Source organism: Aquabacterium sp. (assembly GCF_034003525.1).
Taxonomy (GTDB): Bacteria; Pseudomonadota; Gammaproteobacteria; order Burkholderiales; family Burkholderiaceae_C; genus Aquabacterium.
In genome coordinates this window covers 112,723-169,752 of sequence record NZ_JAVEYN010000004.1, presented here as the reverse complement: position 1 = coordinate 169,752, position 57,030 = coordinate 112,723, and the positions used below count along the sequence as shown (strand labels likewise).

Genomic DNA, 57,030 nt, shown 5'->3' with positions numbered 1-57,030 from the left:
GCTTTTGCTCCGACGACGAGCTCGAAGAGTTCTTCCGCTCGGTGCCCGAGTTCGAGAAGATGCTGGTGCGCAGCGGCATCCGCATCATCAAGTACTGGTTCTCGGTGTCCGACGACGAGCAGGAGGCGCGCTTCCTGGGTCGCATCCACGACCCGCTCAAGCAGTGGAAGCTCAGCCCCATGGACCTGGAAAGCCGCCGCCGCTGGGAGGACTACACCCGCGCCAAGGAGGTGATGCTCGAACGCACCCACATTCCTGAAGCCCCCTGGTGGGTCGTGCAGGCGGTGGACAAAAAGCGTTCACGCCTGAACTGCATTGCCCACCTGCTGTCCCAGTTCGATTATCACGAGATCGAGCACGAGCCGGTGCAACTGCCCCCTCGCGAGCGCCGTGAAGACTACATCCGCCAGCCGGTACCGGCGAGCATGTACGTGCCCGAGCTGTACTGAAACCTGCCAGCGCGGCCGCTTGTGAGTCGCCAGGGGCTTGGGCCGGATGCCCCTGCATCGGCGCAGACAGGCCCGCTCGCGCTACTCTTGAGGGTTTGATCCCTGGCGGAGACCTTGTTGTGCTGAGCTGGTTTGAAAATCTGGTCGATCCGTACCCGGCGGCGCCCCCGAAAACGCCCCCCAAGGGCTTCTTCGCCTTCCTGTGGGCCGGCACGCACGGCATGCGCCGCTACCTGCTGTGCATGACGCTGCTGACCGCCTCCATCGGCGCGTTCGAAGCCTTGCTGTTCAGCATGCTCGGCAACATCGTCGACTGGTTGGGCGCCACACCCCCCGGCGAGTTCTGGACGAGCTCGCGCTCCACCTTGCTGGGGCTGGCCGCCGTGCTGCTGCTCAGCCCCCTGGCCGTGATGCTGCAGACCATGCTCAAGCACCAGGCCCTGGCCGGCAACTTCCCGATGCGGCTGCGCTGGAACTTCCACCGCCTCATGCTCGGTCAGAGCATGCACTTCTACCAGGACGAGTTCGCGGGCCGCATCGCCACCAAGGTCATGCAGACCGCGCTGGCGGTGCGCGACACCTGCTTCATCGTCGGCGACATCCTGGTCTTCACGGTCATCTACTTCGTCACGATGACGGCGGTGGTGGGCAGCTTCGACGCCTGGCTGCTGCTGCCCTTCCTGGGCTGGCTGGCGCTGTACGGCAGCGCCGTGCGCTTTTTTGTGCCGCGACTGAGCCGCATGGCCAAGTCGCAGGCCGATGCCCGCTCACTGATGACGGGCCGCATCACCGACGCCTACACCAACATCGCCACCGTCAAGCTGTTCTCGCACGCGCACCGCGAGGCCGGCTATGCCCGCTCGGCCATGCAGGAGTTCATGAAGACCGTGCACGGCCAGATGCGCCTGGTCAGCGGCTTCGAGGTGGTCAACCACACGCTTAGCATGTTGCTGATCCTGTCGACCGCTGGCGTGGCCTTGTGGCTGTGGACGCAAGGCCAGGTCGGCATCGGTGCCGTGGCCGCCGCCACCGCGATGGCGCTGCGCCTCAACGGCATCTCGCACTGGATGATGTGGGAGGTGGCCTCGCTGTTCGAGCACATCGGCACCGTGGAGGACGGCATCAACACCCTGTCGCGCCCGCACAAGGTGGTGGACGCACCCGACGCCACCCCGCTGCAGGTCTCCCAGGGCGACATCCGCTTCGAGAACGTCGGCTTCAGCTACGGTGGCGATCGCACCGTCATCGAGGGCCTGAACCTGCACATCCGCCCCGGCGAGAAGATCGGGCTGGTTGGGCGCTCGGGCGCGGGCAAGTCCACCATCGTCAACTTGCTGCTGCGCTTCCATGACGTCGAGCACGGCCGCATCCTGGTCGATGGCCAGAACATTGCCCAGGTCACGCAAGACAGTCTGCGCGCCCAGATCGGCATGGTCACACAGGACACCTCGCTGCTGCACCGCTCGGTGCGCGACAACATCCTCTACGGCCGCCCCGATGCCGGCGACCCCGAGATGATCGAGGCCGCGCGCCGCGCCGAGGCCCACGACTTCATCCAGGCCTTGAGCGACCCCAAGGGCCGCACCGGCTACGACGCGCACGTCGGCGAACGTGGGGTGAAGCTCTCGGGTGGTCAGCGCCAGCGCATCGCGATTGCCCGTGTGATGCTCAAGGACGCCCCCATCCTGCTGTTGGACGAGGCCACGAGCGCGCTCGACTCCGAGGTCGAGGCCGCCATCCAGGCCAGCCTCTACCGCCTGATGGAGGGCAAGACCGTCGTGGCGATCGCCCACCGCCTGTCCACCATCGCTGCCATGGACCGCCTGATCGTGCTGGACCAGGGGCGCATCGTCGAACAAGGCACGCACGCCGAGTTGCTGACCCAGGGCGGGCTGTATGCGCGCCTGTGGGCTCACCAAAGTGGCGGCTTCCTGGGCGAGGAAGACACCGGGGACATCGCGCCCTCGGTGCCCTGAAGCCCTGCTCCGTGCGGCCTCAGCGAGCGAGTCGACGCTCGGGCAAGGCCACGCCTTCGGCCTTGGCCACCGTGGCCAGGGCCTCTTCCATCAAGGCCCGCGCGTGCCCGGCCACGCGGTACAGGTAGGCGTGCAAGGTGACATCGGCCGGCTGGCGGCTTTCGCAGTCAGCGCTGTAGGCCTCGAACTGCCCCAACATGGTCACCAATTCAGACAGGTGCTGCGGACACTCGCAGGCCACGCGGGGCATGGACTGTGCCAGGCTGACCAGCCCCGGCGCATCAAAGCGCGGCGGCGGCGCCGGGTCTGGCAAGGTGCGCAGCGCCTCGGACACGCTCTGCCAGCCACGCACGGTGTCCACCAGCGCCTGACTCAGCTCATGCGGGGCCAGCGGCGAGCGGCGCAGGATCACACCGCGCGCCCGCAGCGCTTCGAGCACCTGGCTGTTGGCAAAGCCGTAGATGACGCACATCTGCCGCGCATTGACCAGCTTGGTCAGACGCACCAGCCAGTCCACCGTTTCCATGTGCAGTGCGCCCAGCTCGGCCACCACCATGTCGGCCTGGAGATGCTGCACGCGCAACTCGGACTGCGGGCTGGCGTCCAGACTGCCGACCACATCCAGTTCAGGCACGGCCTCCAGTGTGGTGCGCCAGCGCGTGCCGGCGTCCGGCCCCACCAGCAAGACCCTCAAGCGCGTCAAGGCGTCGGCAGCACGAGGAGCCGGGCGCGCAGCCACCGGCGCCGCCGAGCGCTGCAGCAAGCCTTCGGCCTGCTCGGCTTCGTGCAACAAATCCTGCAACTGCGGCGTCTGCATGCGCGCCAGCATGCCGATGCCATGGCCCTTGTTGACCAGTTGTTTGATCAAGACCAAGCGCCGCACGTCTTGACTTGAGTAAAGTCTATGACCAGAAGCTGCTTGTGCAGGGCCCACAACCTGATATCGTCTCTCCCAGACCCGGAGGGTGGCGACCGGGATGTTGACCATGCGGGCCGCGGCACTGCTGCGGTATCGTGGGGTGCTGGCATCCGCCAGCGAGGCATCTTGTTCAGTCATGCATCACCTTCAAGGTTCAATGACCTCAAATTGAAAACGTACAACGCATTCTGATACGGTCACAATCGAAATGACCGGTCAGAATGTGAGTCAAACCAAGGTCAAACTCTTTTCCTTCATCCCCACTGGAGAAAACACATGAGCACACGTCGCCAATTCATGATGACCCTCGTTCCGGCTGCTGCAGCCCTGTCCGCCGTGACCGGTGCGCGCGCCCAGGCTGCCAAGATCGATGAGAAGGATCCGGCCGCCGTCGCCCTGGCCTACAAGCACGACGCCACCAAGGTGGACGCCAAGGCCAACCCGACCTACAAGGCCGGCAACAACTGCGCCAACTGCCAGTTCTACCAAGGCAAGGATGCCTGGGGTGCCTGCCCGATGGTCGGCGGCAAGCTGGTCAACGGCAAGGGCTGGTGCAAGGTCTGGGCCAAGAAGGCCTGATCGGTCTCACGCTCCACTGACCGCGATGCACCCGCACGCGGTCAGACACAAAAAAGCCCGCTGCAAAGCGGGCTTTTTGTTGGGGCACAGGCGGTCAGCGCAGAGGCCCAACCGCCTGACCATGCATCAGCCGTTGAGCGGCGTGATGCCGGCGATGGCCCACTCGCCACTGTTGTCCAGCGGCTTGACCAGGTGCCACAGTTCGTCGAACGGCTCGGCACCGGCGTTCACGTCTTCGCGGATCAGGCCGTGGAAGCGCACCGAAGCGACCCACTGACCGTTTTCTTGCGCGGTGTCCACCAGTTCAGCGTCGAGCTGCATCACATCGGTCTGGTTGGTGGCGTTGCCACGCTCTTGCAGGTCCAGACGCAGCGAGGCAAACAGCTCGGGCGTGGTGAACTTGCGCAGGTCGTCCACATTGCCGGCGTCGTTGGCCGCCTGCAGGCGGATGAAGATCATCTTGGCGATGCGCTGGAAGCCTTCGGCATCAAACCCAGCCGGCACGTTGTTCAGGTTGCCCCCCACGGCCGCACCTGCGGCAGCGGCACCGACAGCGGCGGGCGCAGCGTCAAAGCCCTGGCGCTGCATCGGCTGCGCGAAGGCATCACGGCTGTCGGCCTGGTTGAACTGCTGACCATAGGGCGCACCGGCACCGGCCAGTTGCGGGCCACGGGCCTGCTGGGCGCCGCCCTTGAAGCGACGCATCAGGAAGGCGATCAAGGCCACAGCGGCCACAGCCAGCAGCGCCATCATCAGGAAATTGCCAAAGGCTTCACCCATGCCCAGGTGGCTCATCAGGGCGGCAATGCCCAGACCTGCGGCCAGACCGGCGATCGGGCCCATCCACGAACGCTTGGCCGGCTGCGCAGCGGCACCGGCGGCATTGGTCGGCGCGGCGCTCTTGTTCATCTGGTTGGGCGCCGCATCGGGCGTCGCATTGGGCTGCTTGGCCGGCATCTGGCGCTGCATGCCGGACGCGCGTCCGCCACCCAGTCGCTTGGCCTCGGCGTCCATCGGAACGCCCACCATGCCCACGCCGGCCATGGTCACGGCCAGTGCCATCAAGATGTTCTTCAGTTTCATTGCGAGATCGGTCCTTGCCCCTCGGGGCGATTGATCGACGGTTGATCGGTTGATTGCCAGCGCATTGTGCGCAAGATCAAGGCCAGATATTCGGCCAATGCGGACAGCTGGGGGCAACTTTACAAAAATCAACACGCTGCGACTGAGGATAATCCGCCCCATGAGCACACCCCAGACCGACGCCCCTTCTTTCAGCAGCCTGCCGCTGAGCCCCGCCATGCAGGCCACCCTGCAAAGCCTGGGATACCTCAGCATGATGCCCATCCAGGCCAGCAGCCTGCCCCTGACCCTCGCCGGCCACGACCTGATCGCCCAGGCCAAGACCGGCAGCGGCAAGACCGCCGCCTTCGCCATCCCGCTGCTGAACAAGCTGGACGTGCGCAACCCCGCCGTGCAGGCCATGGTGCTGTGCCCCACCCGGGAGCTGGCCGACCAGGTCTGCCAGGAAATCCGCCGCCTGGCGCGCTCGGAAGCCAACATCAAGGTGCTGACGCTGTGCGGTGGCAGCACCATGCGTCCGCAGATCGAGAGCCTGGCCTACGGCGCCCACATCGTGGTCGGCACGCCGGGCCGCATCATGGACCACCTGGAGCGCGGCACGCTGGACCTGCGCCACCTGAACACCCTGGTGCTCGACGAGGCCGACCGCATGCTGGACATGGGCTTTCACGACAGCATCGTCTACGTGGCCCGCCAGTGCCCCAAGGAACGCCAGACCATGCTGTTCTCGGCCACCTACCCCGACACCATCGCCAAGCTGAGCGCCCAGTTCCTGCGCCAGCCCAAGGAGGTGAAGGTCGCCGCCACGCACGAGGCCAGCAAGATCCGCCAGCGCTGGTACCAGGTCGACCGCGACACGCGCCTGGACGCCGTGGTGAAGCTGCTCTTGCACTACCGCCCGGCCAGCACCATCGCGTTTTGCAACACCAAGCAGCAGTGCCGCGACCTGGTCGATGTGCTGATGGCGCACGGCATCGAGGCCATCGCCCTGCATGGCGACCTGGAGCAGCGCGACCGCGATCAGGTGCTGATCCAGTTCGCCAACCGCAGCGCCTCGGTGCTGGTGGCCACCGACGTGGCCGCACGCGGCCTGGACATCGCCAACCTCGAAGCCGTGATCAATGTGGACGTGACGCCCGACCCCGAGGTGCACATCCACCGCATCGGCCGCACCGGCCGGGGCGATGCCGAAGGCTGGGCCCTGAACCTGGCCAGCATGGCCGAGATGGGCCGCGTGGGCAACATCGAGCTGCTGCAAAAGCGCGAGTCCGAGTGGCACAAGCTCGAAGAGCTGACGCCCGCCAGCCACGAGCCCCTGCTGCCCCCCATGGTCACCATCCAACTGCTCGGTGGTCGCAAGGAAAAGCTGCGCCCGGGCGACCTGCTGGGTGCCCTGACCGGTGAGTGTGGCTTCGTGGGCAGCCAGATCGGCAAGATCAACGTCACCGACTTCCACACCTATGTGGCCGTGGACCGCGACATCGCCGCCAAGGTGGTGGCCCAGCTCAATCGCGTGCCGGTCAAGGGCAAGAAGACCAAGGCGCGCCTGCTGAAAGACGTGCAGCGCCAGGAGTAAGCACGGCCGGTGCAGGGCCTTGCACGCAAAAACTGCCACAGAAATGAGCAGAGCGGCGACAATATCAGGTTGCCCGCCTGCTCCCGTTTTTGCGTCTGCGCCTGCCCATGTCTGACCTGACCGTCGCGTCTCCTGCTGCTCCCGCCATGCCGAGCGCCAAGCCCATCGACAGCTACAAGCCGTTCTGGGCCAAGCGCTTCGGCCCGGCCAAGTTCCTGCCCACCAGCCGTGCCGAGATGGACGCGCTGGGCTGGGACAGCTGCGACGTCATCATCGTGACCGGCGATGCCTATGTGGACCACCCCAGCTTCGGCATGGCCGTGATCGGCCGCGTGCTGGAGAACCAGGGCTTTCGCGTGGGCATCATCTCGCAGCCCGACTGGTTGAGCGCCGAGCCCTTCAAGGTGCTGGGCAAACCCAATCTGTTCTGGGGCGTGGCGGCCGGCAACATGGATTCGATGATCAACCGCTACACGGCCGATCGCAGAATCCGCAGCGACGATGCTTACACCCCCGGTGGCCAGGGTGGCGCACGGCCTGACCGTTGCTCGGCCGTGTACGCCCAGCGCTGCCGCGAAGCCTTCAAGGACGTGCCCATCATCATGGGTGGCATCGAGGCCTCGTTGCGCCGCATCGCCCACTACGACTACTGGTCGGACAAGGTGCGCCGCTCCATCCTGATGGACGCCAAGGCCGACCTGCTGCTGTACGGCAACGCCGAGCGCGCCATCATCGAGGTGGCCCACCGCCTGGCCGCGCGCGAGCCCATTGAAAGCATCACCAATGTGCGCGGCACCGCTTTCCTGCGTCGCCGCCACGACCCGACGGCCGAGGGCTGGTTCGAGCTGGACTCCACCGAGGTGGACCAGCCTGGCCGCATCGACCAGCACATCAACCCCTACCTGACCACCGGGCAGCTGGCAGCCGAACAGGGTGAGACCTGCGCGATGGAAGAGGCCGGCGCCTTCGACCCGCTCAAGGCTTCCGGCAAGGTGCCCGCACAGGCGCAATCAAGCCAGCCCGATCTGCACGGCGGCGCCAAGCCCATCCAGATCGTGCGCAACCCGGCTCTGGCGGCCAAGGTCCTGCCCGAGCGCAGCGGCAAGATCGCCCTGCCCCCGCGCGATCGCACCGTGATCCGCCTGCCCGCCTACGAGCAGGTCAAAGACGATCCGGTGCTCTACGCCCACGCCAACCGCGTGCTGCACCTGGAAACCAACCCCGGCAACGCCCGCGCGCTGGTGCAGCGCCACGGCGAAGGCCCCGGCGCGCGCGACGTCTGGATCAACCCACCGCCCATCCCGCTGAGCACCCCCGAGATGGACCTGGTGTTCGACCTGCCCTACGCCCGTGCGCCGCATCCGAGCTACGGCGACGCCGTGATCCCGGCCTGGGACATGATCCGCTTCAGCGTGAACATCATGCGCGGCTGCTTTGGCGGCTGCACCTTCTGCTCCATCACCGAACACGAAGGCCGCATCATCCAGAGTCGCTCCGAAGCCTCGGTGCTCAAGGAAATCGAAGACATCCGCGACAAGGTCAAGGGCTTCACCGGCGTCATCTCCGACCTGGGCGGGCCGACGGCCAACATGTACCGCCTGGGTTGCGCGTCCAAGGCCATCGAGGCCGCGTGCCGCAAGCCGTCGTGCGTCTACCCCGGCATCTGCCAGAACCTGCACACCGACCACGGACCGCTGGTGCGCATGTACCGCCGCGCCCGCGCCATCCCCGGCATCAAGAAGATCCTGATCGGCTCCGGGCTGCGCTATGACCTGGCCGTGCGTGCGCCCGAGTACGTGAAAGAACTGGTGACCCACCACGTGGGCGGCTACCTGAAGATTGCGCCGGAGCACACCGAGTCGGGTCCGCTGTCGAAGATGATGAAGCCCGGCATCGGCACCTACGACCGCTTCAAGCAGATGTTCGAGCAGTTCAGCGAAGAAGCCGGCAAGAAGCAGTACCTCATCCCCTACTTCATCGCGGCCCACCCAGGCACGACCGATGCGGACATGATGAACCTGGCCGTCTGGCTCAAGCGCAATGGTTTCAAGGCCGACCAGGTGCAGACCTTCTACCCCAGCCCCATGGCCACGGCCACGGCGATGTACCACTCCGGCCTGAACCCGCTCAAGGGCATCAGCCGCCTGGCCAACAAGGGCGAGAAGGTGGACATCGTCAAGGGCGAGAAGCGCCGCCGGCTGCACAAGGCCTTCCTGCGTTATCACGACCCCAACAACTGGCCACTGCTGCGTGAGGCACTCAAGGAAATGGGCCGTGGCGATCTGATTGGCAACACGCCGAACCATCTGATCCCGACCTACCAGCCGGCCACCGACGGCACGTACGACAGTGCCCGGCGCAAGAACTCCACGAAGTCCGGCACCAAGACCTCGGTGGTGACCGTGGGCCGTGTGGCTGGGCAAGGTCGCGGCAGCCAGGCCCAGGCGCGCAGCGCCGAGCGTGATCCGCGCAACCTGCCGTCCAGCTCAGGGCGCCCGGCGAGCAAGACAGCGCCCCGCCCCGGTCAGATCCTGACCCAGCACACGGGGCTGCCCCCGCGTCAGCAACAGGTGTCGGGCCGCGACGGCCGCCCTGCCGACAAGCCGATGGCCCCGCGCGGCGGCAAGAAAGCGCGCTGAGCCCGGCGGCGGCCACAGCGGGCCACCGCCCCGTTCAGGGCGCGGCGCGTGTCGGCAAGGCCTGCGCTTCGTACTGCTGGATGCGCTCGCGCACATGGGCGATGTCCGCATCCCGCGGCAGGACGAGCATCAGCACGCCGCCGCTGCGCAGGCGGGTGGCGCGCACCAGCACCTGCGCCTCGGCCAGTGACACGTGGACGTCACGCACCGAGCGCCCCAGGGCCAGCGTGCTCCCCATGCGCGCCACCGACATCAGCAGCACGTGGCCCTGCTCGGCCATCTCGGCGCCATTCGCCCCCGCCGTCTGCGCCCACACCTCGCGGTTGGCCAGGGCAAAGACGCAGGCTCGCAAGGCAGCGGTCTGCGGCAGCAGCGCGCTGAGGTGCGCAGACAAGCTCATCTCTGACGCGACCGGGGGAGCGGAGGGCGTCGAAGCCGGGCGGACCACGGGCATCGGCGTTGGCACGCGCGGCGCCGGCGGCGCCTCGGGTGACCAGGACAAGGTCAGACGCTCGATCTGCGGCACCGCGCCGGGGGCGGCCGCCTGCGCCAGCCGATTCCAGTAGGTTGCCATCAAGGTCCAGTTGGCGGCCACGGTCTGGCTGGCGGGCCCTACCTCCACCTGCCAACGCGGCGTGCGCGCCAGCGCCGACAGGCTCATCATCCAGTCGGGGTCGCGCACCTGCGGCAGCGCCAGCACCGCCAGGCGGCCCGTGGGCTGGGCCGCCAGCAGGTCGTCACGCCAGGCCGCGACCCGCTCGGCCACATCCGGCGGTGGCTGCGTGGCCCCGATCAGCACGTGGGCCGTGGCCACGGCGCTCAGCAGCCGGCGCATGGCCACCTGCTCGCGCGGCTCGGCCTGCACATCGGACAGGTAGACCCGCAAGGTGCCCGAGGCGATCGGGCAATCGAGGTAGGACAGCGTCGCCAGCTCGGTGCCAAAGCCCTGACGGCGGATGCTCAAGGTCTGCAGACGCCAGCCCGAGCGCTCGCTCAAGCCTTGCAGAAAGGCCCGCGCCGCCGTGGTGCCCAGATCGTGCAGCAGCACGAAGGGCGCCACCCCCAGCTCGAAATGCTGGCGCAGCGCCTCGGACGGATCGCACACCACAAACAGCTCTCGCAAGGTGGGCGACACCTGCTTGCCCAGGTCGCGCAGCGCCTGTGTCGGCGCCTGCTCTTCAATGATCTGCGTGGCCACCTGAGTGTGCCCGCCCCAGACGTCCCGCCGATCGCTGTCTTGTTCGTATGCCATGCCTGCCCCTGAACTTGTCGGGATCGAGCCTGGTCACCTGCGGCCACGCCCACCCATTTGTTCTGATTATTTTAATGGTGTGAGCCGGTGCCGCCGCTCAGCCCCCGGCCATCAAAGCAGGAACCACGCCACCCAGACCCACCCGATGGCCATGTTGAGCGCCAAAGCCCCCGCCACCACGACGCCGAAGCGCCAGCCGCCCGACACGCAGGCGACCATGCCCCGGGTGACGCTGTTGACGCTCATCGCCACCATCAGTCCCATCAGCAGATGCCCGGCCGGCAGCGTGCCCGCCCCGTACATCGCCAGCAGGCTGGCCATGGGGGCCTGCGCATCGGCAATGGCCGCCACCGCGGTGCCCAGCAACAAGCCGCCCACTCCGCGCTGCTGCGCGTAACTGACCACGATGGCGCCGCCCACCAGCAGCGCCGCCACCATCACGGCCTCGCGCAGGCGCAGCACATCCTGCTGATCCGACACCGTCACCGACTCGGCGCCGCCGTGCTGCCACAGCAAGCCGCCCAGCACCAGGGGCAGCGCCACACCCACCGCCATCAAGGGCAAGGTCACGGACAAGGCCGCCGGCGACACCACCAGGATGATCAGCACGACCAGCATCCACGTGGCCGCCGTGGACAGGATGGACGCGCACAAGGTCATGCGCAGCGGCACCTGACGCTGGCGGGCCAGGCTGCCCATGGCCCCAATGGTGGCCGTGCTCGACACGAACCCGCCCAGAAAGCCCGAGACGGCCAGGCCCGAGCGCGCGCCCAGCAGGCGCTGCGCCACATGGCTGGCGGCCTGCAGCACCAGGATGACGATGACCAGCATGAAGCCCCGCTGGGGTGACAACTGGCCCAGCCAGCTCACCGGCTCAACAGGCATCAGCGGCAACAGCACCAGGGCCAGCGCGGCCAACAAGAGGCCGTCGTACAGCTCCTTCTCGCGCAGCCAGGTGTGGACGAAGTGGTGCAGGCGATCCCGGGCCGCCAGCACCCCGGCCAGCAAGGCGGCGCACGCCGCCGACAGCACAGGCTCGGATACCGCCATCATGCCGATCAAGGTGGTGGCGATCAGCGACAGCTCGGTGGTGATACCCGGGTCATCGTCGCGCGAGCGCCAGTAAGACAAGGCGGCCATCGCGGACACCCCGACCAGCGCCACGGCAGCCAGCCACACCGACACGACCTGGGCAATCGCCCCCAGCAAGGCCGCCACCGCAAAGGTGCGCAAACCGGCCGCCGCCCGGTCCTGCCCAACGCCCTTGCGACGCTCGCGCTCCAGTCCGATCAGCAGGCCGCAGCCCAGGGCCACCGCCAAGCCCATCTGGGCCGGCGACAAAGAAAAACCATTCACCTCGCGTGCTCCTTCATGGCATCGCTGCCAGTATGGCCCGTCCAGGGGGGATCGGGCTCAGGAAGTGCCCTGTGCTGCCTTAAACTGCGGTCTTTCCACGCGCCTGCTGTCCATGTCTGCCGCCTCCCCCGGAAACGCCTCCGCCCTGTTCGATTTCAAGAGCGCCACGCTCTCACTGGAAGCCTTCCTGCTCCGCACGGCCAACCTGACATCGCTGGCCCAGGCACTGGAAGAGCGTTTTGGCAGCAGCCCCGACCTGTTCAACGGCGAGCCGGTGGTGATCGACCTCACCCACCTGGCCAGCCTCGACCTGCACGTCAACTTCCCCGAACTGATCGCGCTGCTGGCCCGCTTCAAGCTCAAGGCCATCGCCGTGCGCGGTGGCACCGTCGCCCAGACCCAATCGGCCCAGGCCGCCGGCCTGATCGAAGCGCCCGAAAGCCATGCGCATGCCGCCCGTGTCGAGACCGTGGTGCAGGAAGTGGTGCGCGAGGTCATCCGCGAAGTGCCAGTCGAAGTGCCCGTGCACGTGCCGATGGCCGCCAGCACCATGTTCATCGACAAGCCGCTGCGCTCGGGCCAGCAGGTCTACGCCAAGGGTGGCGACCTGATCGTGCTGGCCGCCGTCAACCACGGTGCCGAGGTGATCGCCGACGGTTCCATCCACGTGTACGCCCCGCTGCGTGGCAAGGCGATTGCCGGCGCCAAAGGCAACACCGAGGCGCGCATCTTTGCGCTGCACATGGAGCCGGAATTGCTGTCGATTGCCGGCACCTACCGCACCACCGACACCCCGCTTCCGCCTGACGTGACCGGCAAGCCCGCCCAGATCCGACTGGAAGGCGATCGCCTGGTTTTCGACCCCATTGCTCTCTGATTGTTCTTTGAGCGCTCTCTGATTATTTGCATTTGAAAGGACCGCCAGACATGGCCAAGATCATCGTGGTGACCTCCGGCAAAGGGGGCGTTGGCAAGACGACCACCAGCGCCAGCTTTGCATCCGGCCTCGCAATGCGCGGCCACAAGACCGCCGTCATCGACTTCGACGTCGGCCTGCGCAACCTCGACCTGATCATGGGTTGCGAGCGCCGCGTGGTGTACGACCTGATCAATGTGATCCAGGGTGAGGCCAACCTCAACCAGGCCCTGATCAAGGACAAGCAGTGCGAAAACCTGTTCATCCTGGCCGCCTCGCAAACACGCGACAAGGAAGCGCTGACGGAAGCCGGCGTCGAGAAGGTGCTGCGTGACCTGGAGAAGATGGACTTCGAGTACATCGTCTGCGACTCTCCCGCCGGCATCGAAACCGGTGCGCTGATGGCCATGCACTTTGCCGACGAAGCCATCGTGGTGACCAACCCCGAAGTCTCGTCCGTGCGCGACTCCGACCGCATCCTGGGCATGCTCAACAGCAAGACCAAGCGTGCCCAGGAAGGCGCCGAGCCCATCAAGGAACACCTGCTGATCACGCGCTACAACCCCAACCGGGTCGAAGGCGGTCAGATGCTCTCGCTCGACGACGTGCACGACATCCTCAAGGTCAAGCTCATCGGCGTGATCCCCGAGTCGGAAGCCGTGCTGAACGCCTCCAACCAGGGTCTGCCTGCCATCTACATGAAGGGCAGCGACGTGGCCGAGGCCTACAGCGACGTGATCGACCGTTTCATGGGCCAGGACAAGCCTCTGCGATTCGTCGAGGCCGAGAAGCCCGGTTTCTTCAAGCGACTGTTCGGAGGCAAGTGAGCGCCATGGGATTCCTCAACTTTTTCCTCGGCGAGAAGAAGCAGACGGCCACCGTGGCCAAGGAACGCCTGCAGCTGATCCTCGCGCACGAGCGCAACGGCCGCTCTGCCAGCCCGACCTACCTGCCCGACCTGCAGCGTGAACTGGTGGCGGTCATCTCCAAGTACGTTTCCATCAATCCGGACGACATCAAGGTGTCGATGGAGCGCCAGGACAACCTGGAAGTGCTGGAAGTGAAGATCGAGTTGCCCGAAGCACAGCGCTGACGGTACAGATGGCGACGGCCGGGACGGCCGGCGGTCGCCTCTGGCCTTGTTGCAGTGCACAATAGGCACTGTCACAGCGTCACAAGGGATTCGGGTCATGCGTTACGTCGTCTTCAACCAGAAGGGTGGAGTGGGCAAGTCCACAATCACCTGCAACCTGGCCGCCATCAGCGCCGCACAGGGTCTGCGCACCCTGGTCATCGACCTGGACCCGCAGGGCAACTCCACGCAGTACCTGCTGGGTGGCCCGCAGGAAGACGCCGAGGTCAGCGCGGCCGAGTTCTTTGACCAGACGCTCAAGTTCAGCGCCCGCCCCAAGGGTGCCGAAGAGTATGTGGTGGGCACACCGTGGGACTGCCTGGACGTGATGCCCTCGCACCCCAGCCTGGACGAGTTGCACAGCAAGCTCGAATCCCGCTACAAGATCTACAAGCTGCGCGAGGCCCTGGCCGCACTGGTCAACACCTACGAGCGCATCTACATCGACACGCCGCCAGCGCTGAACTTCTACACGCGCTCGGCGCTGATCGCTGCGCAAGGCTGCCTGATCCCGTTTGACTGTGACGATTTCTCGCGCCGCGCGCTCTACACCCTGCTCGACAACGTGCAGGAGATCCGCGCCGACCACAACGACGAATTGGAGGTGTCGGGCATCGTGGTCAACCAGTTTCAGCCGCGTGCCAGCCTGCCGCAGAAACTGGTGCAGGAGTTGATCGACGAAGGCCTGCCCGTGCTGCAGCCCTATCTGAGCAGCTCGGTGAAGATCAAGGAATCACACCAGCAGGCACGCCCGATGATTCACCTGGACGCCCGCCACAAGCTGACGCAGGAAATGATCGCGCTGCACGAAGCGCTGGCGGCACGCGAATCGGCCTGAGTTCAAGCGCGTCGGACGAGACGCCACAGGCGCTGGCCCAGCGTCACCAGCGCCAGGGTGACGGCGCCCACGCTCACACCGCCCACCCCGTCGAGCACGGTGGGGGTGATCACCTCCAGCACACCTCCAACCGCCGGCACCGTGCCGGCCGCGTGCGCGATGCCGTGCACCACGTCGTGCGCGCCGGGCAAGCCGTGCAGCACGATGCCACCGCCCACCAGGAACATGGCGGCAGTGCCCACCACCGAGAGCGTCTTCATCATCACCGGCGCAGCGGCGAGCAGGCCGCGGCCCACGGCGGCTTTCAAGGCGCCGCCACGCTGCTGCAGATACAGACCCACATCGTCCATCTTCACGATGGCGGCCACCAGGCCATAGACGCCGACGGTCACCGCCAGCGCCACGCCGGAGAGGACCAGCACCTGCTGCGTGAAGGAGGCCGCCGTGACCGTGCCCAGGGTGATGGCGACGATCTCGGCCGAGAGGATGAAGTCGGTGCGCACCGCGCCTTCGATCTTGTCGCGCTCGAACGCGACCAGGTCCACCGATTCGTCCTTGAGCGCGGCGCTGAGGGCCTCGTGGTGCGCCACATCTTCATCGTGGCCATGCAGCAGCGGGTGGGCCAGTTTTTCCACCCCCTCGAAGCACAGATAGGCCCCACCGATCATCAGCAAGGGGGTCACGGCCGCAGGCAACCAGGCACTGATCGCCAGCGCCGCCGGCACCAGGATCACCTTGTTGCGCACCGAGCCCTTGGCCACGGCCCACACCACCGGCAACTCGCGCTCGGCGCGGATGCCGGTGACCTGCTGGGCGTTGAGCGCCAGGTCATCGCCCAGCACGCCGGCGGTCTTCTTGGCCGCCAGCTTCGACATGGCGGCAACGTCATCGAGCATCAGCGTGATGTCATCGATCAGGATCAGCAAGCTGGTACCTGCCATGGTGGGTCTCTCCGTTCTTTTGTTGATTTGGCTTTCTGGGAAGGGGTGGCGCCGTACCGGTCTCAGCGGGGCCTCACAGGGCGTCGAGGCTGTCGCGCAACTCTTCTTCCCAGCTCAGCAACTCTTCCATGGGCAGGTGCAGCCAGGCCAGCGCCGCCTCACCGTGCGCGTGCCAGTCGGCGTCGGGGTCCAGGCCTTCGTGGCGGCGCATCAGGAACTCGGCCAGCAAGCCCACGGCAATGAGGGTGTGCACGTCCGGGTCAATGCGTCCTTCACCGATGGCGTACAGGTCGTGGTGCAGACGGATGGCCGCCGCCACGGTGGGCGACAGGCGCCACACGCGGGCCACCAGCCCACCCACGACGGCGTGGTCGGTGCGGTGGTTGGCGTTCTCGGTGGCCACATAGGAGCGGTCGATGCGGGCTGCCGCCTCCACCATGGTGGAAGGGTAGCCTTTGACGCTTTGCACCATCACCGGCAGCCCCACATGGCAGAACAGCCCGTAGGTGTGGGCCACATCGGCCGACATGCCCGGCAGGTGCCGCGCCATGAAGGCCATGGCCACCGCCCGCTTGGCCGAGCGCTCCCAGAAGCGTTGCAAGCCCGGGTGATTGACACGGATGGCGCTTTGCGCCAAAAAGCGGGTCATGACCGTGGCGGTTTCGTCCAGGCCCAGCAGGTTCATGGCCTGCCCGATGGTCTGCACCGGCTGCCCCACGTTGTAGACCGGGCTGTTGGCACAACGCAGCAAGGTGGCCGACATGGCCACGTCGCTGGAGGCGATGCGCGCCACCTCGTTGAGGTCGGGCTCCGGTTCGGCCATCACCTGTTGCAGGCGGGTCAGCAGTTCCGGACACGGGGGGATGACGATGTGCTGCAAGGGGCCGCTTTTGCGGGCGCTGTCCAGTTCCAGCAAAATGTCACTGGTGCGCGTGGCGGTCAAGGCGGAGGTCATGTGAGTTCGGGTTCGGCAAAATCAGCGCGATCCGAGCGACACCTCGACAGCGCCGAGGTGACCACACGGACACAGTTGCCATCGTAGCCGGCCCGCCTTCGTTTTCTTCACCCAACTCGCGCTTTGTGCGCATTGCGACCATGTCTGACCTGCATCCCCATGCCCTGGCCGAGCGACTGGCCCGTAACCGCTTGAGCCGCCGTGACGCCATCTGGCTGTTCGGCGCCGCCACCGCTTCGCTGCAAGGCTGCGCGGTCTCGCCCGTCACGGGCGAACGCATCTTGGTGGGCATGAGCGAAGCGCAGGAACAGGCGGTGGACCAGCAGCAGGCGCCCCACCAGTTTTCGCAGGACCTGGGGGCCATCCAGAACGAGCCGGTCAACGCCTATGTGCGCGAGGTCGGGCAGCGCCTGCATGCCGTCAGCCACCGCCCGAACATGCCCTACTCCTACCGGGTGCTCAACGCCAACTACGTCAACGCCTACACCTTCCCGGGTGGCGCCATGGGCCTGACGCGCGGCATCATGGTCGACATGGACGACGAGGCCCAGCTGGCCGCCTTGCTCGGGCATGAGCTGGGCCATGTGAACGCCCGCCACTCGGCGCAACGCCAGGGGCAGGCCATGATCGCGCAGACCGTGCTGGCCGGGGTCAACGCCGCCGCGCAGAACTCGGGCTGGGCCCCCTTGATCGGACTGGGCAGCCAGGTGGGCGCCAGCGCGCTGCTGGCCAATTACTCGCGCAGCAACGAACACGAGGCCGATGCGCTGGGCCAGGCCTACATGGTGCAAGCCGGCTACCCGGCCACCGGCATGACACGTCTGCACCAGATGCTGGTGAACGAGGAAAAGGACGCGCCGTCCACCCTCGCCACGATGTTCTCCTCGCACCCGATGAGCACCGAGCGACGCGACCGCGCGCGTGAGGCGGCCGAGACAACCTATGCCGCCAGCTTGAAGGCTTCGACCCGGCGCGAGCGTTTCATGGACAGCACCGCGTCGCTGCGCCAGATCAAGCCCGCCATCCAGGCTTGCCAGAAGGGCGAGAGTGCGATGTCGGCCAAACAGCTCGACGAGGCCTCCGGCCAGTTCCGCACCGCGCTGAAACAAGCTCCCCGCGACTACGCCGCCAACCTGCGCATGGCCCAGTGTCTGCAAGCACAGGGCAAGGTGGCCGACGCACGTTCGTATGTGGACAACGCCCGCGCCATCTACCCGCAAGAGGCCCAGTCGCACAAGTTGCTGGCCTCGCTGTCGCTGCAACAGCGCAACCCGCAGGCGGCCCTGCAGGCGCTCAACACCTTTGACCGCCTGCTACCGGGCGACAGCGGTGTGCTCTTCCTCAAGGGCGTGTCGCTGGAGGCCATGGGCCAGCGCGAGCCGGCCGCCCAGCACTACGCGCGCTACCTGCAACAGGTGCGCGCCGGCGACGCTTCACAGCACGCCTACGGGCGCCTGAAGGCGTGGGGCTACGCCAAGTAAAATTCGGCATGGCCCTGTTGCTCGCGCCCATGGAGGGCCTGCTCGATTTCACACTGCGCGATGCCCTGACCCGGGTGGGCGGGCTGAGCCGCTGCGTCTCCGAATTCATTCGCGTGACCGATGCCGTGCTGCCCGAGCGGGCCTATGTGCGCGTCATCCCCGAGTTGCGCGAGGGCAGTCGCACCCCGGCCGGCATCCCCGTGCGCGCGCAACTGCTGGGCTCCGACCCCATCTGCCTGGCCGACAACGCGGCCTTCCTCGCCACACTCGGCCCGGCCGGCATCGATCTGAACTTTGGCTGTCCGGCCAAGGTCGTCAACCGCCACGGTGGCGGTGCGGCGCTGTTGCAGGAGCCGGAACTGGTGCACCGCATCGTGCGCGAGGTGCGCAGAGCGGTGCCAGCCGACATGGCCGTGTCCGCCAAGATGCGCCTGGGCTTTCACGACGATGCACAGGCCGAAGACTGCGCCCGCGCGATTGCCGAAGCCGGGGCCGATGAGCTGGTCGTGCACGCCCGCACCAAGGCCGATGGCTACCGCCCCCCCGCCTACTGGGAGCGCATTGCCGATGTGAAGGCCTGCGTGCGCATCCCGGTGGTCGCCAATGGCGAGATCTGGACCGTGGCCGATGCGCGCCGCTGCATCGAAGTCTCGGGCTGCACCGACCTGATGCTGGGCCGCGGCATCGTGGCCGACCCCGGTCTGGCGCTGGCCATCCTGGCCGACCAGGGCCTCACGCCGGATGCGACTGCTCCCACCTGGGAGACGCTGCAGCCGGTGCTGTGGCACTTCTGGGAGCTGGTGCAGACGCGCATTGAGCCGCGCGCGCGCACCGGGCGCATGAAACAATGGCTCAATTACCTGCGGCGGCGTTATCCTGAAGCGGAAAGCGCTTACCAGGCCCTGCGCACGGTCAACGATTCGCGGCTGATGACGGCCTGGATGCAGGCCCATCTGCCCACGCCACCCGCGCTCGATCGGCTCGCTGCCTGAAGCGCCCTCGCACCACAACAAGAACACAAGCAGAAAGCCCCACACCGATGGCCATCCAATGGTTCCCAGGTCACATGAACGTGACCAAGAAAGCCATCACCGAGCGCATGAAGGACATCGACGTGGTGATCGAGTTGCTCGACGCCCGTCTGCCCGGCTCCAGCGCCAACCCCATGCTGGCCGAACTCACCGGCAACCGCCGCAAGCTCAAGGTGCTCAACAAGCAGGACCTGGCCGACCCGGTGCGCACCGAAGCCTGGCTGGCCTGGTACAACGCCCAGCCCGAAACGCGTGCCATCTCGCTGGACGCGAGCGACACCGCCCCGGCGCAGCGCCTGATCAAGGCCTGTCGGGAACTGGCGCCCAACCGCGGCGGCATGGACAAGCCCTTGCGCGTGCTGATCTGCGGCATCCCCAACGTGGGCAAGTCCACTCTGATGAACACCCTGGTGGGCAAGAAAGCCGCCAAGACCGGCGACGAAGCCGGCGTGACCCGCATCGAGCAGCGCATCAACCTGGCCAGCGACTTCTACCTGTTCGATACGCCCGGCATGCTGTGGCCCAAGATCACGGTGGAGCGCAGCGGCTACCACCTGGCCGCCAGCGGCGCCGTGGGCCGCAACGCCTACGACGAGGAAGAGGTGGCGCTGGAGTTGCTGCGCAGCCTCAAAGGCCCTTACCCTGACCTGCTGGCCGCACGCTACAAGCTCGACGACGCCAGCGCCATTCCCGGCATGCACGACGATGTGCTGCTGGAACTCATCGGGCGCAAGCGCGGTGCCGTCATGAGCGGCGGCCGCGTCAACCTGACCAAGGCCGCCGAGATCGTGCTCAACGACTTCCGCAGTTCGATCATGGGCCGCATCACGCTGGAAACCCCCGAGGAGTTCGAGGTGTGGTGGGCCGAAGGCCAGGTGCTCGAAGCCGAGCGGCAACGCAAGAAGGCCGCGCGCCTGCAGAAGAAGAAAAAGGGCCCGGCTACCGCTGCGCCCGCCGACACATCCAACGAAACCGACGACGAGGAGTGAGCCTTCCATTGGCGATCTGCCAGAGGCTCATTTCCTGATCCACCCATACAAGGACCTTCATGGCTTCCACCCCTGAACACATCAGCATGGCGCTGTTTTGCGACTTCGAGAACGTCGCCCTCGGCGTGCGCGATGCCAACTACGAAAAGTTCGACATCAAGCGCGTGCTCGAACGCCTGCTGCTCAAGGGCAGCATCGTCGTCAAGAAAGCCTATTGCGACTGGGAGCGCTACAAGGGCTTCAAGGCCGCCATGCACGAGGCCAACTTCGAGCTGATCGAGATCCCGCACGTGCGCCAGTCGGGCAAGAACTCGGCCGACATCCGCCTGGTGGTGGATGCGCTCGACCTCTGCTACACCAAGTCGCACGTCAACACCTTCGTCATCATCTCCGGTGACTCGGACTTCTCGCCGCTGGTGTCCAAGCTGCGTGAGAACGCCAAGTACGTGATCGGCGTGGGCGTCAAGCAGTCCACCTCCGACCTGCTGACGGCCAACTGCGACGAGTTCATCTACTACGACGACCTGGTGCGTGAGAGCGCCCGCGTGGACGCACGCCGCAACACGCGCAACAACCAGCCCGCGGTCAAGCGCACGCCCGAGGAAGAGCAACGCCGTCGCGCCGAGCTCGACGCCCGCCGCACAAAGGCGGTGGAGATGGCGCTGGAAACCTACGAAGCGCTGGTCACCGACCGCGACGAAGGCGGCAAGATCTGGGCCTCGGTGCTCAAGGAAGCCATCAAGCGCCGCAACCCCGGCTTCAACGAGAACTACTACGGCTTTCGCACTTTCGGCAACCTGCTGGAAGAGGCCAAGGCCCGTGGCCTGCTGGAGTTTGGCCGCGATGAAAAATCGAGCGCGTTCGTGTTCCGTGGCACCGGCCTGATCGCCCTGCCCGAGGTGGTGAGCCCCGAAGCCCTGGCCGAGGATTTGGCGGAGAACGGCCACCCTGACCTCGCAACGGCCGACCAGGCCGACGAGGGTGCCCCCCCTGCCGAAGTGGCCTCCGCCTCGGGGCGTGAACCGCAGGCCGAAGCCGGGCGCACCGGCGCACGCGAGGGCGAAGGACGCGGGCGTCGCCGTGGCGGACGTGGCCGTGACCGTGAGCGCGGTGAGGCCGGGGACGGCACTCGGAACGCGTCACGCGAAGCCGCGCCGACAGCCGCCCCAGCATCCGCTCAGGCTGAGGCGCCTGTGGCCGCTCCCGCAACGCTCGTGAACGAGGCCCCCAAGGCCGCCGAGCCAGTCCTCAGCCCCCCTGCGGAGCCAGTATCTGGCGCCGGGGAAGCGGGCGAGGCGCGTCGCCGCAGCCGGGGTGGACGCGGCAGCACGACAGCACGTCACAGCAAGGCGGACGCAGCCACCACCGAAGCCCCGCGTGCCGCGGCGCCTGAAGCCGCGCCCGTGGTGACCGAGGTGGCCTCTGCGCCCGCCGCAGCGCCCGACACCGCCACCGCGCCCAAATCTGCACCCGCAGCCAAGAAAGCCCGACGGGCGCCGGCCAAGAAGGCCGCCCCGCGTGCGCGCAAGACCAGCACGCCCAGCGAAGACGCGTGATGTTCAGGGGAAGTGGGGAGCCCTGAAGGCCCCCCCAGTCCCTTCAGGTGGTCGACTCGGTGTCCGGCAGCCAGAACCAGAACGTGGCGCCCTGCCCGACCTGACTCTCAGCACCGACACGGCCACCGTGTCGGGCCACGATGCGCTGCACCAGCGTCAGCCCCAGGCCGGTGCCCTCGAAGTCGCGGTCCTCGTGCAGGCGCTTGAAGGGCGCAAACAGATCCGCGCGACGGGCCGCATCAAAGCCCACGCCGTTGTCCTGCACGGTCACCTTCACCCCGCCGTCGTGCGTCTCGGCCCACACCCGCACCTGCGGCTGGGCCGCCCGGCGCGAAAACTTCAGGGCATTACCCAGCAGGTTGATCAGGGCCTGACGCAATAAGGCCTTGTCGCCCCGCACCACCGGCAAGGGGGCCACCTGCAGCGGCCGGGCATGGCCCTCGCCGTGGGACAGCTCCAGCTGTTGCACAGACTCCTCGACCAGGGTCGCCAAGGCGACCGGTTGAGTGCGCACCTCGACGTTGGCGACGCGTGCCAGCGCGAGGAGGTCCGACACCAGTTCGGACAGGTTGACCGACTGCTTCTGAACGGCTTCGAACAGGCGCCGGGCGCGCGGGATGTCCCCCTCTTCCAGCGCGGACAAGGCCACGGCCGACAGGCCCGACATGCCGCCCAGAGGGCCCCGCAGGTCATGCGACACCATGCTGTTGAAGGATTCGAGCGAGGCGATGATCTCGCGCATCTCGCGGGTGCGGCCCATCACCCGCTGCTCCAGCGACTCATTGAGGTCACGTAGGTGGGCACGCATGCGCCCCATGGTGCCCGACATCACGCCCAGGCCGGCCAGCGCAAAAGGCACGGCCGACCAATACCTCAGTTCGATCTGGTTGAAGCCCAGGGCGAACGCGCCAGCGACCAAGGGAATGTAGAGACACAACATGGCCGCCGCGATGCCATGCCCCGCCCCGGGCTCGCGACGCATCGCACCGAGGCTCAGGTAGCCCAGATAGGCAAAGAGGAGCCCGGTGAACGCATTGGCCACGAGGTTCTCCCAGCCCTGCCACAAGGAACGCGCCGAGATCAAGGCCAGGTAGGCCAGCCAGGTCAGACCGAAGGCGACCCAGGGGCCGGGCTTCGGATGGCCCGTGTACAGGCGACCACCGGCCACCAGTGTCCCCATGGCCGAGACGCCCAGCACCAGGTAGAGCAGCTGAAACCCGTCCCCCAGTGGCGAATGCATGGCGGCCAGCAGCACCGGCGCGCCGGTGTTCATGATGCCGGCGGCCAGATAGGTGACGCCCCACCAACCCAACCCCCATTCCGGACGGCCGTGGCGAAAACGTAAAAAAACTGCGGCGACGAACAACTGCACCAAGCCGGCGGCAATCGCGAAACCTTCCGAGAACGTCAATGGAGGCATGCTGTGACCGAGGAATTCAGACAGGCAGTGTCCACGCATTCTTTGCGCCAACCGCCCGGTTTTCCCCTCGCACCCCACCCGAATGGGGGATGCCGTCGCACTGGAAAACCCGCAGACCTCAAGACCGGGTGGGAATACGCCAGACGACGAAACAGCCGATCAGGCCAGCGATCAACACCGCCACCTGCACCCCAGGCCGCTCGGCCAGTTGCCAGGCCGACACGCCCACCATCAAAGCCATCATCCCGGAGGCCAGCCATTTGATGCGCAGCGGCAAGGTGTGGTGGGCCTCCCAGTCGCGCACCATCGGGCCCAGCCAGCGGTGCTGCACCAACCACTGGTGCAAGCGCGGCGATGCCTTGGCAAAACAGGCGGCGGCCAGCAACACGAAGGGCGTGGTGGGCAGACCGGGGAGCACGGCACCCAGCAAACCGAGCACCAGCGAGAGCAACCCCGCCCCCACCAGCAGGGTGCGTTTCAGGCGCACGCGGGCCGACAGGCGATCCGATGACAGGGCGGACTCAGGCGTGGACATGTCGGGCATTGTGACCCAGCCACGGGGCAAGCCGTGCGCAGCCCGCCCGCAGGCTCAGCGCAGCACGACGATGCTCTGGGACAGCAAGCCGACCCCGCCGGCCACATGGACGAACACCGTGACCCAGTACAGGGTCTGGAACGCCTCCTTGCGCGATTTGTGACGCAGCACCTGCTGCGCCATCCGCGCCCCAGGCCAGCCGCCCAGCAGGCTCCACAGGTGCAAGGTGTTCTCCGGGGTGCGCCATCGACCCTTCTGCGCCGCCCACTTGTCACGCCAGTAGACGACAAAGGTCCAGGCATTGAGGGCCAGCCATGCCGGCACCACCCAGGTGGGCAAGCGCTGGGTCAGACTGGCCCAGGCCAGCACGGTGCCCCACAGCAGGGCCGCAAGCAGGACCGGCGCCAGCCACGGGTCCTTGGGCGCTGGCGCCCGGACCTCGACACGATCGCGACGCGGTGCCGCCGCCGACTTCGGCGTCGCCACACGCCCACCCGAACGGGGCACCTGCGCTTGCACCGCCACGGCGCGCGGGCCCTTGCCGCCGACATGGACCAGCTCGTAGCTCACAACCTGCCCCACCTGCGGTGTCCAGCCTCGCGGCACGTCCTTCACATGGAAGAACACATCCTGCGTCCCCGCCGCGCCTTCGATGAAACCGAAGCCACGGTCCGCCTCCCAGCGGATCACTCTGCCTGTCTTGTTCATGATGCAAAAAGGGGCCGAAGCCCCTGGGATGGTGTCAGATCCGGGTCACTTGGCCCAGTTGCCGTCCTTCAGGCCGGTGATCTTGTTGAACACGGGCTTGCCGGGCTGGTGGTCCAGGCGATCGGCCACGAAGTAGCCGTGGCGCTCAAACTGGAACTTCTGATCGGGCAGCGCCGCAGCCAGCGAGGGCTCGACGTAGGCCGTGACCACCTTCTTGCTGTCCGGGTTCAGCGCGGCCAGGAAGTCCTTGCCACCGGCGTCAGGCTGCGGGTCGGTGAACAGACGGTCGTAGACGCGCACTTCGGCGGCGACCCCATCGGCCACGCCCACCCAGGTGATGGCGGCCTTGACCTTGACCGAGTCAGCGCCGGGGGTGCCGCTCTTGGTGTCGGGCACGACAGTGGCCAGCACCTCGGTGACACGGCCGTCAGCGTCCTTGACGCAGCCGGTGCACTCGATGACGTAGCCGCCCTTCAGGCGCACCTTGTTGCCAGGGAACAGGCGCTTGTAGCCCTTGGGCGGCACCTCTTCAAAGTCCTCACGCTCGATCCAGACTTCCTTGCCGATCGTGAAGTGACGCGTCGGGGCTTCCTGGCCTTCGGGCGGGTGCGGCAGCGCGGGCAGCGCGCAAGGCTCCAGGTAACCAGCGCCCATCACCTCGTCCCAGTTGGTCAGGGTCAGCTTGACCGGGTCGAGCACGACCATGCCACGGTGGGCTTTGCTTTCCAGGTCGTCACGCAGGGCGATGTCCAGGGTGCTGTAGTCGATCCAGCTGTCCGACTTGGTCACACCGATGCGCTCGGCAAACAGCTGCAGCGACTCGGGCGTGTAGCCACGGCGACGCAGGCCCACGATGGTGGGCATGCGCGGGTCATCCCAGCCGCTCACCGTGCCCTCGTCCACCAGTTGCTTGAGCTTGCGCTTGCTGGTGATGACGTAGGTGAGGTTCAGGCGGGCGAACTCGTACTGGTGCGGCGTAGGCTGCTGCAGCAAACCACCTTCGGCCAGACGCGCCAGCAGCCAGTCGTAGAAGGGGCGCTGGTCTTCGAATTCGAGCGTGCAGATCGAATGGGTGATCTGCTCGAGCGCGTCCTCAATGGGGTGCGCGAAGGTGTACATCGGGTAGATGCACCACTTGTCGCCCGTGTTGTGGTGCGTGGCACGGCGGATGCGGTAGATGGCCGGGTCACGCAGGTTGATGTTGGGCGAGGCCATGTCGATCTTGGCACGCAAGACCATGCTGCCGTCGGCGTGCTGCCCATCGCGCATCTCGCGAAAGCGCGCCAGGTTCTCGGCCGGTGTGCGGCTGCGGAAAGGGCTGTCCTTGCCCGGCGTGGAGAAGTCACCGCGGTTGGCGCGCATCTCTTCGGGCGTCTGCTCGTCGACATAGGCCAAGCCGGCTTCGATCAGGTACTCGGCGGCGCGGTACATGAAGTCGAAGTAGTTGCTGGCGTAGTACAGGTGCTCTTGCGGCTGACCGTTGAAGTTCGAGGACCACTCGAAACCCAGCCACTTCACCGCGTCGATGATGGCGTTGACATATTCCGTCTCTTCCTTCTCGGGGTTGGTGTCGTCGAAACGCAGGTGGCAGACGCCGCCATAGTCACGCGCCAGCCCGAAGTTCAGGCAGATGCTCTTGGCGTGGCCGATGTGCAGGTAGCCATTCGGCTCAGGCGGAAAACGGGTGCGGATCTTGGCCGGGTCGGGCTCGCCGGCCGCGTGGTGGGCGGCATCGCCCGGGGTGCCGGCCCAGCGACGGCTGGCGTAGGTGCCCTGCTCCAGATCGCGGTCGATGATCGCGCGCAGGAAATTGCTGGTCTTGGCGGAAGTGGTGTCGTCGGTCGGGGCGTTCATTCCTCGATTCTACGGGGCCGCTGGTCAGATGCGGCCATGCGCGCTATAAGGAAAGCCTGTTCACCTGCACTCTAGACCACCATGGGCAACGGCAAAAACAACGGTAAGGACAAGGGCAAGAACAAAGCCAAGGGCGACAGCCAGGCCGGCGGCAAAGACGATGGCCCGGTCGGCAAGAACGGCAAGGCCGCGAGTGGCTTGAGCAAGAAGGATTACGAGGCCCTGCTGGAGCCCCTTCAGATCGAGCTCAACGGCATGGCCCGCTGGCTGGCCCACCACGGCAAACGCCTGGTCGTGATCTTTGAGGGACGCGACACGGCCGGCAAGGGCGGCGCCATCAACGCGATGGCTGATTGTCTGAGCCCGCGTCAGTGCCATGTGGTGGCGCTGAGCAAGCCGTCGGAAGACGAGCAGGGGCAGTGGTACTTCCAGCGCTATGTGCCCCACCTGCCCAGCGCCGGACAGATCACCCTGTTTGACCGCAGCTGGTACAACCGGCCCGGTGTCGAAACCGTGATGGGCTTTTGCAAGCCTCAGGACACGGAACGCTTTTTCAAGCAGGCCCCAGTGTTCGAGCAACTGCTGGTGGACGACGGCATCTTGCTATTCAAGTACTGGCTCACCGTGGACCAGGCCCAGCAGGAAGAACGCTTTGCCGAGCGCCGCGAAGACCCGCTCAAGCGCTGGAAGCTGTCACCGATTGACCTGGTGGCACGCGAGAAGTACGAAGACTATGGCCGCGCGCGCGACCGCATGCTGGAGGCCACCCACACCAAGCAGGCCCCGTGGACGCTGGTGGACTTCAATGACCAGCGTCTGGGTCGTCTGACCCTGATCCGTCATTTGCTGGACCATCTGCCGGACACCCAGGTGCCCGAGCAGACCATCGAGTTCCCGCCGCTGCCGGGCGAACCCGCCCATGAGTCCTTCAGCGGACCTTTGAAGCCGATCCCGCCGTTCAAGCTGCCGAAGTCGGTGGACTGAAGCGTCGCCCCGTGGATCACCGCTGCGGCTTGGCCCGCTCCTGTGCGCGCTCGGCGTAGCGGTTGAAGCGCCAGGCCGTGCCTTCGGCGGTGATGCGGCGCCAGGTGGCGCGCTTCTCGGCCGGGCTCATCTCGGGCCAGTGCTGCACCTCGGCAAAGGTGCGGCCGCAGCCCTTGCACAACGCATCGCCCTGGCTGGTCGAGCAGATGGCGATGCAGGGGGTGTCGGGCAGGCTGTCGTACCAGGCCAGCCACGGGTCGCGGAAGTGCGCAGGCATGCTGGCCTCGTCGCATTCCACTTCCTGATGGCGGTCGAGCAGCGCCAGCAAGGTGCTCAACTGGGCCACCGCATCCTGCGGCGTCCAACCTGCGACCGGCACCTCGCGGCCGCGCCACCATTGCAGCGCAGCCTCGATGTCGGTGCGGTAGATGCCAGCCATGGCGACAGCGTTCAGCAGCGGCTCAAGAGGTCACAAGGCAGTCGACTCAGCGGTCACCCAGCCCTCAGGCCTGGGCCGCCTTGCTCGCCTTGGCGGCCTGCTCTTCGGCCTCATGGGCTTGCAACGCAGCCAGCGCGGCCTCAACGGCTTCGCGGCTGACGCCTTCGGCCAGGCTCACGGGGGCTTCGGCCAAAGGCGCAGCGCCTTCGGTCTTGAAGCGTTTGACCCAGCCGCCGGCCACACGGCCTTCGGCAAAGGCCTGGCTTTGCAGCAGCAGGTCACCGTGGGCGGTGGTCAGCTTGAAGTAGAACTGGCCATCGGCCTCGCGGTATTGCTTGAACACGGCCAACTCGGCCTTGTGCGCGGGGCCGGTCTTGGCCTCGACGGCTGCCGAAGCCACCATGCGGCGCAGGCCCACGGCATGGCGCAGCTCTTTGAGGAAGGGCGTGGCGCGTGCACGGGCCTTGTCGGCGCCGGCTTGCAGCACGGCCTCGATCTGCTCGGGATGGGCCACCAGCTCGGCATAGCGGGCGCGCATCGGGCCCACATGGGCCTCGATCAGGTCCACCAGACGCTGCTTGGCCTCGCCCCAGGCCAGGCCGGCACGCAGGTCGGCGCGAAAAGCCTCGCGCTGGGCGGCGTCGGCAAAGGCGTCGAACAGGGTGACGAGGTGGGCGCCTTCGGGGTCCTTGGGCTCGCCGGGCAGCTTCGAGTCGGTGACGATGCGAGCCACGGCGTGTTGCAGCGCCTTGGGGCCGCCTTCGAACAAGGGCACGGTGTTGTCGTAGCTCTTGCTCATCTTGCGGCCGTCCAGCCCTGGCAGGGTCGCCACGGCGTCTTCGATCTCGGCCTCGGGCAGCACGAACAGGTCTTTGCCACCACCGTAAAGGTGGTTGAAGCGCATCGCCACGTCGCGCGCCATCTCGATGTGCTGGATCTGGTCACGGCCGACGGGCACGCGGTGGGCGTTGAACATCAGGATGTCCGCCGCCATCAGGATGGGGTAGCAGTACAGCCCCATGGTGATGTTGGCGTCCGGATCTTCGTCTTTGGCCACGTTGGCGTCCACCGAGGCCTTGTAGGCGTGGGCGCGGTTCATCTGGCCCTTGGCGGTCACGCAGGTCAGCAGCCAGTTCAGTTCGGTGATCTCGGGGATGTCGCTCTGGGCGTAGAAGGTCACGCGCTCGGTGTCCAGGCCCGCGGCCAGCCAGGTGGCGGCGATTTCCAGACGCGAACGGGCGATGCGAGCCGGGTCGTCGCACTTGATGAGCGCGTGGTAGTCGGCCAGGAAGAAGAAGCTCTCGACCCCCAGCTCGCGGCTGGCCGCAATGGCCGGCCGGATGGCGCCGACGTAGTTGCCCAGGTGAGGGGTACCCGTGGTGGTGATGCCGGTGAGAACGCGTTGGGTCATGAGAGCGCAGACGAAGGACAGGACAAGGGGCAAATTGTAGGACGCCCCCGCTACACTCTAGGCCGCATGAAAAACATCGTCATCCTGATCTCCGGCCGCGGCTCCAACATGGAAGCCATCGTCAACGCCTGCCAGCGTGAGGGCTGGCCTGCCCGCATCGCGGCGGTGATCAGCAACAAGGCCTCGGCCAGCGGCCTGCAGTTTGCGGCTGCGCAGGGCATCGCCACCGCCGTGGTCGACCACAAGGCCTTTGACAGCCGCGAGGCCTTCGATGCCGAACTGGCCCGCGTGATCGATGGCTACCAGCCCGATGTGGTGGTGCTGGCCGGCTTCATGCGCATCCTGACTGAAGGTTTCGTGCGCCACTACGAAGGCCGCCTGCTCAACATCCACCCCTCGCTGCTGCCGGCCTTCCCCGGCCTGCACACGCACCAACGTGCCATCGAGGCGGGTTGCAAGCTGGCCGGCGCCACCGTGCACTTCGTGACGCCCGAGCTGGACCACGGCCCGATCGTGCTGCAGGCCGCCGTGCCGGTGCTGGCCGACGACACCGAAGACAGCCTGTCGGCGCGTGTGCTGACGCACGAACACGTCATTTACCCGCAGGCCGTGCGCTGGCTGGTGGAAGACCAGTTGAGCGTGAACGACGGCGTGGTGCGCCAGCGCCAAGGTGCCACGCAGGTGCGCTGGGGCGGTTGAGCTGTGTGACGGCCGCGCCCCTCGGGCCACGGCCTCGGATGCCATGAGCGCCCCGCCCCTTCTGTTCTCATACCGGCGCTGCCCTTACGCCATCCGTGCCCGCCTGGCACTGTGGCAAGCGGGCGTCGCCGTGCAGGTGCACGAGGTGTCGCTGCGCGACAAACCGGCCGAGTTGCTGCGACTGTCGCCTAAGGGCACGGTGCCCGTGCTGTGTTTGCCCGACGGCACGGTGCTGGAGCAAAGTCTGGACATCATGCGCTGGGCCCTGGCACAGCACGACCCGGACGGCTGGCTGCAAGCCGCCCCGATGGAAGCCATGCTGGCCCTGATCGCCCGCAACGACGGCCCGTTCAAACCGCTGCTCGACCGCTACAAGTACGCCGAGCGGCATCCGGAACGCTCGGCGGCTGACTGGCGCGACGAGGCCGTGCGCACCCACCTGGCCAACCTGGAAGCCCGGTTGCACAGCCAGCCCTGGCTGTTCGGCACCCGCTGCTCGCTGGCCGACATGGCCCTGCTGCCCTTTGTGCGCCAGTTTGCCCAGGTGGACCGCGCCTGGTTCGATGCCACCCCGGCCTTGCCCGCCCTGCGCGCCTGGCTGCAACGCGGCCTGGACCTGCCCCTGTTTGCCACGGTGATGGCCAAGCCGGCGAATCACCCGGCGCCGGCTTGATCGCCCCCCGGGATCAGCCCTGCTCACGCCCCCACCATGTCCATCGACACCCTGAACCGACTGCGCGCAGGCCAACTGGCCGGCATCACCCGACTCGATCTGTCGTGCGGTCTGACCCAGCTGCCCGAAGAGGTGTTCGCCCTGGCCGACACGCTGGAGGTGCTCAACCTCAGCAACAACCGCCTGCGCGAGTTGCCCGACCTGAGCCGCCTGCAGCGCCTGAAGGTGCTGTTCTGCTCCGACAACGACTTCACCGAAGTGCCCGAGCACCTGGGCGCCCACGCCAGCCTGCGCATGGTGGGCTTCAAGTCCAACCGCATTCGCCATGTGCCGGCCTCGGCCCTGCCACCCACGCTGCGCTGGCTGATCCTCACGGCCAACGAGATCGAGACGCTACCCGGCTCGATCGGCCGGTGCGCCGGTCTGGAAAAGGTGGCCTTGGCGGGCAACCGCTTGCGCACCCTGCCCGAGAGCATGGCGGCTTGCCAGCAACTGGGTCTGCTGCGGATCTCGGCCAACGACATCCACACCTTGCCCAGCTGGTTGCTGAGCTTGCCCAAACTGGCCTGGCTGGCCTACGGCGGCAACCCCTGCGAGCCCTCACCGGACTCGGCCACCGCGTCATGGCCCGAGATTCCCTGGTCGGCCCTGTCGCTGGGTGCGTTGCTGGGCGAAGGCGCTTCGGGCCACATCCATGCGGCCACCTGGCAGCGCGCGGGCGCGGACAGCAACCCGATCGCCAGCGAGGCTGTCGCGGTGAAGCTCTTCAAAGGCGCGCTGACCAGCGACGGCCTGCCGGACCAGGAAATGCAGGCTTGCCTGAGCGCTGGCGCCCACCCGCATCTGATCCCGGTGCACGGTGTGCTGCACGGCCACCCCGAGGGTCGGCGAGGCTTGGTGATGCCGCAGCTAGACGCACAGTGGCGCGCACTGGCCGGCCCGCCCAGCCTGGACAGCTGCACCCGCGATGTGTACGCATCCGAGGCACGCTGGTCGATGGACACCGCCTGGCGCCTCGCGCAGGGCATGGCCGCGGCGACGGCGCACCTGCACGCGCGCGGCGTCCTGCATGGCGATCTGTACGCGCACAACATCCTGTGGCGCGCATCAGGTCAGGCCGTGCTCGGGGACTTCGGCGCCGCGTCCCTCCTGCCTCGCGAACCCGCCCAGGCGTCGACCTCACACGCGCTGCAGCGCATGGACACACTCGCCTTTGGTCACCTGCTGGAAGAATTGCTGCAACGCGTCGACGCTGCCGACCAGACTGATCCGCGTTTTGCGACGCTGACGCAATGGCATGTACGCTGCACCGACGCGAACCCACACGCCCGCCCGCTGATGCGCGAGGTGGCTCAGGCCACCGTCAGCCCGGCCGGGTCCACATAACGCTGGCGGAAGGTCTCGAAGTCCAGCGTGTCGGCGGCTTCGATCTGGGCCTGCTCGCTCAGAGAAGCCTGCGCCTGCGCACGCCATTGGTCCTGCTCGGCCGCCGACAAGGGTTGAGCCAGCAGGGACTGCTTCACGTCTTGCGAACAGGCCAGGCCGAAGGCGTCGAAGCGGCCGGCATGCTGCGTGCGAATGGCTTCCAGCACCCGTGCCGAGGGCAAGGTGTCGGGTGACAGGAAGTCCCGGCGCGCCTGGATCCAGGCAGCCTGATACCCGTCGCCGCCCTGGGCCTGGTCCAGCGCTTCGGCCACGGCCATGCCCTCGTCGAGCAGGGCCAGCCCCCACTCCCGCAGCCCGACAGGCTGACCGTCGCGTTGCAGCATCAGCCCCGGCTCACGGCCACGGGACGCCGCCAACAGGTGGTTGGCCTGCAGGGTGCGGATCTCCTCGGGGCTGTCGGGCGGACTGTCCGACAGCAGCGCGTGAGTCAGGAAGACATCCAGCACCCGGGCCGTGTGCGTGTCGATGCCCACATCCAGGAAGGGATTGAGGTCCATGCAACGCACTTCCACGTACTCCACGCCGCGCTCGCGCAGGGCATGCAAGGGACGCTCACCACTGCGGATCACGCGCTTGGGACGGATGGTGCTGTAGAACTCGTTTTCGATCTGCAACAGGCTGGTCGCCAGCTGGCGATAGCCACCCTGCTCGTCACGGATGCCGATGGCCTCGTAAGCCGGGTATGGCACGGTCAACGCTTCGTGCAGCGAATTGGCGTAGCCTTCCAGGTCGTTGTAGCTCACACACAGGGCCGATTGCGCATCGCTCTGGTAACCCAGGCGGCCCATGCGCAAGGACGTGGCGTAAGGCAGGTACAGCGTCGCATCGCTCAAGGTGTCCAGGCCGTGCGGCTGACCGGCGGCAAACGCCGAGGTCACGGCGGGCGAGGCGCCAAACAACACCAGCAGCAAGAAGGAGTGGCGACGGAAGTTGCGGATCAGCCCAAAGTAATCGGCACTGCTGGCACCGGGGAAGGACCAGTTGTAGTGGATGCCCGAGATGGTCTGCATCCGCGAGCCGTAGCGATGCGACAGACCCTGGCGGTACACGCGCTTGGCCTGGCCCACGTTCGAGGTGCCGTAATGGCCAATCGGGATGTCGGCATCAGCGGGCAAGCGACCCGGCATGCTCGCGGCCCACATGCACTCCTCACTCAGCGACTGCAGCACCACGCGGTGGATGGTGGTGAGCTCGTTGATGCAGTCGTCGACGCGATCATGCACACCGGTCACCAGCTCCAGCTGCGATTCGCTGAAGTCGGTGGTGATGTGCGGATGGGTGAGGGCCGAGCCCAGCGCCACCGGATGCGGCGTGTGCGCGAGCGTGCCGTCCGGCGCCACGCGCAGGCCTTCCTTCTCGATGCCGCGCTGGATGCCGCGCAGGCGTGCACCATCCAGGGTGCGCAAGCGTTGATGCAAGGTCATTTCGGGCAAATTCCTCTCCTCTCGACACAGGTGAGCGCCCGACAAGGTGCTGCACGGGCGCCGATTGTGCGCCAAGCCGCCGACACGTGCATGACAGCGCGAAATGACCTTTTTGGACCTGCATCAAAGACGATGCCGACGGTTTTGACCTAGCCGCTGCCCTTGCGTAGCACGATGGCTCACCACCGTGAGCGGTGATCCTCGGTCACACCCAGCAGGCCATCGACGGGGATGGCGGGCTCATCGCGTGCGGCGCGCACCCAGCCGTGAAAGGTGCCCACGGGCTGGATGTAGCTGCTGGCCGCGACCCCGAGGTTGCGCCGATCTTGGCGGGCGCCCTCGGGACGGAACTGCAGGTCGAGCAGACCATCGTCGGTGTGAATGCGCCAGGGGCTCAGGGGCTGCGCCGGATCGAAGTCGAACTGTGCTGCGCCCAAGGGACGCAGCGTCCCGTCCAGCCACAGTGCGTTCTCCTGCTCGCCAAAATAGCCTTGCTGCAGGTTGAAGCCCAGGCGGCGGTCATGCGCACTCGCCCAGCGCCAAGCGGTGTCCCGCGCCAGCAGGCCGTTGGAGCTGTCGAGGCTGCCGATGGCGCCTTGCAGGCTGTGGTGCTGGCCCTGCCATTCAAACCACCCATCCACCTGCAAGCCGGGAGATTTCTGTGTGGCGTGTCCCAGCCCGCCTTGCACCGGCCCCACCGCCAACAGGAACGGGGGCGCCTGGCCCAGGTCCAGATCCGCCTGGAGGCACAAGCCGCCGGCCTTCACCCGCACCGATAGGGTGGCCTGCGCGACGTGCTCGATGCGCAGAGCCGCCCCGATGCCGCGAAACTGCGCCCGCCCCCCCTGCACCGGCTGGTCGCTCACCCCGCCCGACAGTCTGGGCAAGCCATCTTGCGACCAGTCCAGCACCACCCGCTTGTGCCGGCGATCGAACACATAGGCAAACGCCGACATGGCCCAGCCCAGGTCCACGATGGCCAGGCCGATGAACCAGTCTTCGGCCGCCAGCCCCACGTACTGCCAACGCTTGTGGTGACAGCGGTGCCACCAGGCAGAGCGCTGCTGGGTACTCGACAAGGTCGACCAGTCGATGCATGGGATGCAGCCGGCATAACGTCCCGTGGCGACCTGCCCGGCCTGCACGACCGAAGGCGGTGGTGCGGGCAGTTGGTGCGTGGATGTGGACGGCATGGGGCTGGGCGGTGGCGCTGCGCGTGTCCCTGGGTTCATCGTTTGATCCTGTTCATGTGCTTCCGTTGATCTGCTGCGCCTCAGATGCGGCGGCTCAGTTGCTGAGCTTCAGTTGGCGTTGCCGCTGCCGACGCCATTGCACCGGTGGCAGCCCCGTCCAGTGGCGAAAGGCCCGTGTGAAGGCGCTTTGCTCGGAATAGCCCAGCAGCAAGGCAATCTCGGCCACGTCCAGCCGATCGTGTGTCAGGTGGGCCTCGGCCAGGTGACGGCGGGTGTCGTCCAGCAGTTGCTGAAACGAGGTGCCCTGCTCGGCCAGCCGGCGCTGCAGGCTGCGCACACTGGTGTGATGGGCCTCGGCCAAGGCCGCCAGGGTGGTGCGCCCCTCGCGGATCAAGGGCACCAGGGTGCGGCGCCAGGCATCGACCACGGCGGGCACCCGTGACACCTCGGCCAGCAGGGCCTCGGCCTCCTGGTCCAGCGCGGCGAGCAAGGCCGGGTCGGCCTGGCGCAGGGGCAGGCTCAGCACCGCCGCATCGAGCACGATGCGGGTGGCCGCGGCGTCGAACCGCACGACACCGCCAAAGAAATCGAGATAGGGCTGTATCTGCGTGGGCTCTGGGTTGACGAAGCACACCTCGCGCACCGGCCAGTAGCGCCCGGTCAGGTTGCGCGCGAGCTGCACCAACGACGCGATCGCGGTCTCGTCCACCAGGGCACCGGGTCGCCCACGGGCGACGCCCCACTCCACGATCACGCCGTCCGGGCTGGGTCGCACCTCGGCCGGATTGGCGTCATACACCGAGGCATGAAAGCGCTCCAGACGCTGCAGGGCTTCGCTCAGCGTGGCGCAAGCCAGGGCCACATGGCCCACCACCCCGAAATGATGCGGACCGATGCCCTCGGCAATGCGCAGCCCCAGGCCAGGACGCTGCTCCAGCGCGTCCACCCGCGCCAGCCAGCGCTGCCAGACCGACATGGGCACGAAGTGCGCGTCCGGGTCCGGCGCCTGCCCCAGCACCTGGCATGGGTCCAGCCCCTGGTCCACCAGGTACGCCTGCAAAAGCTGAACATAAGACGAGGCAACGCGGGTTTCGACCATGGGACGTCCATCAAGACAACTCCGATCATGCCGCCCTCTGCGCGCCCAGGCCATCGGGACGAGCCTCATGCCCACCGCCTCACTTTGGCGCGATTGGTCAAGAAAGCGCCGACCTGGCGCGGCAAGCTGAAGGCCTGTTTGCTGCCGTCTGCGGCCATTGCCCCCCGCCTGATCACCATGACCGACCTGGCCACCCTCCTCGCTGCCTGGCACTTTGAGTTGCCCTTCGCGCTGCCCGCCTGGCTCGCCCACTCCGACCTGCGCGAGTGGCTGCTGGTGCTGCTGGCACCTGTGTTCCTGTTGACCGTGCTGGTGGAATGGCTGCATTTCCGGCGCCGTGACCGTCAAGCCGGCCAACCCATCTACGAACTGCGTGACGCGCTCGACAGCCTGAACCTGGGAGGCGTCTACATGCTGCTCGACGTCGTGATCGTGCTGACCCTGGTGCTGCCCGCGATGACCTTTGTCTACGGCCACCGCATCACCACCATCGAGATCACGCCCTGGACCTTCGCCGCCCTGTTCCTCGGCGTGGAGTTCTGCTACTACTGCTTCCACCGGGCCAGCCACCGCATCCGCTGGTTCTGGTGCGCACACGTGGTGCACCACGGCTCGGAGCACATGAACTTCACCACCGCCATGCGCCAGAGCTGGCTTTACAGCTTTGCCGGCAACTGGCTGTTCTACACCCCGCTGGTGTGGCTGGGTTTCGAGCCGCGCTGGGTGCTGTTCGCCCTGTCCCTGAACCTGGCCTACCAGTTCTTCGTGCACACGCAGTGGATTGGCAAACTGCCCGCGCCCATCGAGTTCATCTTCAACACGCCCTCGCACCACCGGGCCCACCATGGTCGCAACCCGCGCTACATCGACAAGAACTATGGTGGCACGCTGATCGTGTTCGACCGCCTGTTCGGCACCTTCGTGCCCGAGACCGAAGCCCCCGACTACGGCCTGGTGCGCCAGGTGCACAGCCACAACCCGATCTGGCTGACCGTACACGAGTGGGTGGCCATGCTGCGCGACATGTCCCGCCCCGGTCGGTGGCACGAACGACTGAAACACGCCTGGGCGCCCCCCGAATGGGAGCGAAACCGGGATAATCCGCCCCATGCATCCGAACGCCCTTCTCGACCTCACCGCACGGCTCGTCCATGAGGTGCTCAAGCTTGACGCCCCGGCCGACAGCATCGTCTCCTACTTCTTCAGCAGCCACAAGGAGCTGGGTCAGCGTGAACGCCACGCCTTGGCCGAAACCGCCTACGCGGTCCTGCGCCAGCGCCTGCTGTGGGCCAACATGGCCCAGTCCGGACACGGCCCGATGGAGCGCCGCCTGGCCATTCTGGCCTGGCAGGGTGAGCCCCATGTACTGAAAAAGGCCATGACGGCCGACGAGGCCACCTGGCTGACCCGCACCCAGGCCGTCGACCGCAGCGCCATGCCCGACAAGTTGCGCCACAACCTGCCCGACTGGCTGTCCAACAGCCTGCGCGCGCAACTCAGCGACGAAGAGTTCTGGGCCCTGGTGGCCACCTTCTCGGCCGGCGCCCCGCTGGACCTGCGCGTCAACGCCATCAAGACCAAGCGCGAAGCCGTGATCGAGGCCCTGGCCGCCGCCAACATCCACGCCGAGCCCACGCCCTACTCGCCCATCGGCATCCGTATCCAGGGCAAGCCGGCGCTGCAAAAACTGCCGCTCTACACAGGCGGCGAGGTGGAAGTGCAGGACGAAGGCAGCCAGCTGCTGGCCCTGCTGACCGGTGCCAAGCGCGGCGAAATGGTGGTGGACTTCTGTGCCGGCGCCGGTGGCAAGACCCTGGCCCTGGGCGCGATGATGCGCAACACCGGTCGCCTCTACGCTTTTGACATTTCGGGCCACCGCCTGGAGAACCTCAAGCCGCGCCTGGCCCGCAGCGGCCTGTCGAACGTGTACTCGACCCAGATCGCCCACGAAAACGACGACCGCATCAAGCGCCTGCGCGGCAAGATCGACCGCGTGCTGGTGGACGCGCCCTGCTCGGGCCTGGGCACCCTGCGCCGCAACCCCGACCTGAAGTGGCGTCAAAGCCCCAAGGCCGTGGAAGAGCTGCAGGCCAAGCAAACGGCCATCCTGAACAGCGCGGCGCGCCTGCTCAAACCGGGCGGCCGCCTGGTGTACGCCACCTGCAGCCTGATGCCGGCCGAGAACGAGGTCATCGCCAACGCCTTCAGCGAAAGCCACCCCGACTTCGTGCAGCTGGACGCCCGCGAACAGCTCGAGAAGATGGGCGTGGCGCAGGCCGAGTCGCTGGTGACCCCAGCCGGCCATGTGCGCCTGTGGCCGCACCGCCACGCCACCGACGGCTTCTATGCCGTGGCGTGGGAAAGAAAGGCCTGACCATGAAAAAGGCCTGAGTCACCTCAGGCCTTGATGTCGGTCAGCGCGGCAAAGCGCCGATCAGAACAGGCTTTCCTTGATGTAGATGATGTCGGCCGGCTGCAACTTGTCGTTCATGCCCGGCTCGATGATCTTGACCTGGCCCGACGCATCGCGGCGGTGCACCTTGATCCCTCGCTCGGTGCCGCGCAGGGTCAGGCCCCCGGCGGTGGCCAGCGCCTGCAGCACGGTGGTGTCACGCACCAGCACCTGGGCGCCGGGACGCTGCACTTCACCGTACACATAGATCTGCGGCGCGCGGTCCACCCAGATGGTGTCGCCGTTTTGCAATTGCATGTCCTCTTCCGTGCCCTGCGAGGCGAACACCTTGGGGAAGTCGATTTCCATGCGGAAGGGGTCGCCATTGCGCACGCCCGACACCACCACGATGTCCGAGCCCACGCCCGGCATGATGCCACCCGCCAAGGCCAGCACCTCGCTCAGACGCGAGTTGCCGGCCTCCAGCGGATAGCGGCCGGGCCGGTTGACCTGCCCCAGCACCGAGACCTGGTTGGCCTTGACCGCGATCACCAGGATGGCAACCTGGGGCTTCTTGAGGAAATTGCCGTCTTTCAAGCCAGCGGCGATCTTGGTTTCGGCCTCGGCCACCGTCAAGCCGCCGATCTGCACGCTGCCCAGCAAAGGGAAGGAAATGACCCCGCCTTCGGGGATGCGGGTCTCGACCAGCAGGTCGGGGTTCTGGTACACCGTCACCCGGATCTGGTCGCCAGCCCCCAGCACATAGGCGCCACCCTCTTCAGCGGCCCAGGCGCCCAGGCTCAGGGCCATCAGCATCGTGGCCATCAGCCACTTCAGCACATCACGCAGTCTCGTCATCACATGGTCCTCGCATCAACAGATCGGGGCGGCCCTGCCGGGACACCCCGTAGCGCCCCAATGTAGCAGCGGCACTTGGGCGAAAACACGTCAAAGCCCCGGGGACACCACGAGTCGGGGTTCTCGCTTTCCCTGATGCCAGAGGCCTGTCAACGAGCTGATCCCTGACGGAGCAGCACACACGCCGGCGCCTCAGGCCATGCTCATGTTGGTGCGGTCCAGGTAGGCCGCCACCTCGTGGCCCGGCATGGGGCGCGAGATCAGGAAGCCCTGCACGTCGCCGCAACCCAGCGCGCGCAGCATGACCAGCTGCTCGGCGGTTTCCACCCCTTCGGCGGTGATGTCCAGACGCAGGGCCTGGGCCAGCGTGATGATGGCCGTGACCACCGCCTGGGCGTCCTGATCGCTGTCGAGCGAGCGCACGAACATGCCGTCGATCTTGAGCTTGTCGAGCGGGAAGCGCCGCAGGTAAGCCAGCGAGGAATAGCCGGTGCCAAAGTCGTCCATCGCCACACGCACGCCGCGCGCGCGCAGCGCCATCAGCGTGGCCTGGGCGCCGTCGTGGTCCTCGATCAGGGCCGACTCGGTGATCTCCAACTCCAGACGCTCGGGGGCCAGGCCGCTCTGGTACAGGGCCTCGTCCACCAGGTCGAGCACCGAGGAGCTGCGGAACTGCACTGCCGACAGGTTGACCGCCACGCGCAACTCCTCGGGCCACTGGGCGGCGGCCAGACAGGCCTCGCGCAGCACCCAGTTGCCCAGGGGCACGATCTGGCCGGTTTCCTCGGCCACGGGAATGAACTCGCCCGGGCCGATCAGGCCGCGCTCGGAGTGCTGCCAGCGCACCAGGGCCTCGAAGCCGATGACCTCGCCACTGTCCAGGTGCATTTGCGGCTGGAAATAAAGCTGAAACTGCTCGGCGGCCAGGGCCTGCCCCAGCTCGCTTTGCAGCCGCACCCGCGCCCGGGCACTGTCGGCCAGGCCGACGTCGAAGAAGCGGTAGGTGTTGCGCCCCGCCGCCTTGGCCGCATACAGCGCCAGGTCGGCGCACTGCAGCAAGGACTGGGGATCGCGCCCGTCGCGCGGGGCCAGGGCCACGCCCACGCTGGCGCGCACTTCCACCAGCACGTCGTCGAGCTGGATGGGCTCATTGAGCAGGTTCAGCAGGCGCTCGGCCAGCGCCCCGGACTTCTTGGGACTGGTGTAGCGCCAGGTCAGCAGGGCGAATTCGTCGCCACCCAGGCGGGCCAGCAGGTCGCCATCGGCCAGGATGGTCTTCAAGCGCCCGCCCACGCGACGCAGCAGCTGGTCACCCACGCTGTGGCCGAGCGAATCGTTGATGTGCTTGAAATTGTCCAGGTCCAGGAACAGCAGCGCGCACGGCCGCGGCTCGGCATCGGGCGCGGCCTTGAGGCGTTCGAGCTCGGTGCTGAAGCGGTGGCGATTGGCCAGGCCGGTGAGCGCATCGTAGTTGGCCAGACGGGCCAGCTCGTCGCGCGCCTGACGGGTGTGGGTGATGTCAGAGCCGACGCCGCGCCAGCCTGCCGCCCGACCCTTGTCGTCGTACAGGGGCTTGGCCGACAGCGACCACCAGTGGATGTCGTGCGCCACCTCGACCGGGATCTCCAGATCTCGGAAAGGCTGACCCATGCGCAGACAGGTGGTGAGCCGGCTGAGGGCCTCGGCGGCTTCCTCGTCATCGGGCGGCACCATCATGGCCAGCAGCTCGGTGAAGGACTGCTGCAGCAACTGCTTGGGCGGCAGCCCGAACGACTCGGACAGGCGGCCCGACACATGGCGCAGGTGCCCCGTGGGCGAGACCTCCCACAACCAGTCGGAAGCGTGCTCCTCGAAGTCGCGCAGCAAGAGGTCGATCAGCTGTTTTTGACGATCGGTTTCGGCCTCGGCACGCAGACGGCTGACGAACACCTTGCCGCTCGAATAACTCACGGCACACATGATCACGGCGTAGACGAACAGCAGCGCCAGCAAGGTGGTGTTGTCAGCCACATTGGAGCGCCCCAGCCCCACGATGCTGGCGATGGACAGGGTCAAGACAAAGGCCCACGCCACCGGCACCATGGGACTGAGCAGAAAGGCGCCGCCACAGATGGTGCCCACCACCACGGCCGCGATCAGCAAGGAGCCGGCGTGATCGGCTTCGGGGAACACCAGGGCGGGCATCACCACCCACAAGACCGCGAACCAGATGACCTGCGCCATGACGAGCCGGGTGGCCCCTCGCGAGGCCACCGGGCGGGGAGCTGACTTGATCAGGCGCCGCCACCACACAGCAGCCACCGGCAAGGACAGCACCACCGCAAAGCTCCACAGCGCCAGGATCAGATGCGGCAGACGTCCCCAGAACACCCAGGAGATGCCCATGACGTTGACCGCATTGCCCGCCGTGACCAAGGGCAGCATGCGCAGCAGGGCCTTGATCTGACGGGCACGGAAATGGGCAGCCAACGGCCCATCGACCGTTTCGTCGGGGACCACGTCATGACGCCACTGCGCCCAGCCTTTTGGCCCCTGCTGTTTTCCGGAATCGTGCGCTTGGTACATCCCAGCCATTCAAGCCCTATACAGGCGTTCAGCGTAACCCGATAAATCCACACTTCGCGGCCTGGCGCGCTTGCAAATGCGATTTCAGCACGGGATTTTCGGTAAATCGGGGGCCTCCCCCCCCAAGTCAGGTCAGGTGGAGCCCCCTGTGTCACCGGGCAGAAGTTGACAGATGTCGTACCATCGTTGCCCCCTCCGCGTGAAATAGACGATCATGAGTTCTGATAAGCCCTTGTCCGACGCCGAACAGTCCCTGCGCGACGCCGCCAACGAATACCACCGCCTGCCGACCCGCGGCAAGATCTCGGTGACCCCCACCAAGCCGCTGTCCAACCAGCGTGACCTGGCCCTGGCCTACTCGCCCGGCGTGGCCTACCCCTGTCTGGCCATCGAGAAAGACCCGAGCAAGGCGTTCGACTTCACCTCGCGCGGCAACCTGGTCGCCGTGATCACCAACGGCACTGCCGTACTGGGCCTGGGCGACATCGGACCGCTGGCCTCCAAGCCAGTGATGGAAGGCAAGGGCTGCCTGTTCAAGAAGTTCGCCGGCGTCGACGTGTTCGACATCGAACTGGCCGAGCGCGACCCGGACAAGCTCATCGAGATCATCGCCGCGCTGGAGCCCACGCTGGGCGGCATCAACCTCGAAGACATCAAGGCGCCCGAATGCTTCTACATCGAGCGTGAACTCAGCGCCCGCATGAACATCCCCGTCTTCCACGACGACCAGCACGGCACGGCCATCATCTCGAGCGCCGCCCTGCTGAACGGCCTGGAACTGGTGGGCAAGCAGATTGACCAGGTGAAGGTGGCCGTCTCCGGCGCCGGTGCCGCGGCGATTGCCTGTCTGGACGTAATGGTGGGCCTGGGCGTCAAGCGCGAAAACGTCTTCGTGTGCGACTCCAAGGGCGTGATCCATCACGAGCGCACCGACAAGCTCGATGCCTCCAAGCAGCGCTACCAGCAGACCACCACCGCGCGCACCCTGGCCGATGCGGTCAACGGTGCCGACGTGTTCCTGGGCTGCTCGGCCCCCGGCGTGCTCACGGCCGACATGCTCAAGACCATGGCCGACAAGCCGCTGATCCTGGCGCTGGCCAACCCCGAGCCGGAAATCCGCCCCGAGATCGCCAAGGCTGCGCGCCCGGACTGCATCATCGCCACCGGCCGCTCCGACTACCCGAACCAGGTCAACAACGTCCTGTGCTTCCCCTACATCTTCCGTGGCGCGCTCGACTGCGGCGCCACCAAGATCACCGAAGCGATGAAGCTGGCCTGCGTGCGCCAGATCGCCGATCTGGCCAAGGCCGAGATCTCGGACGAAGTGGCCGCCGCCTACCCGGGCGTCGAGTTGCGCTTCGGCCCTGACTACCTGATCCCCACGCCATTTGACTCGCGCCTGATCTTGCGCATTGCCCCGGCCGTGGCCGAGGCCGCCGCCGCCTCGGGCGTGGCCACCCGTCCGATCACCGACCTGAAGGCCTACCGCGACTCGCTGACCCAGTTCGTGACGAACACGGGCCTGTTCATGCGCCCGCTGTTCCTCGGCGCCAAGGCCGCGCCCAAGCGCATCGCCTACGCGGAAGGGGAAGACGAGCGCGTGCTGCGTGCCGCCCAGGTTGCCGTGGACGAAGGCATTGCCCAACCCATCCTGGTGGGCCGCCCCGACATCATCCTGGCCCGCATCGAGCGCGCCGGCCTGCGTCTGGTCCCGGGCGACAACTGCGAGATCGTCAACCCGGCCAAGGACGAGCGCTTCAAGCAGTACTACGAGGCGTATCACAAGATCAAGGCCCGCGACGGCATCTCGCCCGACTTGGCCAAGGTGGTCGTGCGCCGCTCCAACTCGCTGATCGCCACGCTGTTGGTGAAGATGGGTGACGCCGACGGCATGCTGTGCGGCGTGATCGGCCGCTACGATGCCCACCTCGAACACATCCGTGACGTGATCGGGGTGCGCGAAGGGGCGCAAGGCCTGGCCGCCTTGAATGCGCTGATCCTGGACAACCACAACCTGTTCATCGCCGACACCTTCGTCAACGAAGACCCGACGGCCGAACAGCTGGCCGACATCGCCATGATGGCGGTGGAAGAGGTGCAGCGCTTTGGCCTGCCCCCGCGCGTGGCCTTCCTGTCGCACTCGATGTTCGGCTCCAGCAACCGCCCGTCGGCCAAGAAGATGCGCCAGGCCCGCGACATCTTCGTCGCCCGCATGCCCCACATCCCTGCCGATGGCGAGATGCAGGGCGATGCCGCGCTGAGCGAAGCGGTGCGCAGCAAGCTGCTGCCCGAGACCACGCTGGACGGCACGGCCAACATCCTCATCTGCCCGAACCTGGATGCGGCCAACATCCTGTTCAACGTGCTGAAGATGACCGGTGGCAACGGCATCACGGTGGGCCCGATCCTGCTGGGTGCCGCGGCCCCGGTGCACATCCTCAACCCGTCGGCCACGGTGCGCCGCATCGTGAACATGACGGCGGTGGCCGTGGCGCACGGCAACAAGTAAGCCGCGCCGGTGACAGGGGGTGCCGCACGCTAGACTGGCGGCACCCATGAACCTCCCCTCTCGCCCCTCGGCCCTGCAGGGCTACCTCGCTGCCCTGGCCACCGCCCTGATCTGGGCGGGCTTCATGCTGCTGGCCCGTGTGGCTGGCCAGCATGCCCTGACCAGCTGGGACGTGGTGGCCTTGCGCTTGGGCACCGCGGCCCTGGTGCTGCTGCCCTTTTGCTTCAAGATGCCGCCCGGCACCTGGCGCAACCCACGCCTGTGGGGTCTGTCGCTGACGGGCGGATTGCTGTTTCTGAGCCTGGTGTACGCGGGGCTCTCCCGTGCGCCGGCGGCCCACGGTGGCATCTTTCTGTCGGGGCTGCAGCCCTTCATCATCACGATGCTGGCGTGGTGGATCCTGGGCGCACGCCCGGCCCGCGAACGGCTGTGGGGGCTGCTGGCGATTGCGCTGGGCGTGAGTTGTGTGGCCGGCCCGCAGGTGCTGGGCAGCCAGGCTGCCGGCACCAGCACGCTGCAAGGCGATGTGCTGCTGGTGTGCGCCTCGCTGGCCTGGGCCACCTACAGCGTGATGGTGCGCAAGTGGGTGTTCGACGTGTGGGTGCTGACGCGCTTTCTGGCGGTGGCCTCGGCCTTGATCTACATCCCGATCTACCTGCTGTGGCTGCCCAAAAACCTGGAGGCGGCATCCTGGTCGATGCTGGCCTTGCAGGCGGTGTACCAGGGGGTGATCACGACCATCGTGGCCATGCTGCTGTTCCTGCGGGCCATCTCGATTCTGGGGCCGGAGCGCACCGGGGCCATCGTGGCCGTCGTACCGGTGGTGGTGGGCCTGGCGGCCGTGCCGCTGCTGGGCGAGCCGCTGACAGGGTGGCTGATCGGCGGGCTGGTGCTGGTGTCAGGCGGCGCTTACCTGGCGGCACGGCCTTTGCCGCAGCATCGGCGCTGAAGCAGAAGTCGGGCTGAAAAAAAAGGCCCCGCACCTGCGTGCGGGGCCCAACCTGTCTCTGACCGCGGATCACGGCCAGAGCCCCCCAAGTCTCAGGACGTCGTAGTTCTGGGCCCGGCTCACAGTCCCAGTTGCTTGACGATGATCTCGTTCATGATCTCGTGCGTGCCCCCGCCGATCGACAGGATGCGGTTGTCGCGGTAGAGGCGCTCGACCACCGATTCGCGCATATAGCCCATGCCACCGAAGATCTGCACCGCCTCGTGGGTCACGTAGTCGGCCACATCGGTGGCGAAGTTCTTGGCCATGCACACCTCATTGATGGCGGGCTGGCCGGCCTGCATGCGGGCGGCCACGCGGTAGCTGTACTCGCGGGCCACGTCCACCCGGGTCGCCATCTCGGCGAGCTTGTGGCGGATGACCTGGTGCTTGCTCAGCGGCTTGCCGAAGGTGACGCGGTCCTTGACGTAGTCCAGACAGGCTTCCAGCGCCATCTGCGCGGTCATGTAGGCCATGATGGCCAGCGACAGGCGCTCGGCCTGAAAGTTGGCCATGATGAACATGAAGCCGGCGTTTTCCGGGCCGATCAGGTTGGCGACCGGCACGCGGCAGTCTTCGAAGAACAGCTCGGCCGTGTCCGAGGCCCACCAGCCCATCTTCTTAAGATTGCGGCCCACGCTGAAGCCCGGCGTGTCCTTCTCGATCAGCAGCAGCGAGACGCCACTGAAACCTTCGCCCCCCGTGCGCACCGCCACGGTGTAGTAGTCGGCGCGGGTGCCGGAGGTGATGAAGGTCTTGGAGCCGTTGACGATGTAGTGGTCGCCGTCGCGCACGGCGCGGGTGCGCAGGTTGGCCACGTCAGAGCCGCCACTGGCCTCGGTGATGGCCAACGAAATGATCTTGTCGCCCGCGATGACGCCGGGCACCACACGTTGCTGCAGCTCCGGCGAGCCGCCGCGCCACACCGGGGGCAGGCCGATGTCGAGCGAGCCCAGGCTGGCGACCAGGCCACCCGAGGTGCTGCGCATCAGCTCTTCGCTGACGGCGACCTTGAGGAAGACATCGTCTTCCCCGGCACCGCCCAGGCGCTGCGGGTGACCGATGCCCAGCAGGCCCAGATCGCCCGCCTTCTTGTAGAGCTCGCGCGGGAAGGTGCCCGCCTCTTCCCACTCGGCGATGTGGGGCTTGACCTCTTGCTCGATGAAGCGGCGCGCCGTGGCGCGGGCCATCTGGTGCGTCTCGTTGAAGTAGCTAGGGTACACAGCGTCGGACATGGCGGCCTCGGATGAATGCGGGCAAGAGGGCAGAAGCGGCACCAGGCCGTTCAGAATGGACAGCGTAGTGAGGCCGATGCGGGATGACCATCGGTAGTTAACCTTAATGGCCATTGATTGACGCAAGCGTCACCCAAGTTTAGAGTGGCCTCACCTCTTGTCTGCTCTCCCCACGCCATGACCCCTTCCTCGCATTACGACAGCATCTTCCGCCCCGGCCTGTTTCAGGGTCAGATCCATGTGATCACCGGCGGTGGCAGTGGCATTGGGCGCTGTGTGGCACATGAGTTGGCCGCACTGGGCGCCACGGTGGTGATCACCGGGCGCACGCAGGAAAAGCTCGACAAGGTGGCCGCCGAGATCCGCGAAGACGGCGGGCAGGTCGACACCGCGGCTTTCGACATCCGCGACGAGGACCAGGTGAAGGCAGCGGTGGCGCGCATCGTCGAGACGCACGGCCGCATCCACGGCCTGGTCAACAACGCGGGCGGGCAGTTCCCGGCACCGATGGAGATGATCTCCAAGCGCGGCTTCGAGGCGGTGGTGGCCAACAACCTCACCGGTGGCTTCCTGATGGCGCGCGAGGTGTTCAACCAGTCGCTGAGCAAGCACGGCGGCGGCGCCATCGTGAACATGGCGGCCGACATGTGGAATGGCATGGCGGGCATGGCGCACTCCGGTGCGGCGCGCGCGGGCATGGTCAACCTGACCAAGACGGCGGCCTTCGAATGGGCGCGCGCCCATGTGCGGGTGAATGCGGTGGCGCCGGGCTGGGTGGCCTCCAGCGGCATGGACTCGTACGGCCCGGCCATGGCGCCGATGATTCTGAGCCTGAAGGACAACCTGCCGATGCGCCGCCTGGGCCTGGAGGCCGAGATCAGCGCGGTCATCTGCTTCTTGCTGAGTCCCGGTGCGGCCTTCGTGACCGGCGTGACGGTGGCGATCGATGGCGGTGCGGGCGTGAACAATCCGGTGTGGCCCAAGGCGCCGCACGAACCGGCGCCCAGCTTCAACGGCTTCCACCGCGCCACCACACCCAAGGTGCTGCAAGGCCTGTGAAGGCGGTGGGCCGGACGAGTTCAGGCCCGGGGCGTCAGCCAGCGCTGCAGCAAGGCCCACAGGGCTTCCGGGCTGAAGGGCTTGGAGATGTAGTCGTTCATGCCAGCCGCCAGGCAACGTTGGCTGTCTTCGACCATCGCATTGGCGGTCATTGCCACGATGGGCAGGCGTTCGCGTCCCGGCAGTTGACGGATCAGGCGGGTGGCCTCCAGGCCATCCATCACCGGCATCTGCATGTCCATGAACACCAGGCTGTAGTCGGGATCGGTGTCGGCTTCCATCTGCGCCAACCGGTCGACGGCCTGGCGGCCGTTGTGGGCGAAGTCCACCGTCAGGCCCACGCCGCGCAGCAACTCGCCGGCCAGCAGGCGGTTGAGTTCGTTGTCTTCGACGACCAGCACCCGGGTGCCATACAGCGCCTGCAAGGCCTCGCGCGCCTCGCTCAGGGACGTGGGCGCGGGCAGCCGTGACACGCCCGACGTGAGCCCATGGGCCTCGGCCTGCTCGGGTGCCACAGGGGGCGAGTCGCGCTCGGCGGCGTCGGCATGCTCCAGTCGCAGCGTGAACCAGAAGACGCTGCCCTGCCCGGGCCGGCTGCTCACCCCCACAGCCCCGCCCATCTGTTCGGCCAGGTGCCGAGAGATGGCCAGTCCCAGACCCGTGCCGCCGTACTGGCGGGTGGTGGAGACGTCGGCCTGCTGGAAGCTCTGAAAGAGCTGGACCTGCTCCGCCTCGGTCAACCCGATGCCGGTGTCGCGCACCTCGAAGCGCAGGGCCACGTCGCGGTCGGTGCGAGCCTGCACCTGCACGCTCAGGTCAATGCGGCCTTGCTCGGTGAACTTGACCGCGTTGCTGCCGAAATTGAGCAGCACCTGGCCGATGCGCAGGCCGTCCCCCATGAGGTCGGCCGGCAGATCCGGATCGAGGTGCAACTGCAGGGCCAGGCCCTTGGCCTGGGCCTTGTCGATGAGTTGCGCATGCACACCGCGCAGGATCTGGGCGACGTCCACCCGCAAGCGCTCCAGCTGCAACTTGCCCGACTCGACCTTGGAGAGGTCCAGCACGTCGTTGACGATACCCAGCAGGTGCTGGCTGGCACCCTGGATCTTTTGCAGGTAGTCGCGCTGGGTGTCGTCGAGCGCGGTGTCCAGGGCCAGGTGGGTGAGCCCGATGATGGCGTTCATCGGGGTGCGGATCTCGTGGCTCATGTTGGCCAGAAAGGCCGATTTGAGACGGGTGGTGGCCTCGGCCGCCTCCTTGGCCTCACGCAGGGCCTCGATCGTGGCCCGCTCGACGCTGATGTCTTCCATGATGCCCAGCACGCCCTTGGCGGGGTCCTGCGGATCGATCAGGCGGGCGGTGATGCGCGCCCAAAACAGGCTGCCGTCCTGTCGCATCAGTTGCTCGTCGCGCCAGTGCAGTTCGCCGCGCTGCAAGATCTCGTAGACCTTGCGGCCGCCGGCTTCGTAGCCGGCATCGTCGGGGTACCAGACGCGGGTGGAACGCCCGATCATGCCGCCCGGCGCAAAGCCGAACATCTGCTCGAGCCGCTGGTTGCAGTAGACCACGTGGCGGTCCTTGAGCAGGCCAATGCCCACGGGCACGGCGTCGACAATGGTCTTCTGTTCGGCATGGGCCCGGCGCAGCGACTCGGCCAGGTCGGCCAGCTGGCGGGTGCGCTCGTCCACCAGTTCGGTGAGGTGGTGACGCAGGCGCTGGAGTTCTTGCGCCGCCTTCTCGCGCTCGGTGATGTCGCGGGCGACGCCCAGCACACCGATGACCTCGCCATGCGCGTCGAGCATGGGGCTCTTGATCGTTTCAACCAGGCGGGGCTCGGTGCTGCCGGCGAAGGTGATCCACTCCTCGTTGGTATGCGGCTGGCCCGAGCTCATGGCCAGGAAGTCGTTCTCGCGGAACAGGGCGGCCTGTTCGGGCGAGACAAAGTCGGCGTCGGTCTTGCCCACGATGTCGGCTTCGACGGCCCCGAAGAAGCGCTCGAACGGTGCGTTGCAGGCGAGGTAGACGCCATCCGGGTCCTTGAGCCAGACCAGGTCCGGGATGTTGTGCACCAGGTTCTGCAAGAGGATGCGGCGGTCCTCCAGGGCTCTGATGCGCTGTCGCGCGCGCGCCTGCCAGGTCAGGCCCCACAGGGCAAGGGTGCCGCCCAGCGCCAGGAGCAACACGGCGACCACCGTGTTGATCAGCCACCAAGGTAAATCCGAAAACATACTCCCACTGTCGCGCAGAACACGCCTGCCGTCTTGTCTCGAAAACCCCTGAGCGGATCGCAGGCCGCACCAATGTGGGGAAGATGTCACTGAACCGGGCGGCACCGCGCCCCTCATGACCCTGAGCCGAACCCCGCCTTTGCCGCGGCACCTCAGCGTCGGGAGAGCCGGACTGCTAGAGTTGATGCCCGGTCGCCACCCAGGGTTTGTCCGGCATTGTGGTGTGACCGATGCTCACCTCATGCAAAGTTTCCTCGACCCGGCGATCCTGTTTTTCGTGTTTGGCCTGCTGGCCGGTGCCCTGCGCTCCAACCTGGAGATCCCCCCGCAGATCGCACGCTTCCTCTCCCTCTATCTGTTGATGGCTCTGGGCCTGAAGGGCGGCTTTGCGCTGCACCAGTCGGGCCTGACGATGGACGTGGCGGTGAGCCTGGGCTGTGCGCTGCTGCTGGCCACCGTGGTGCCGCTGCTGGGCTATCACCTGCTCAAGCGCTTCCTGAGCGGCTATGACGCGGCCGCGATCGCAGCCACGTATGGCTCGGTCAGCGCGGTGACCTTCATCACCACGGTGCAGTACCTGGACAACCACAACCTGCCCTACGGCGGGCACATGGCGGCGGCCATGGCCTTGATGGAGTCACCGGCCATCATCATGGCGGTGCTGCTGGCCAACATGGTGCGCCAGCGCGAGAAGGAGCAGTCGCTGGCCGCCGAGTCGCGCACGGTGCGCAACACGCCGCTGGGTCGCATCCTGCACGAGTCGGTGACCGACGGGGCGCAGTTGGTGCTGCTGGGCGCGATGGTGATCGGCATCGTGACCGGGCAGTCGGGCCACGACGCGATGCAGCCGTTTGCGGGCGACCTGTTCAAGGGCATGCTGGCCTTCTTCCTGCTGGACATGGGCCTGAACGCCGCGCGCAACATGGGCGAACTCAAAGGCAAGTCCCCCTGGCTGCTGGCCTATGGCCTGATCGGCCCGTTGTTCCATGCGGGGCTGGCCCTGGGCCTGTGTGTGCTGCTCGACATCCCGGCAGGCAACGGTGCCCTGCTGATGGTGCTGGCGGCCAGTGCGTCCTACATCGCCGTGCCGGCGGTGGTGCGCCATGCGATCCCCGAAGCCAACCCCTCGCTGTACATCGGCATGTCGCTGGGGCTGACCTTCCCGTTCAACATCCTGGTGGGGATCCCGATGTATGTGGGCGTGGCCCACCGCGTCTTGAGCTGACGGGCCACACGTTTTGACATGACTCGCCATGGGTTCTTTCCCCCTGCGCGCTTAAAGATGTATTTACAATGCACTTTTAAGCTGACACGCCGACGAAAGTTCCCACATGCTCGACCAGACCACCCGAGACCTTGTCAAAGCCACCGCCCCGATCCTGAAAGAACATGGGGTGACACTGACCCGTCACTTCTACGCCCGCATGTTCACGCACAACCCGGAGCTCAAGCCCATCTTCAACCAGGGCCACCAGCAGGCCGGCGCGCAGCAGCAGGCCCTGGCCATGGCTGTGGCGGCCTACGCCGAGCACATCGAGAACCCCTCGATGCTGGCCCCGGTCCTCACCCTGGTCGCCAACAAGCATGCCAGCCTGGGTATCCGTCCTGAGCACTACCCCATCGTCGGCAAGCACCTGCTGGCATCGATCCGCGAGGTGTTGGGCGAGGCCGCCACCGATGCACTGATCGATGCCTGGGCGGCCGCCTATGGCCAGCTCGCCGACCTGCTGATTGCCCAGGAAAAGAGCCTGTACGAACAAGCCGCCTCGCAGCCGAACGGGTGGAGCGGCTGGCGTGGCTTCAAGGTCAAACGCAAGGTGCAGGAAAGTGACGAGATCACATCCTTGCACCTGACGCCGGCCGATGGCGGCGGCACCGTGCATTACCAGCCTGGGCAATACACCTCGGTGCGCGTCTTCGTGCCGGCGCTGGGCATCATGCAACCGCGTCAGTACAGCCTGTCGGCCGCACCGGGGGGCAGCAGCCTGCGCATCTCGGTCAAGCGCGAAGCGGAGCAGGACGGCAGCCCGGCGGGCATGGTGTCCAACCTGCTGCACGACCAGATCCAGGTCGGTGACGTGATCGAGCTGGCGCCGCCGATGGGCGAGTTTGTGCTGCACGAAGACCGCGACACGCCGGTGGTGCTCCTGAGCGCTGGCGTGGGCATCACTCCCATGCTGGCCATGCTCGATCACCTGATCTACCAAGGCAGCCAGCGTGAGATTCACTTCCTCCATGCCTGCCGCCACGGTGGCGTGCACGCCTTCCGCGAGCACGTGGCCAACCTGACGGCCGAGCACCCGCGCCTGCGCAGCGTGGTGCACTACGAGTTCCCGCGGGCCCAGGATCGCATGGGGCAGGACTTCCACCACGAAGGCCGGATCGACAAGGCGGCCTTGAGCCGTGCAGCGCTGCCGGCCGATGCCGACTGCTACCTGTGTGGCCCGGAGCCCTTCATGCAGGCACAGCGCGCTCATTTGCTGGAGCTGGGTGTGGCCGCCGAACGCATCCACGTCGAAGCCTTTGGCACCGGCGGCGTGGCTGCCTGAGCCAGATCCGGGCAGGCAGCTTATGCTGTCTGCCTTGATCGCTCCCCCCTTCGCCTGTCATGCAGCTGACGCACTTCACCGACCTGGGCTTGCGTGTGTTGATGTACCTCAGCCACCCCGAGCCGCACCGCCCTCCCGTGACCATCAGCGAGATCGCCGAGCGTTTCGATGTGTCGCGCAACCACCTGGTCAAGGTCGTGCACTTCATGGGGCAACAAGGCTGGCTGCTGACCACGCGCGGCAAAGGGGGCGGACTGGCCCTGGCGCAAGCGCCTGATGCCTACCGGCTCGGCACGCTCACCCGGATCCTGGAAGGGGCCACCGAGTTGATCGACTGCGCCGAGCCGCCTTGCAGTCTGCGCGGGCGCTGTCAGCTCAAGGGGCTGCTCGACAAGGCGCTGGTCGCCTTCTTCGACGTGCTGGACGAGTACACACTGGCTGACGCCACGGCCTCACCCACCCACGAGGTGATCGTGATGCTGCACCAATGGCGCCCCCAGGCCTGAGCTGGATCAGAGCAGCGGCGTGGCGCGGGTGATCAGCGCGGCGCAGTCCACCCCACGCGGCAAGGTACCGTAGTGATGGTGGCTGCCGTCATTCAGGCGTGAGGCACAGAAGGCATCGCTGACCACGCTGGGCGCGTGCTGGACCAGCAAGGCTGCCTGCACCGCCAGCGCCATGCGCCCCACCACATCACGGGCGCGGTATTCCAGATCGGACAGATCAGTGAAGGCGTGCTGCAAGTCGGCCACGTGGCGGTCGAGCAAGGCATGGCCGCCACGGGCGCGAGCCACTTCGCGGAAAAAGGCCTGCACCACGTCCGGCGTTTTCTGCATGGCGCGCAGCACGTCCAGGCACTGCACGTTGCCGCTGCCTTCCCAAATGGCGTTGACGGGGGACTCGCGGAACAGGCGCGGGAAGGGACTGTCTTCCATCACGCCACTGCCACCGATGCACTCCATGGCCTCGTAGGCGTGTTGCGGGGTGCGCTTGCAGATCCAGTATTTGCCAACGGCGGTGAGCAGGCGGGCCAGCTGATCTTCATGCGGGTCGGTGGCGCGCTGATCCATGGCCCGGGCCATGCGCATCGTCAGTGCCAGCGAGCCTTCGCTTTCCAGCACCAGATCGGCCAGCACGTTCTGCATCAGGGGCTGCTGGTTGAGCACGGTGCCGAAGGCCGAACGCAGCGAGCAGTGATGCAGCGCCTGAGCCACCGCCGCACGCTGGCCGGCCGAGGAGCCGATCATGCAATCAAAGCGGGTCATGGACACCATCTCGATGATGGTGCGCACGCCCCGCCCTTCTTCGCCCACCATCCAGGCCAGGGCGCCTCGCAATTCGGTCTCGCTCGACGCGTTGGAGACGTTGCCCATCTTGCGCTTGAGACGCAGCACCTGCAGCGGGTTCTTGCTGCCATCGGGCCGCCAGCGTGGCAGCAGGAAGCACGACAGACCGCCTGGCGCCTGGGCCAGCACCAGGAAGGCGTCGCACATGGGGGCCGAGACGAAGAACTTGTGTCCGACGAGTTCGTAGGCCTCGCCGGGGCCTGAGGCGCCCACCGGGTAGGCGCGAGTGGTGTTGGCGCGCACGTCCGAGCCGCCCTGCTTCTCGGTCATCGCCATGCCGATGGTCAGCCCCTGCTTGGCCGCGTCGGGCACGTTGCGGGGGTCGTAGATAGGCGCGGTGATCTTGGGCACCCACTGCTCGGCCAGCTGGGGCGTGGTCAGCAGGCTGGGCACGGCCGCAAAGGTCATGGTGATGGGGCAGCCGTGGCCGGCTTCGACCTGCGCCTGCAGGTAGAACTTGGCGGCGCGGGCCACGTGGGCACCGGGCTTGGGATCGGTCCAGGGGGAGGCGTGGATGCCTTCTTCGATGGCCGTCTTCATCAGCGTGTGATACGCCGGGTGAAAGCGCACGAGATCGACGCGGTGGCCGAAGCGGTCGTGGGTGTCGAGCTCGGGCGGGTGGCGGTTGGCCAGGGCGCCCAGCTCCAGGTAGTCGGCCGAGCCGGTGAGCTGGCCGAAGCGCGTCAGGTCCGCCTGAGCCCAGGCCGCGCCCTCACGCTGGACAGCCTCCTGCAAGGCCGCGTCCTGCGTGTACATGTTGTAGCCCGCCAGCTCACACGAGACGTTGTGGACCTCATGGGTCTGATCCAGGAAGCGAGAAGGCGTGGCAGGCGTGGACATGGTCGGCAAAAGGGATGATGAGGCGACAGATCATGTCACCAACCATCATCTCTTGCCAACTCATGTCATACCCTGATGTGGCCATCAGGTGATCGTTGCAGGCTCAGCGGCTCAGCCCCAGGGTGTAGGTGCCTGCCGAACCCGTCGCACCGCTGGCATAGATCACGCGCCAGTAGACCGTCGCCGCCTTGGTGCCGGTGTTCGTGACCGTGAACACATCCTTCAGGCCCGTGCCCTGCGTGCTGCTGCCCAGCAGCTTGCCAGAGGCGTTGTAGACCGACAGGTTGTAGTTGGCGCTGCTGTTGGGCGTGAGGGTGCCCACCAGACGCCCCCCGGCCGGCACGCTGGTCTTGAAGTAGTCGGTGTCCGTCTTGGTGGCCACCGTGCCGCTGATCACGACGGGCGTGGTCGTGATGTTCTGGGCGGCCCGTGTGCTGTTGTTGGATTCGACCTCGGCCACAGTGGCCACCGGCGGCGTCACGGCAGCCGGGACCGCATCCACGGCCGCCGAGGCGTTGACGATGCCGGCACCGCAGGGCGAGCAGGTCGCCGGGAAAGGACGGGCCGTGGACGTCAGGATGGAAGCGACCTGATCGGGGGTAAGGCTGGTGTTCTTGGAGAGCATCAGCGCCGCCACGCCGCTGACATGGGGCGTGGCCATGGAGGTACCCAGGTAGGCGGCATAGCCATCGCTGCCCGGTGTGGTGGCGCCGGTGTTCCAGGTGGAGATGACGCCAGCGCTGCCGTCTCCGCCGGGCGCGGCCAGGGACACGACCGAGCCGAAGTTGGAGTACGAGGCCTTGCCGCCGGACTTGCCGGTGGCGGCCACTGTGACCACTCCCGCACAGCTGGCGGGCGAGAACTGGCTGGCGTCAGCATTGCTGTTGCCCGCCGCGACCACCACCGTGGCCCCGCGCGCACGCGCCGCGTTGATGGCATTTTGCGAGGTGACATCGCAGGCCCCCGCCCCACCCAAGGACAGGTTGATCACCTTGGCCGGGGTGGCGTTGGCCGGCACACCGGTGACGGTGCCCCCCGCGGCCCAGATCATGGCGTCGGCGATGTCGGAGGTGTAACCGCCGCAGCGGCCCAGCACGCGCACCGGCAGCACCTTGGCGCCGAAGGCTACGCCCGCGACCCCGGTGCTGTTGTTGCTCACGGCCGCAATCGTGCCGGCCACATGGGTGCCGTGCCAGCTGCTGTTGCTGGCAGGCGAGCCGCTGTAGCACAGGCCAGCCGTGGTGGCGTCCCCGGGATCGCTGGCGTCGGCATCACGGCCATTGCCATCGTTGGACACCAGGGTGTCGATGATGAAGTCGTAGCCGGGCAGCAGGTTGCCGGCCAGATCGGCATGGGGTCGCACGCCGGTGTCGAGCACCGCCACGACCACGCCCGACCCGGTGACCTTGTCCCAGGCAGCGGGAGCATTGATCCCACCCACGGCATCAAAGTAGTGCCACTGCTGGGGATACAGCGCATCGGTGGGGGTCAGCTGGGCCTGCAGGATGCGGTCTGGCTCGGCGTACTCGATCGTGGCATCGCCCGCTTTCAGATCGCGCGCCAGCGCCCGTGCCTGCTCCAGGCTCATGCGCTTGTCGAGCTTGATCACATCGGCGCCCAGACCGGTGCGCCGCAGGTGGCTGAGCTGCACACCCTGCCGGTTGCCGGCCACGCGTGCCTTGGCCCAGGCCGCTTGCGAGGGCACGGCGCCGAGGTCGGCTTCCTTGTACTTCACGATCATCCGATCGGTCAGACCCTCGCCGGGCTGACCCAACGCGGCATGGACCGTCCCCTGGGATTGCCCTGCGAGCGCCGAAGCAGCGCCCCCCAAGGCCAGCACCGCCATCAACACGGCACGCGTCTTGAAACGAGACAAAGGCAAACTCGACATGGCAAACCCACCAGAAAATCGGACACGCCAATGTACCAAGCGCCGATCTTCAGGCTGTGTGACGGATCTCGCGAATCACGCCGATTTGTCCGCGGTGACGGCGTCCATGTGAGGGTTCGACACCTGCCGGCCCATCACCTCGGCGGTGATCGCCATCGATCGCCAGCGCAGTGCCGGGTCGAACACATCGCAGACCATCATGACCTCGTTGGCCTGAGTGAGCTCCAGCAAACGGGTCAAGCCCGCACGCACGGCATCCGGCCCGCCGATGACGGCTGCGCCCAGGAAGTCGCTGATGCCGGCGCGCTCGGACGGGGACAGCGTGGACAGGTAGTCGACCACCGGCGGCGGCAGGCGACCGCGCTCACCCGTGAGGATGCCCCGCACGCGCTGGAAGGTGCTGGTGGCCAGGAAGGCGGCCTCGTCGTCGGTGGGCGCGGCCACAATGGGCACGCCGATCATCACGTGCGGCTGGGCCAGCACCTTGGACGGCTTGAAGCGCGCCCGGTACAGCTCAACCGCCTGCAGCAGCATGCGCGGCGCGAAGTGCGAGGCAAAGGCGTACGGCAGGCCCTTCTCGGCCGCCAGTTGCGCCGAGAACAGGCTGGAGCCCAGCAACCAGATCGGCACCTCGGTGCCCGCACCGGGCATGGCGACGATGGCCTGCCCCGGCTGCACCGGCCCGAGCAGGCGCTGCAACTCGCTCACCTCGCGCGGGAAATCGTCTTCGGTTTCGACATGGTGACGACGCAAAGCCCGCATGGTGGCGCGGTCGGTGCCGGGTGCGCGCCCCAAGCCCAGGTCGATGCGACCGGGGTAGAGCTCGGCCAGCGTGCCGAAGGCCTCGGCCACGACCAGGGGCGCGTGGTTGGGCAACATGATGCCGCCCGAGCCAACGCGGATGCGCTGCGTGCCCCCCGCGATGTGGCCCACCAGCACGGCCGTGGCCGAACTGGCGATGCCGGGCATGTTGTGGTGCTCGGCCAGCCAGTAGCGGGTGAAGCCGAGGGCTTCGGC

47 protein-coding genes (2 of these 47 cut by a window edge) are annotated in these 57,030 nt (G+C 66.9%); 25 read left to right on the top strand and 22 right to left on the bottom strand.

The window, feature by feature from the left end:
- Together ppk2 (RBT42_RS04325) and RBT42_RS04320 are read left to right on the top strand one after the other, a co-directional pair.
- Window positions 1-449: the end of a polyphosphate kinase 2 gene (gene ppk2, locus RBT42_RS04325; protein WP_320362631.1), read on the top strand. The gene continues 469 nt to the left of window position 1, outside the view; only the last 449 of its 918 coding nucleotides appear in the window; its start codon lies off the left edge, out of view; it ends in the stop codon at window positions 447-449.
- A 119-nt stretch (window positions 450-568) separates the two neighbouring features.
- Window positions 569-2,425 (top strand): ABC transporter ATP-binding protein, encoded by a 1,857-nt coding sequence (locus tag RBT42_RS04320; RefSeq protein WP_320362630.1) that lies wholly within the window; start codon window positions 569-571, stop codon window positions 2,423-2,425.
- Window positions 2,426-2,444: 19 nt separating this feature from the next.
- Here RBT42_RS04320 and RBT42_RS04315 read toward each other — a convergent pair whose 3' ends face one another.
- Window positions 2,445-3,482 carry a MerR family transcriptional regulator gene (locus RBT42_RS04315; RefSeq protein WP_320362629.1) on the bottom strand — a complete coding sequence of 346 codons (1,038 nt, stop codon included), beginning with the start codon at window positions 3,480-3,482 and terminating at the stop codon, window positions 2,445-2,447.
- Between the two features lie 138 nt (window positions 3,483-3,620).
- Between RBT42_RS04315 and RBT42_RS04310 the strand changes: the two genes are divergently transcribed.
- Window positions 3,621-3,923 carry a high-potential iron-sulfur protein gene (locus RBT42_RS04310; RefSeq protein ID WP_320362628.1) on the top strand — a complete coding sequence of 101 codons (303 nt, stop codon included), beginning with the start codon at window positions 3,621-3,623 and terminating at the stop codon, window positions 3,921-3,923.
- Between the two features lie 126 nt (window positions 3,924-4,049).
- Here RBT42_RS04310 and RBT42_RS04305 read toward each other — a convergent pair whose 3' ends face one another.
- Window positions 4,050-5,006 (bottom strand): Tim44 domain-containing protein, encoded by a 957-nt coding sequence (locus RBT42_RS04305; protein WP_320362627.1) that lies wholly within the window; start codon window positions 5,004-5,006, stop codon window positions 4,050-4,052.
- Between the two features lie 160 nt (window positions 5,007-5,166).
- Here RBT42_RS04305 and dbpA point away from each other — a divergent pair, with 160 nt between their 5' ends.
- A complete protein-coding gene (gene dbpA / locus RBT42_RS04300; RefSeq protein WP_320362626.1) occupies window positions 5,167-6,582 on the top strand; it encodes an ATP-dependent RNA helicase DbpA in 1,416 nt (471 codons plus the stop codon).
- A gap of 107 nt (window positions 6,583-6,689) precedes the next feature.
- A complete protein-coding gene (locus RBT42_RS04295; RefSeq protein WP_320362625.1) occupies window positions 6,690-9,221 on the top strand; it encodes a YgiQ family radical SAM protein in 2,532 nt (843 codons plus the stop codon).
- A gap of 34 nt (window positions 9,222-9,255) precedes the next feature.
- Here RBT42_RS04295 and RBT42_RS04290 read toward each other — a convergent pair whose 3' ends face one another.
- Window positions 9,256-10,473, bottom strand: coding sequence for a hypothetical protein (locus tag RBT42_RS04290; protein ID WP_320362624.1), 1,218 nt, complete (start codon window positions 10,471-10,473; stop codon window positions 9,256-9,258).
- A 111-nt stretch (window positions 10,474-10,584) separates the two neighbouring features.
- On the bottom strand, window positions 10,585-11,829 hold the full coding sequence (locus tag RBT42_RS04285) for an MgtC/SapB family protein (RefSeq protein ID WP_320362623.1): 1,245 nt from the start codon (window positions 11,827-11,829) through the stop codon (window positions 10,585-10,587).
- Between the two features lie 112 nt (window positions 11,830-11,941).
- Between RBT42_RS04285 and minC the strand changes: the two genes are divergently transcribed.
- From minC to RBT42_RS04265, 4 genes are all read left to right on the top strand, one after another.
- Window positions 11,942-12,706 carry a septum site-determining protein MinC gene (gene minC / locus RBT42_RS04280; protein ID WP_320362622.1) on the top strand — a complete coding sequence of 255 codons (765 nt, stop codon included), beginning with the start codon at window positions 11,942-11,944 and terminating at the stop codon, window positions 12,704-12,706.
- A 50-nt stretch (window positions 12,707-12,756) separates the two neighbouring features.
- On the top strand, window positions 12,757-13,572 hold the full coding sequence (gene minD / locus RBT42_RS04275; protein ID WP_320362621.1) for a septum site-determining protein MinD: 816 nt from the start codon (window positions 12,757-12,759) through the stop codon (window positions 13,570-13,572).
- A 5-nt stretch (window positions 13,573-13,577) separates the two neighbouring features.
- Window positions 13,578-13,838, top strand: coding sequence for a cell division topological specificity factor MinE (minE, locus tag RBT42_RS04270; protein ID WP_320362620.1), 261 nt, complete (start codon window positions 13,578-13,580; stop codon window positions 13,836-13,838).
- A 97-nt stretch (window positions 13,839-13,935) separates the two neighbouring features.
- Window positions 13,936-14,715 carry a ParA family protein gene (locus tag RBT42_RS04265; protein ID WP_320362619.1) on the top strand — a complete coding sequence of 260 codons (780 nt, stop codon included), beginning with the start codon at window positions 13,936-13,938 and terminating at the stop codon, window positions 14,713-14,715.
- Between the two features lie 2 nt (window positions 14,716-14,717).
- Here RBT42_RS04265 and RBT42_RS04260 read toward each other — a convergent pair whose 3' ends face one another.
- Complete coding sequence (locus RBT42_RS04260) at window positions 14,718-15,656, bottom strand: DUF808 domain-containing protein (protein ID WP_320362618.1); 939 nt, start codon at window positions 15,654-15,656, stop codon at window positions 14,718-14,720.
- 73 nt (window positions 15,657-15,729) lie between these two features.
- Entirely contained in the window at window positions 15,730-16,611 is an 882-nt protein-coding gene (locus tag RBT42_RS04255) for an HDOD domain-containing protein (RefSeq protein WP_320362617.1), read from the bottom strand.
- A 140-nt stretch (window positions 16,612-16,751) separates the two neighbouring features.
- Here RBT42_RS04255 and RBT42_RS04250 point away from each other — a divergent pair, with 140 nt between their 5' ends.
- Genes RBT42_RS04250 through RBT42_RS04235 form a run of 4 tightly spaced genes read left to right on the top strand, consistent with a single transcriptional unit; the run spans window position 16,752 to window position 21,668 of the window.
- The gene (locus tag RBT42_RS04250; protein WP_320362616.1) at window positions 16,752-18,092 is read left to right on the top strand and encodes a M48 family metalloprotease; all 1,341 of its coding nucleotides are present in this window, start codon (window positions 16,752-16,754) and stop codon (window positions 18,090-18,092) included.
- 8 nt (window positions 18,093-18,100) lie between these two features.
- Window positions 18,101-19,084: a tRNA dihydrouridine synthase gene (locus RBT42_RS04245; RefSeq protein WP_320362615.1), complete on the top strand. Its 984-nt coding sequence runs from the start codon at window positions 18,101-18,103 to the stop codon at window positions 19,082-19,084.
- Between the two features lie 47 nt (window positions 19,085-19,131).
- Complete coding sequence (gene ylqF / locus RBT42_RS04240; protein WP_320362614.1) at window positions 19,132-20,112, top strand: ribosome biogenesis GTPase YlqF; 981 nt, start codon at window positions 19,132-19,134, stop codon at window positions 20,110-20,112.
- Window positions 20,113-20,171: 59 nt separating this feature from the next.
- A complete protein-coding gene (locus tag RBT42_RS04235) occupies window positions 20,172-21,668 on the top strand; it encodes an NYN domain-containing protein (RefSeq protein WP_320362613.1) in 1,497 nt (498 codons plus the stop codon).
- Between the two features lie 43 nt (window positions 21,669-21,711).
- Here RBT42_RS04235 and RBT42_RS04230 read toward each other — a convergent pair whose 3' ends face one another.
- The 4 genes from RBT42_RS04230 to RBT42_RS04215 all read right to left on the bottom strand — a co-directional run bounded on the left by RBT42_RS04230 (window position 21,712) and on the right by RBT42_RS04215 (window position 26,185).
- Window positions 21,712-23,088 (bottom strand): HAMP domain-containing sensor histidine kinase, encoded by a 1,377-nt coding sequence (locus RBT42_RS04230; RefSeq protein WP_320362612.1) that lies wholly within the window; start codon window positions 23,086-23,088, stop codon window positions 21,712-21,714.
- Between the two features lie 118 nt (window positions 23,089-23,206).
- Entirely contained in the window at window positions 23,207-23,623 is a 417-nt protein-coding gene (locus RBT42_RS04225) for a YbaN family protein (protein WP_320362611.1), read from the bottom strand.
- A 54-nt stretch (window positions 23,624-23,677) separates the two neighbouring features.
- Window positions 23,678-24,331, bottom strand: a complete 654-nt coding sequence (locus tag RBT42_RS04220; protein WP_320362610.1) for a cold shock and DUF1294 domain-containing protein — start codon at window positions 24,329-24,331, stop codon at window positions 23,678-23,680.
- 45 nt (window positions 24,332-24,376) lie between these two features.
- Window positions 24,377-26,185 carry a glutamine--tRNA ligase/YqeY domain fusion protein gene (locus RBT42_RS04215; protein ID WP_320362609.1) on the bottom strand — a complete coding sequence of 603 codons (1,809 nt, stop codon included), beginning with the start codon at window positions 26,183-26,185 and terminating at the stop codon, window positions 24,377-24,379.
- Window positions 26,186-26,266: 81 nt separating this feature from the next.
- Here RBT42_RS04215 and ppk2 (RBT42_RS04210) point away from each other — a divergent pair, with 81 nt between their 5' ends.
- Entirely contained in the window at window positions 26,267-27,169 is a 903-nt protein-coding gene (gene ppk2 / locus RBT42_RS04210) for a polyphosphate kinase 2 (RefSeq protein WP_320362608.1), read from the top strand.
- Between the two features lie 16 nt (window positions 27,170-27,185).
- Here ppk2 (RBT42_RS04210) and RBT42_RS04205 read toward each other — a convergent pair whose 3' ends face one another.
- Together RBT42_RS04205 and RBT42_RS04200 are read right to left on the bottom strand one after the other, a co-directional pair.
- Complete coding sequence (locus tag RBT42_RS04205) at window positions 27,186-27,608, bottom strand: DUF1289 domain-containing protein (RefSeq protein ID WP_320362607.1); 423 nt, start codon at window positions 27,606-27,608, stop codon at window positions 27,186-27,188.
- A gap of 64 nt (window positions 27,609-27,672) precedes the next feature.
- Window positions 27,673-29,019 (bottom strand): tryptophan--tRNA ligase, encoded by a 1,347-nt coding sequence (locus RBT42_RS04200; protein ID WP_320362606.1) that lies wholly within the window; start codon window positions 29,017-29,019, stop codon window positions 27,673-27,675.
- A 66-nt stretch (window positions 29,020-29,085) separates the two neighbouring features.
- On the opposite strand from RBT42_RS04200, the gene purN reads away from it, so the two are divergent.
- Genes purN through RBT42_RS04185 form a run of 3 tightly spaced genes read left to right on the top strand, consistent with a single transcriptional unit; the run spans window position 29,086 to window position 31,777 of the window.
- A complete protein-coding gene (gene purN, locus RBT42_RS04195; protein ID WP_320362605.1) occupies window positions 29,086-29,718 on the top strand; it encodes a phosphoribosylglycinamide formyltransferase in 633 nt (210 codons plus the stop codon).
- Between the two features lie 43 nt (window positions 29,719-29,761).
- Window positions 29,762-30,391 (top strand): glutathione S-transferase, encoded by a 630-nt coding sequence (locus RBT42_RS04190; RefSeq protein WP_320362604.1) that lies wholly within the window; start codon window positions 29,762-29,764, stop codon window positions 30,389-30,391.
- 36 nt (window positions 30,392-30,427) lie between these two features.
- Complete coding sequence (locus tag RBT42_RS04185; protein WP_320362603.1) at window positions 30,428-31,777, top strand: leucine-rich repeat-containing protein kinase family protein; 1,350 nt, start codon at window positions 30,428-30,430, stop codon at window positions 31,775-31,777.
- Here the strand turns inward: RBT42_RS04185 and gshA are convergent.
- The 3 genes from gshA to RBT42_RS04170 all read right to left on the bottom strand — a co-directional run bounded on the left by gshA (window position 31,744) and on the right by RBT42_RS04170 (window position 35,553).
- Window positions 31,744-33,261 (bottom strand): glutamate--cysteine ligase, encoded by a 1,518-nt coding sequence (gene gshA, locus RBT42_RS04180; RefSeq protein WP_320362602.1) that lies wholly within the window; start codon window positions 33,259-33,261, stop codon window positions 31,744-31,746. The two genes, RBT42_RS04185 and gshA, sit on opposite strands and share 34 nt — an antisense overlap.
- Before the next feature lie 179 nt (window positions 33,262-33,440).
- Entirely contained in the window at window positions 33,441-34,454 is a 1,014-nt protein-coding gene (locus tag RBT42_RS04175) for a DUF2804 domain-containing protein (protein WP_320362601.1), read from the bottom strand.
- A 94-nt stretch (window positions 34,455-34,548) separates the two neighbouring features.
- Complete coding sequence (locus tag RBT42_RS04170; RefSeq protein WP_320362600.1) at window positions 34,549-35,553, bottom strand: AraC family transcriptional regulator; 1,005 nt, start codon at window positions 35,551-35,553, stop codon at window positions 34,549-34,551.
- 27 nt (window positions 35,554-35,580) lie between these two features.
- On the opposite strand from RBT42_RS04170, the gene RBT42_RS04165 reads away from it, so the two are divergent.
- Complete coding sequence (locus RBT42_RS04165) at window positions 35,581-36,708, top strand: sterol desaturase family protein (RefSeq protein ID WP_320362599.1); 1,128 nt, start codon at window positions 35,581-35,583, stop codon at window positions 36,706-36,708.
- Window positions 36,662-37,927, top strand: coding sequence for an RsmB/NOP family class I SAM-dependent RNA methyltransferase (locus tag RBT42_RS04160; protein ID WP_320362598.1), 1,266 nt, complete (start codon window positions 36,662-36,664; stop codon window positions 37,925-37,927). The genes RBT42_RS04165 and RBT42_RS04160 overlap by 47 nt, the downstream gene beginning before the upstream one ends.
- A gap of 60 nt (window positions 37,928-37,987) precedes the next feature.
- Here the strand turns inward: RBT42_RS04160 and epsE are convergent, their stop codons facing one another.
- Both epsE and RBT42_RS04150 read right to left on the bottom strand, forming a co-directional pair.
- Window positions 37,988-38,803 (bottom strand): polysaccharide export protein EpsE, encoded by an 816-nt coding sequence (gene epsE / locus RBT42_RS04155; protein WP_320362597.1) that lies wholly within the window; start codon window positions 38,801-38,803, stop codon window positions 37,988-37,990.
- Between the two features lie 192 nt (window positions 38,804-38,995).
- The gene (locus RBT42_RS04150; protein ID WP_320362596.1) at window positions 38,996-41,302 is read right to left on the bottom strand and encodes an EAL domain-containing protein; all 2,307 of its coding nucleotides are present in this window, start codon (window positions 41,300-41,302) and stop codon (window positions 38,996-38,998) included.
- A 280-nt stretch (window positions 41,303-41,582) separates the two neighbouring features.
- Here RBT42_RS04150 and RBT42_RS04145 point away from each other — a divergent pair, with 280 nt between their 5' ends.
- Together RBT42_RS04145 and RBT42_RS04140 are read left to right on the top strand one after the other, a co-directional pair.
- Window positions 41,583-43,877: an NADP-dependent malic enzyme gene (locus tag RBT42_RS04145; protein WP_320362595.1), complete on the top strand. Its 2,295-nt coding sequence runs from the start codon at window positions 41,583-41,585 to the stop codon at window positions 43,875-43,877.
- Window positions 43,878-43,923: 46 nt separating this feature from the next.
- Window positions 43,924-44,826, top strand: a complete 903-nt coding sequence (locus RBT42_RS04140) for a DMT family transporter (RefSeq protein ID WP_320362594.1) — start codon at window positions 43,924-43,926, stop codon at window positions 44,824-44,826.
- A 119-nt stretch (window positions 44,827-44,945) separates the two neighbouring features.
- On the opposite strand, the gene RBT42_RS04135 is transcribed toward RBT42_RS04140, so the two are convergent.
- Window positions 44,946-46,100 (bottom strand): acyl-CoA dehydrogenase family protein, encoded by a 1,155-nt coding sequence (locus tag RBT42_RS04135; protein ID WP_320362593.1) that lies wholly within the window; start codon window positions 46,098-46,100, stop codon window positions 44,946-44,948.
- Window positions 46,101-46,277: 177 nt separating this feature from the next.
- On the opposite strand from RBT42_RS04135, the gene RBT42_RS04130 reads away from it, so the two are divergent.
- The gene (locus RBT42_RS04130) at window positions 46,278-47,159 is read left to right on the top strand and encodes an SDR family oxidoreductase (RefSeq protein WP_320362592.1); all 882 of its coding nucleotides are present in this window, start codon (window positions 46,278-46,280) and stop codon (window positions 47,157-47,159) included.
- Between the two features lie 20 nt (window positions 47,160-47,179).
- Here RBT42_RS04130 and RBT42_RS04125 read toward each other — a convergent pair whose 3' ends face one another.
- On the bottom strand, window positions 47,180-49,387 hold the full coding sequence (locus RBT42_RS04125; RefSeq protein ID WP_320362591.1) for a PAS domain-containing protein: 2,208 nt from the start codon (window positions 49,385-49,387) through the stop codon (window positions 47,180-47,182).
- A 241-nt stretch (window positions 49,388-49,628) separates the two neighbouring features.
- Between RBT42_RS04125 and RBT42_RS04120 the strand changes: the two genes are divergently transcribed.
- The 3 genes from RBT42_RS04120 to RBT42_RS04110 all read left to right on the top strand — a co-directional run bounded on the left by RBT42_RS04120 (window position 49,629) and on the right by RBT42_RS04110 (window position 52,442).
- Window positions 49,629-50,612 carry a sodium-dependent bicarbonate transport family permease gene (locus RBT42_RS04120; RefSeq protein WP_320362590.1) on the top strand — a complete coding sequence of 328 codons (984 nt, stop codon included), beginning with the start codon at window positions 49,629-49,631 and terminating at the stop codon, window positions 50,610-50,612.
- A 106-nt stretch (window positions 50,613-50,718) separates the two neighbouring features.
- On the top strand, window positions 50,719-51,936 hold the full coding sequence (gene hmpA / locus RBT42_RS04115; protein WP_320362589.1) for an NO-inducible flavohemoprotein: 1,218 nt from the start codon (window positions 50,719-50,721) through the stop codon (window positions 51,934-51,936).
- A gap of 59 nt (window positions 51,937-51,995) precedes the next feature.
- The gene (locus RBT42_RS04110; protein ID WP_320362588.1) at window positions 51,996-52,442 is read left to right on the top strand and encodes an Rrf2 family transcriptional regulator; all 447 of its coding nucleotides are present in this window, start codon (window positions 51,996-51,998) and stop codon (window positions 52,440-52,442) included.
- A gap of 6 nt (window positions 52,443-52,448) precedes the next feature.
- Here RBT42_RS04110 and RBT42_RS04105 read toward each other — a convergent pair whose 3' ends face one another.
- The 3 genes from RBT42_RS04105 to RBT42_RS04095 form a co-directional block, all read right to left on the bottom strand.
- The gene (locus tag RBT42_RS04105) at window positions 52,449-54,122 is read right to left on the bottom strand and encodes an isovaleryl-CoA dehydrogenase (protein ID WP_320362587.1); all 1,674 of its coding nucleotides are present in this window, start codon (window positions 54,120-54,122) and stop codon (window positions 52,449-52,451) included.
- A gap of 103 nt (window positions 54,123-54,225) precedes the next feature.
- Entirely contained in the window at window positions 54,226-56,013 is a 1,788-nt protein-coding gene (locus tag RBT42_RS04100) for a S8 family peptidase (RefSeq protein WP_320362586.1), read from the bottom strand.
- A 75-nt stretch (window positions 56,014-56,088) separates the two neighbouring features.
- On the bottom strand, window positions 56,089-57,030 hold the 3' portion of the coding sequence (locus tag RBT42_RS04095) for an LLM class flavin-dependent oxidoreductase (protein ID WP_320362585.1). Its footprint extends 108 nt past the window's final position; only the last 942 of its 1,050 coding nucleotides appear in the window; its start codon lies off the right edge, out of view; the stop codon is at window positions 56,089-56,091.

What these genes read in the sequence shown, in the direction of transcription:
- RBT42_RS04315 (WP_320362629.1), bottom strand. Translation starts at nt 3,482, where the DNA reads ATGACTGAACAAGATGCCTCGCTGGCGGATGCCAGCACCCCACGATAC.
- RBT42_RS04310 (WP_320362628.1), top strand. Translation starts at nt 3,621, where the DNA reads ATGAGCACACGTCGCCAATTCATGATGACCCTCGTTCCGGCTGCTGCA.
- RBT42_RS04305 (WP_320362627.1), bottom strand. Translation starts at nt 5,006, where the DNA reads ATGAAACTGAAGAACATCTTGATGGCACTGGCCGTGACCATGGCCGGC.
- dbpA (WP_320362626.1), top strand. Translation starts at nt 5,167, where the DNA reads ATGAGCACACCCCAGACCGACGCCCCTTCTTTCAGCAGCCTGCCGCTG.
- RBT42_RS04295 (WP_320362625.1), top strand. Translation starts at nt 6,690, where the DNA reads ATGTCTGACCTGACCGTCGCGTCTCCTGCTGCTCCCGCCATGCCGAGC.
- RBT42_RS04290 (WP_320362624.1), bottom strand. Translation starts at nt 10,473, where the DNA reads ATGGCATACGAACAAGACAGCGATCGGCGGGACGTCTGGGGCGGGCAC.
- minC (WP_320362622.1), top strand. Translation starts at nt 11,942, where the DNA reads ATGTCTGCCGCCTCCCCCGGAAACGCCTCCGCCCTGTTCGATTTCAAG.
- minD (WP_320362621.1), top strand. Translation starts at nt 12,757, where the DNA reads ATGGCCAAGATCATCGTGGTGACCTCCGGCAAAGGGGGCGTTGGCAAG.
- minE (WP_320362620.1), top strand. Translation starts at nt 13,578, where the DNA reads ATGGGATTCCTCAACTTTTTCCTCGGCGAGAAGAAGCAGACGGCCACC.
- RBT42_RS04265 (WP_320362619.1), top strand. Translation starts at nt 13,936, where the DNA reads ATGCGTTACGTCGTCTTCAACCAGAAGGGTGGAGTGGGCAAGTCCACA.
- RBT42_RS04260 (WP_320362618.1), bottom strand. Translation starts at nt 15,656, where the DNA reads ATGGCAGGTACCAGCTTGCTGATCCTGATCGATGACATCACGCTGATG.
- RBT42_RS04255 (WP_320362617.1), bottom strand. Translation starts at nt 16,611, where the DNA reads ATGACCTCCGCCTTGACCGCCACGCGCACCAGTGACATTTTGCTGGAA.
- RBT42_RS04250 (WP_320362616.1), top strand. Translation starts at nt 16,752, where the DNA reads ATGTCTGACCTGCATCCCCATGCCCTGGCCGAGCGACTGGCCCGTAAC.
- RBT42_RS04245 (WP_320362615.1), top strand. Translation starts at nt 18,101, where the DNA reads ATGGCCCTGTTGCTCGCGCCCATGGAGGGCCTGCTCGATTTCACACTG.
- ylqF (WP_320362614.1), top strand. Translation starts at nt 19,132, where the DNA reads ATGGCCATCCAATGGTTCCCAGGTCACATGAACGTGACCAAGAAAGCC.
- RBT42_RS04235 (WP_320362613.1), top strand. Translation starts at nt 20,172, where the DNA reads ATGGCTTCCACCCCTGAACACATCAGCATGGCGCTGTTTTGCGACTTC.
- RBT42_RS04230 (WP_320362612.1), bottom strand. Translation starts at nt 23,088, where the DNA reads ATGCCTCCATTGACGTTCTCGGAAGGTTTCGCGATTGCCGCCGGCTTG.
- RBT42_RS04225 (WP_320362611.1), bottom strand. Translation starts at nt 23,623, where the DNA reads ATGTCCACGCCTGAGTCCGCCCTGTCATCGGATCGCCTGTCGGCCCGC.
- RBT42_RS04220 (WP_320362610.1), bottom strand. Translation starts at nt 24,331, where the DNA reads ATGAACAAGACAGGCAGAGTGATCCGCTGGGAGGCGGACCGTGGCTTC.
- RBT42_RS04215 (WP_320362609.1), bottom strand. Translation starts at nt 26,185, where the DNA reads ATGAACGCCCCGACCGACGACACCACTTCCGCCAAGACCAGCAATTTC.
- ppk2 (WP_320362608.1), top strand. Translation starts at nt 26,267, where the DNA reads ATGGGCAACGGCAAAAACAACGGTAAGGACAAGGGCAAGAACAAAGCC.
- RBT42_RS04205 (WP_320362607.1), bottom strand. Translation starts at nt 27,608, where the DNA reads ATGGCTGGCATCTACCGCACCGACATCGAGGCTGCGCTGCAATGGTGG.
- RBT42_RS04200 (WP_320362606.1), bottom strand. Translation starts at nt 29,019, where the DNA reads ATGACCCAACGCGTTCTCACCGGCATCACCACCACGGGTACCCCTCAC.
- purN (WP_320362605.1), top strand. Translation starts at nt 29,086, where the DNA reads ATGAAAAACATCGTCATCCTGATCTCCGGCCGCGGCTCCAACATGGAA.
- RBT42_RS04190 (WP_320362604.1), top strand. Translation starts at nt 29,762, where the DNA reads ATGAGCGCCCCGCCCCTTCTGTTCTCATACCGGCGCTGCCCTTACGCC.
- RBT42_RS04185 (WP_320362603.1), top strand. Translation starts at nt 30,428, where the DNA reads ATGTCCATCGACACCCTGAACCGACTGCGCGCAGGCCAACTGGCCGGC.
- gshA (WP_320362602.1), bottom strand. Translation starts at nt 33,261, where the DNA reads ATGACCTTGCATCAACGCTTGCGCACCCTGGATGGTGCACGCCTGCGC.
- RBT42_RS04175 (WP_320362601.1), bottom strand. Translation starts at nt 34,454, where the DNA reads ATGCCGTCCACATCCACGCACCAACTGCCCGCACCACCGCCTTCGGTC.
- RBT42_RS04170 (WP_320362600.1), bottom strand. Translation starts at nt 35,553, where the DNA reads ATGGTCGAAACCCGCGTTGCCTCGTCTTATGTTCAGCTTTTGCAGGCG.
- RBT42_RS04165 (WP_320362599.1), top strand. Translation starts at nt 35,581, where the DNA reads ATGCCGCCCTCTGCGCGCCCAGGCCATCGGGACGAGCCTCATGCCCAC.
- RBT42_RS04160 (WP_320362598.1), top strand. Translation starts at nt 36,662, where the DNA reads ATGCATCCGAACGCCCTTCTCGACCTCACCGCACGGCTCGTCCATGAG.
- epsE (WP_320362597.1), bottom strand. Translation starts at nt 38,803, where the DNA reads ATGACGAGACTGCGTGATGTGCTGAAGTGGCTGATGGCCACGATGCTG.
- RBT42_RS04145 (WP_320362595.1), top strand. Translation starts at nt 41,583, where the DNA reads ATGAGTTCTGATAAGCCCTTGTCCGACGCCGAACAGTCCCTGCGCGAC.
- RBT42_RS04140 (WP_320362594.1), top strand. Translation starts at nt 43,924, where the DNA reads ATGAACCTCCCCTCTCGCCCCTCGGCCCTGCAGGGCTACCTCGCTGCC.
- RBT42_RS04135 (WP_320362593.1), bottom strand. Translation starts at nt 46,100, where the DNA reads ATGTCCGACGCTGTGTACCCTAGCTACTTCAACGAGACGCACCAGATG.
- RBT42_RS04130 (WP_320362592.1), top strand. Translation starts at nt 46,278, where the DNA reads ATGACCCCTTCCTCGCATTACGACAGCATCTTCCGCCCCGGCCTGTTT.
- RBT42_RS04125 (WP_320362591.1), bottom strand. Translation starts at nt 49,387, where the DNA reads ATGTTTTCGGATTTACCTTGGTGGCTGATCAACACGGTGGTCGCCGTG.
- RBT42_RS04120 (WP_320362590.1), top strand. Translation starts at nt 49,629, where the DNA reads ATGCAAAGTTTCCTCGACCCGGCGATCCTGTTTTTCGTGTTTGGCCTG.
- hmpA (WP_320362589.1), top strand. Translation starts at nt 50,719, where the DNA reads ATGCTCGACCAGACCACCCGAGACCTTGTCAAAGCCACCGCCCCGATC.
- RBT42_RS04110 (WP_320362588.1), top strand. Translation starts at nt 51,996, where the DNA reads ATGCAGCTGACGCACTTCACCGACCTGGGCTTGCGTGTGTTGATGTAC.
- RBT42_RS04105 (WP_320362587.1), bottom strand. Translation starts at nt 54,122, where the DNA reads ATGTCCACGCCTGCCACGCCTTCTCGCTTCCTGGATCAGACCCATGAG.
- RBT42_RS04100 (WP_320362586.1), bottom strand. Translation starts at nt 56,013, where the DNA reads ATGTCGAGTTTGCCTTTGTCTCGTTTCAAGACGCGTGCCGTGTTGATG.